Source organism: Pseudomonas sp. DWRC2-2, from assembly GCF_049897885.1.
In the GTDB taxonomy this organism is placed as follows: domain Bacteria; phylum Pseudomonadota; class Gammaproteobacteria; order Pseudomonadales; family Pseudomonadaceae; genus Aquipseudomonas; species Aquipseudomonas azotoformans_A.
In genome coordinates, this window is sequence record NZ_JAFCXD010000008.1 from 57,672 (window position 1) to 115,342 (window position 57,671).

Sequence of the window (57,671 nt, forward strand, 5' to 3'; positions counted from 1 at the left end):
CCGTATCGACGCGAACATGACGGGGTTCCTGATCCACAGCGAACAGCAAGCCCGCGCCGACTTCGAAAAGCTGTTCATCACCGACGCCGACCAGGCCGCCAAAGTGATCCTGCACGGGGTACGCAAAAACAAGCGCCGTGTGCTGATCGGCCGCGACGCGTATTGCCTCGACCTGCTCGCCCGCTGCCTGCCGGCGGCCTATCAAGCCCTGGTGGTGTTTGCCAGCAAACGCATGGCGCCAAAGCCCCGCACGCCGGTACTTGAACCCAACGACGAGCCCCGCCTCTGAACAGGAGCACGCACCATGTTGCCGATCCGCCGTGACATCCGTTTCACCCTGCCCGCCGAGCGCATCAAGGACTGGCATGAACAGGGTCCGTTCATCACGCATTTCTTCAATGCCCTGTCGCTGCTGTTCCCTCAGGGCGAGCTGTTTTTCATGGACAGCGTGCGCCACTACCGCCAACGCATCGACGACCCCGTGCTGAAGAAAGAGATCCAGGGTTTTATTGGCCAGGAGGCGATGCACAGCCGCGAACACGTGGCCTACAACGACTTGCTGCAAGCCGCCGGCTTGCCCGCGCATACCCTGGACCGCCGGCTGAAATTTATCCTGGACCTGCAGAAAAAACACCTGCCAGCGTCCTTCAACCTGGCCGTGACCATTGCCCTTGAACACTACACCGCGATGCTGGCCGAAATCCTGTTGAGCGACCCGTCCCGCTTCGGCGAGTCACTCAAGGGCTACCAACAGATGTGGTACTGGCACGCGCTGGAGGAAACCGAACATAAGGCGGTGGCCTTTGATGTCTGGAACACGGTGATCAAGCCCGGACCCAAGCGCTATTTGCTGCGCACCGGGACCATGCTCACCACCACGGTGTTTTTCTGGCTGGTGGTCTTCGACTTCCACCTGCGCCTGCTGATCGCCGACCGCAAGTGCGGCGGACACCTGAAAGGCCTCTGGCGCATGCTGAAATTTCTGTATGGGCCCAAGGGCGTTTTCCCACGGATGCTGGTGCCGTGGCTGCATTACTTCAAACCCGGCTTCCACCCCTGGGATCATGACAACCGTGCGCGCCTGGCCGGGATTGACGACCTGGTCGAGGACATCGAGCAGACCCAACGCGGCTATTAGGCTTGCGCCAAGGCGGCGCGTTCACGCACAAAGCCTTCCAACTGATCGCCCGGCAGTGCCTTGCTGAAATACCAGCCTTGGATGATCAATTCGGCGCCGGTGTTGAGGAAGGCCAACTGCTCGGCCGTCTCCACGCCTTCCACCACCACGCCCAGGTTCAGCGCCTCACAGAAGCGCAGCATGCCGGTCATGACCTGGGCCCCCTTGGGATCGTGCTGGGCCACCACGAAACTGCGGTCGATCTTGATGAAATCCACCGGAAACTGATGCAGGTAACTCAAGGCCGAAAACCCGGTGCCGAAGTCATCGATATAGACCTTGGCGCCAATGGCTTGCAGCTTCTGGATGGTCTGGCGCGTGACTTGGATATCGCTGACCAGTGCGTCTTCGGTGATTTCCACCGAGACCTGCCCGTGGGCCTGGGCCAGGATTTCCACAAGGCGCTCGCCGTAGGCGGCGTCGGTCAGGGTCGCGCTGGATATATTGATGGTCATCGGCAAGGCAAAGCCGAGTTTCTGCCACTTCTGGTATTGGCGGACCGCCTGGGACGCTACCCACACATCCACATCCGGCATCAACCGCGCCTGGGCCAGCCATTGCAGGAACTCCCACGGCGAATGCACCTTGCCCTGGGCATCGCGGGCGCGCATCAGTGCTTCACAACCGGTGCACAGGCCTGTGCGGGTCGAGACCTGCGGCTGGAATTCGAGGTAGAACTCGTAGTCACTGATTTGTTGGATGCGGCTCAATTCATTGGCCTGGCGCGCCAGGGTCTTGTGGGACGCGAGCACCGGGTCCAGTTCACGCAGCCGGCCCTTTTCTTCAAGACCCCGGAAGGTCATGTCCAGGGACTTGAGGTAGACCGTGCCCCCCTCGGTAGCCTGGCGATGAATCGCGCGCACATAGGGCGCATACACCAAAGTGCCCAGGCCCAGCAGCGTCAGTTGCAGCGCCACTGCCGCGAGGTCGCCGTGCGTGCTCAAGTAGGCATTGAGTAGAACAGGCGCTGTGAATGGAACGCTGACCACCGCAGGCGACACCCAGCCCATCTGCACCACCGTCAACGCCACCATGGCATTCAATGCGGGTACGATCAGAAACGGGATGAACAAGCGCGGGTTGAGGATGATGGGCAAACCGAACAACAGCACTTCGCTGACGTTGAACAGTGACAGCGGCAGGCTCGCCACCGCCAACAAGCGCATGGACTGGCTTTTGGAAAACAGCAGGATCGCCAGCAACAGGCACAACGCACCGCCGGAGCCGCCGATAAACGCAAAGCTGCCGAGCAGCCCGCTGTTCAACATATATTTGATCGGCTCGCCCGCTGCCAGCGCCGTACTGTTCAGCACCACCGCCTGGTCCAGCACATCGAACAGCGGTTGCATGGCGTACACGCCATGAATGCCGAAAAACCACAGCAACGAATTCATCAGGGTCACGAACAGCCCGCTGCCGTAGGGCGACTCCAGGGCATCGAGTACTTGGGGTCCCTGCAGTTGCGCCACATACGGCACCTGCAACAGCAAGGACAGCACCACCACCAATCCCAGAGCGGTGATGACGCCCGGCACCACCATATTGATCGTGCCCCGCAGGTTGTGGCCTACCAAATCTTCGTTGACCAAGCGAGTCCAGCGGTAACGGTGCAGCCAGCCAATCGCCGGCACATTCAACAGCGGCGAAGCAATCGCAATAAACAGGACGAAGGTGGCCGAAGCACGGGGATATTCGCGCAGGATAAACGTCGCCACCACCACATGAGCCAGACACAGGAACGCCACCGGCAGTTGTGGCAGGCGATACTGAATTGCCAGCATGTAACCGATGGACGCAGCGACCAACAGCGGGATCACTGAGCTGATTTGATTGTGCAAGCCTGCAAGGAACGTCACCACTTGCGGATCGAAGCCCAGCACCCGTGCGCATTCCGACAGGATCAGGAAGCCGGCAGACACCAACAGGCATGGCAGGATCCACAACAAACCTTCGCGGATCGCTCGAAGAGACTCAGTGCTGGCCAAGGCGGCCAGACGTTGGGTGAAGAAAAGCTTGAACAGCGTTTGCGCCATGACCCATTCCTCTGCCCATCGCCCACTGTCCCTGGAAGGCAGGGCCGGAAACACGGGGCTAACGCTACACGTCCTGGCACAGTGAGCGAAAGCCTTTTGCCATTCAACCAGGTGTTTTTTCCGTAATGGATGACAGGCAAACCCCGGGATTTTAAAAATAATTGAGTTTTCTAACCTGGGCCAACCGCCGAATCTGCTTCAATGAGTATTATCGGCGCCTGTATTACGCAATGGATTCGCCGTATTCATGGACGGCTGCCTGCGAAGGAAGCAGGCACCAGGGAGAGAAGCTGGATATGCAAGACAAGCTGTCAATAAACGTACGCCCGCTGTTTTTCAACATCCTGCTGTGGGTATTCGGGGTTACGCTGCTGTTGATCAGCAAGGGCGTGATCGAACGAATGACGGGATCCGCCGACGAGGGTTCCCTGGACCTGCCCCTGGTGTTGATCGCCTATCTGTTATTGTTTTTACTCACCCCCATACGCGCCTGGACCCACCGCCGACTACGCAAGCGCGCCCGCCGCCTTAGCGCCGGCCACCGTCCAAAGCCCGGCCATTGATTGGAGCAAGCCTTTGTCACCACCCGGCGATAACCACCAACTGGCATTGGACCGGTTTCTCAACGAACACCCCGATGTAGCCGTGGAACTCAACACCCTGAACCCGCTGGCGGCTCAAGCCAAGGGCGAAACCCTGGCGCACTATCGCGCCGAACGGCTGCATGAGGCCTTCGAAGCAGAGGCCGAACGCCAGGGCCTGTTTGCCTGGGAGTTGACCCTTAAACTCACCGCCGAATCCCCCGAAGACTTTGAAGCCCAACGTCTTGAAGTGCATAAGGAAGTGGCACAGATGGCCGGCCTGAGCTGGGACGAATACCGCCAGTTGCATGATTTGGCCGGTTGACCCATCACCCCACGAACCACAAGCGCCGTCGATTGGCCAACCCTTCGCGCAGCTCCGCGACCCCTAAGGTGCGCTGCTCGGGGTCCATGGCCAATGCTGAACGTAACGAAGGCCAGTACTGCCTGGGCAATTGCCGGGGCCGAGGCAGTCGCTGATGACATTGGCGCTCCCCAGGCCGCCGGCCCTCTGCCAGCTCATAGAGCACACAGGCAGCTCCGTACAGATCGGCGCTGGCGGACGGCAATCCTCCGGCCATCAACTCCGGCGCCGCATACGCAGGGGTCCAGGCATTCAGGCGGCTTCGGCTCAAACCCGGTAATCCTGACCTGACCTGGGCCTCGGCGTGACCCAAGCCAAAATCAAACAGGCGCACGCCCTGCTCGCTCACCATGATATTCGCCGGTTTCACATCGCCATGCAGGACACCTTGCCGATGGGTGTAGGCCAGTGCATCCAGCAGTTGCAGGGCCATGGGCTGCAGCTCTTGCCAGGGCAATCCCTGCGGACACTCCAGGAGCATGCGATCCAGCGTCAGGCCGGGCATGACTTCCATGGTAAAAAATGCCACTTGGTGCGCCGTGTCCACCTCAAAAGAAAATGCCCGCACCACATGATCATGTCGCAGGCTTCTGGTCAGGGCGAATTCGCTGTAGAGAAGCACATGAGCGTCAGCCGACGCGGACAGGCTCTCGCCCAGCAACTTCAGCGCCACGCGGCAGTCTGGCTCGCCAAATGCTTCATGCAGCAGATCCCGGGCGCGATAGACCACGCCCATCCCCCCAGTACCCAGGATGCGTTCAAGCTGATAACGCCCCGCAAGCAGGCTCGGTGGGCCTACCGTCGCGTTCATGGCTGAATCACCACGCCGGTAAGGTCATCGCGTGCCGCGCCGCGCAATACGTCGTGGAACAGCCGGTCCACGACCTGCCGTGGCGTACCGGCGCTCATGGCACGCCCCAACTCCCTATGAGTGAGCCCCTGGTACAAGCCATCGCTGCATAACAAAAACACGTCCCCGGGTTGGGTGCGTAACTCCAGTATCTCCAGGCTCAGCGGCTGCCGGCCTCCGACCGCTCGGGTCAAGGCCCTGCTGCCTGGGTGAGCCTGGGCCAGTTCTGGACTCAACTGCTGGCGGTCGATCAGTTGCTGCTGCAAGGAGTGATCGCGTGACAGTTGATAGAGCCGCTGACCCCGCCAGAGATAGCATCGACTGTCCCCAGCCCAGATACAGGCCGCACGGTTGGGTTCGAGCAACAGCACAACCACCGTACTGCCCATGATGCCCGCCCCGCCATCGACGGGTTGCAACTGACTGTCGAGGCCACGCAGGCAAAGGCGGACGGCCTCGATCCGTTGGTCAAAGCCGCCCTTGCCTGGCAGTGCGGCAAGGCTGTCGACCACCCACTGGCTGGCGACATTCCCGGCCTGATGACCGCCCATGCCGTCAGCGACCGCCCAACAACCCCGTTGTGGACAATCGAGGAGAGCATCTTCGTTGCGCGCACGGCTTTTGCCTTGTGCCGTGCGCCCGGCACTGCGCCATGCGTGCGGCCCACTCACAATTGTTCCGGCAGGCGGAACGTGCGCCATGTTGCCATCTGGAACGGGCTCGGGTTGCGTTGGCTGGTGAGCAGGTAATTGGCCCGCAGGCCTGCCAGGTCAGCCTTGAGAATCTGCGCATCCCGGCCGCTGGCAGGCTCGCTTTGCAGCAGGTCGAAAAACCGGAACAACGACCAGGCGCCACTGTCCTTCTCGATCCCCAACGGCCGCTGTGCACCGCGCTCCAGCACCAGGCTGCTGCGACCATTGTCGGCTTCGATCGGCCAGCGGAATGCCATTGGCACGATCGGGCCGTGGCGGTACTCCAACTGCTGATCGCCGACGCGCAACGTCGCCCGGCTGACGGCCTGGTCCAAACTATAGGGCGCCAACGTGAACCGTACAGCCCAATCACCCTGGTCCTCGGTGAAAAAACCCTGGCGAATGGTCTGCGCCCGGGTCAATTGGTCCAAAACCGAACGCGACATTGGCAGGCTGCGCCCCTCCAGGGCCCGCATGCGATAACGGTCGCCCTCGACACTGACAAATGGCCGCAGGTACCCCTCATAAAAGCGCGCCAGCGCGCCCCGTGGCTTGAAGAACGCCTGAAAATCGCCTAGGGCGACGTCGCTGCCGGTGTGGGCATCGAACGGGTATCGGCGTTGGATGGCTTTCGCATAGAGGCCGTAGACCTCGCTTTGATAACGCTGATTCACGTACCCATACGCATCATCAAGCAGGTGGCGCCAAGTTTGGTCGGCAATACCCTCGAACCAACCTTTGAGCGGCTGCGGGAAGCGGGCCGCCGTATCACGCAGTTTGCCCAACAGCGGCTGCTGCCCATCCATCCGCTGCCTGGCCATTTTGAACGCGGCCTGCTCCGGCGAGCTATCCCGGTTGAGCGCCAGCAATTGCAACTGCAGCTCATCAAGCAAGCGCAATGCCTGTGTCAACTCGCCGCCTGGGTTCTGCTCTTCGTCGAGCAATTGGTGCAAGGGTTCGAAGCGGCGTTGCAATGCACGCCGGGCCGTATCTGGCAGGGGTGTTCTGGCCAGAACCTTGGAAGTCGCAGCGCCCAGTTCGCCAACGTGCGAGCTCACCGCCTCAAACCGATCGGGGATCGGCACTAACCGCGTGTTTTCGCGCACTTGCTGCAGCAACTGCACCAAGGCCGACTGGGCTGATGTGAGGCCCGCAAGTTGCTCCGCGCCTTGGCGCAGGCTGCCACTGTCCTGCAGCCTGACCCGACCCAGGGCGTCACTCCAGGCATCGGCGTATTCACTGAAATAGCGTTGCTCCAGCGCCAGCATCAACCGGCGTAATTCCGTGGCGCTGAGGTCGGAGCTTTCCCCGAGTACCCAATTGTCCTGGGCGATGGCATTGACCCATTGAGCGCCCTGTGTTTCGAAAACCTGCAGGTATTTTTGGGTGTAGAACCCCGGTATAGGGGGCCCTGAGCTGGAAAACGCCGGGCCTTCGGCCAGACGGTAAGGCTCCAGGCTCCGCGCTTGTTCCCGCAGCGCCCGGTAGACCACCTCTGCCAGCGACTCACCACGCAACACCAAGCGAGCCTGGGCGACCAACTCTTCATTCAATGGCACCAGGAATGGTCGCTCAAGGAGCCGCATAAAGTGCTCGTTCAGACGCTTATGTGTCGAAGTGTCCCCCCGCCAATGACCTGCCACGTGCTCTGCCAGCCACCCCACATCACGCCGCTCACGCAAATTAAGCATCAGGTAGGCACGCAGGCTGTCCAGCAATTGCCCGCGGTCACCCAGGCTGCCTCGTACTCGTCCTTCGAGCAGCCTGGTCACGTACGGCAGTAAATACTGCTGCAAGGCTTGGTCATAGGCGCTGGCCAGCAGCGGATAACTCACCTCTCCCTGATACAAGCCAGCCCGATCAACCCAACGTGCTTCGGCCAGCGGTGGAAACACTTGCGTTGCAGCCAGGCGACTGTCCAGCAGCGTCAACAGTGCGAGGCTCTCGTCGTCCCCTTGTTGTGTAGAGGGATGGGTGTTGATCAATCCCAGTAGTTGCACCAACCGCTGATGGTTGAAGGTGTAACTGTGCGTCCACAACGCCCCCGCCGTGCCGATGACCACCGACGCAGCCAGCGCCATCAGCCCATGACGCCGATGTATGCGCTGCCGCTCAGGGCTACGCAGTCCGGCAAGATCGGCTTCGGCAAAAATCACGCGATTGAACAGGCCTTGGACAAAATGAGGCCGTACATCGGCAGTCTTCGCACAGGTCAGGTAGAACCCTCGCAAACCATTGATGTGTGGGTAGCGATAGGCGGAAAATCCAGTCTCGATAAACAGGCACAGGCGGTCACCGATGTGTGCGACCTGCCGTGGAAAGTCCAGTATCCGGCGTCGACGCGCGATATTTCGCTCCTGATGCAAGCGCGGGATCAGCTCCGCGCCCAGACGCTGCAAAAGGTTCTCGAACGCCTCTCTCACCTGAGCGATGTCTGTGTCGGCGGTACCTGTCACCAGGTGCCCACCCAAGACGACTTCTGCGCCGTCGCCCTGCTGCGCGTCAAAGAACTCGACAAACCCGGCCAACCGATCAGCCTGGGTCAACACCAGATAGACCGGAACATCCGCATGCAATGTCTGCTGGATGTCCTGCAAGCGGCTACGTACATGACGCGCATGACGCTCCAGGTCGTGCTCATTGCTGCTAGAAAGTGTATCGACAGACAACGTGACCACCACGCCATTGAGTGGCCGCGCCCGGCGTCGCGACTTGAGCAGCCCAAGGAGTGTCATCCATCCCGCAGCATCAACCAAGGGGTCTGGCTGGCCCAGGTAGCGGCCGGCCGTCTCGACCATCACGGCCTCTTCGGCAAAATACCAGTCACAGTAAGGCGTAGTGCCTGGGAGCACGGTTTCTGGTCGCCCTAACAGAGACTGCACGCCGTTGGCAGCCAACAGGCTGGTCTTGCCACTGCCTTGCTCGCCAATCAACAGGTACCAGGGCAACTCGTTTCGCCAGCGCTCGCTGCGGTCACCATAGTGTCGGGAGCTTTTCAGCGTGTGCAGGGCCTCCTTGAAGCGCCCCTGCACCTGCCTTGTTTCGTCGTTGATCAATGCCTGACGCTGATGTTGCTCGTGGTGCTCATGCTGATTCAAACGAGCGGTACGGCGAGTACCCACCACGACCATCGACAGCCCCCACAACAGCAGCAACCCGCTGATGGTCAGTAACCGGGATGTCGGGCTCTGCCAGAAACGGTAGTCATCCACCGCCAGTAAAGGCCCGAAAAACCAAATCAGCAGTGCACTGGACAACACCAGCAACAAGCTCCACAGCCAACTTTTGCGCAGCACCGTCCCCACGCCCATGAAAAATGCGTTCATCCATTGCTCCCAGCGTTATGAATGCGTTCGAAACAGGCCTGACACCCAGGACTGAAGAGGTTGCAGCGTCGTCTTGCGTTCCTGGCCCAGTACCCAGGCAAATCCTGAATACATCACCAGCAAACAGACCAGCACGCAGATGGCGACCCCTGTGCCGGAGGCAATACGTATCCGTGACCGGGATGCTCTCCCCGCCTCTGGCGAAATGGAGACCGGCAAACGGTCCCCGCGCACATGCCTGATCTGGCGGTACAGAGCGTCATGAAGCGCTTCAAGTTGCGCCCTTCCCCGCTCCATGACGCGGTATTTGCCTTCGAAGCCCAACGACAAGCACAAGTACATGAGTTCCAGCATGGCCAGATGCTTGAAGGGATCGCGGGACAAACGCTCCAGCAACTGGAAAAACTTTTCCCCCCCGAAGGTTTCGTTGTGAAAGCGGCTCAACAGGCTTCTCTTCGACCAATTGCTGCTACTGCCCCACGGCGTGGTCACGACGGCCTCATCAATGACACTGCACAACACATAACGCGCCGAGATCACCTGACTGTTCTCTACCCCCAAATGCAAGGCATGCGCCTCAAACGCGGTGACACCCGATGAAAGCTGGTCATTGAGCGTCTCCAGGCTTTCCCGACCGGGGCTGGCCTTGAGCAGGGCAACCTGTGACAGGAGTTCCCAGGCTGCGGCCAACAGGCTGTTGGAGTCCATCTTGAAGCTCTGAGCCCCCTGCAGCTGGGCGGTGTAGATCATGCGGTCTTCCAACTGCTCGAAGCGTGGCGGCGCTGGAAAGTCCGTGACGAGCCCCTGTGCCGGACCGAACCCTTCACGATCAAGCAATATGGTTTTTTCATCCTGCAGGTATTCACTGTCCATCGTCATGGTGTTCAGTTCCTGATAGCCCAGAAGTGGAGTTCCAGCTCGGCGAACTCGCCACTGGCGTGGAAGGCGAAACCACCCGATTGCTCCAACTGCGCGATGTCACGTGGGCTGAGTTCGAGCATGAAATAGGTCTTGCCGGCGTGATAAGGAATCTGTCGAGGTGCTACCGGCAGCGGCTTGACCTTGATACCTGCGAGATGCAGGTTCACCAGCTCGCGGATACGTTCCACAGGGCCGATCTTGAGATGCGCCGGCAGGCGATGACGCAGCTCCTCCGTCTCACACTGGGCGGTAGCCGCTAAAATGAATGTCGCAGTGCCGAGCAATTTGAGATCGCTGACCGGGCAGACCAGTACCCCGTACTGGCGCTGTTGCAACATCAGCTCGATGGCGTGTTGCTCCAGCACCGACGACAAGACGGTGCGAAGCCCCTCCATCAGCCCGCGAAAGCTCGCCCCCTGGTCGCCGTGTTGGTACTGCACCGCCAATTGCGCACGTTTGTTGTCGCAGGCGAACGTCGACAGTTCCCCGAGAATCGCCAACAACTCCCGATACAACAACTCCGGCCGCACCTGGGTTTGTCCCTGGTAATGACGCAATATCAACTCAGCACGGTTGATCAGTTGCAGCATCAAAAAGTCGCCAACCTGTGCCCCAGCCGAGGCGCCACTGCCCTGGATGCGTGAGGCGATCGCATCGCCACGCGCTGCCAGCAGACTGATCACCTCCTTGAGGCATGAAGACACATACCCCGAACCTTGGAGATAGATGAACGTCGGTACAAAATCCGCCTCCAGCTTTACGCCCCCCTCCTGGGTCGAATCCTGCACCTGAGCGACTTGGAGTCTCACGTAGAACGGATCGCTGGGCCCTTCCCCCAGCATCAGGCGCAAGTCCGGCCGTGCACAGTGGATCTGGCAACGAGCGTCGACGCCGGCATTGGAGTCCCCTATCTCCGTTTCACAGGCGACGTAGCGAGCCAGGACATCGCCTTGCTCCTGTCTGCGCACTTCAACCTGATTCTCTGTTGCCAGCGGCAGTGCCAGGTACACAGCTTGTCTGCCTGCATTGGCAGGCACCTGCAACACCAAAGGCTCCATCGCGCCACTCAGCTCGAACAAGCTGCCATCCGGCAAGACACCGCTGGCCCGGTTGACCACGACCTTGCCCAGATTGAGGTACTGCACATCGACTTCCAAGGTCAGGAAACCCCAGGCGTCACTGCTCAGCAGGCGGGTACGGTTGAGCTGTCGATGGTAGTAGCGGTCGTTATGCTGCAAGTGCTGGGGCCGCAGCAGCATGCCCTCCTGCCAGATCACGTTATGGACGTTCATTTCAATCCTCCGTCCTGTCAGTTTGAGGCGCGACCAGGCGGAGGCCCGTCTGGTCCAGGGCAACTTCGGCCCGCGTCAGTTGCCCTGGCACCACTGGCAAAACCAGCCGCCATTGCACGTGAGGCAAGTCGCGGTAGGCCGCCAGCACACCGACATAACGGCTATGCGGCTCGACACTGAGCTTGAGCGGCACCTGCTCGCCGGGACGCAACTCCCATTCCTCGCTGCTGACCCAATCCTTGGCGAGGGTCTGCTCGGCCCGGCTGTAGAGGCTGAAGAAGTCGGCGTTTTCAAAGGCCACGGGATGCCGCAGCTCAAGCAGTTGCACCACCACGGGTGAGGGACGACCGTGCAGGTCGGGGTTGACTTCATCGCCAGCGGTCAACGTCAAGTCCAGTTTGGTCAGCGTCGAAAAAGGTGAAAGCGTGCTACAGCCGGCCAATAGGCCAAGTGCTGACAGCGTTGATATGACAGCGATCCGATACATGAACATCATCCTGGGCACCCGACGTGCAAGGTGGAGACCAGGCGCACCTGCTCCTGGTAGGCTTTGGAAAAATCATTCAGCACCCCCTGCTCGCCCAAGGGCTCTTCGGACGTCAACCGTTGATAGTGGCGTTGATACGCCCGCCAATGGGCGCCATCGCTGAAGAACCTGGGTGGCTTGCCCTCGCGTTCGAAACACAGCAGCAAGTGGCCTGGCGCAAAGGCTGCCAATGCACTGCGCACAGCGGCCCGACTGGCCACGACCAAGGCCAGTTGATGCACTTGCAGTTCACGACAGACCTGGGCGACGGCGTATTCGGCAGAGTGTTCGCCCAGCTCGCCAGCACCCAGCAATGACTTCATGGCAGTTGGGCCGTCGGCACAGGCTTTTAATGGGTTGCGGGTATCGAGCCCTGGGGCGGTCAATGCAGAGTTGATTTCACTGTTCAGCTCGTCGCGGGTTCGCAGGCTCTGCTGCAACCCATCGATGGTTAGCCTGAGCAGACCTGCCACTTTGATCGCCAGGGCCTCACGGCCCAGCGTATCAAGCGTGTCCAGTTGCACGCCCAGCGCTTGCGCGAACTGTGGCCAGAATGTTTCCGAGCCACCCGGTGCGGGCGCAGCGGGCACGGTAGGTAGGAGCTCCCTGAAGGGGTCAGCCCACTTCGGCACGACCAGATGATCACGATCCACGGCCCCCTGACATAGCGCTTGGGACGGCACCTGCATTGCTGTATCCAAGGCATCAAGCTCTGCCGATGAATCAGCACGCAGTTGCTCGCGATCCAGTGCATCGACAGGGTCAAGTCCCAGGAACGCATCGTCTGGGATCGCGTCATCCCGGGCATATGACCGCCGCTCATTTGCCAGCAAGCGAGCGCGGATCTCCAGCCCGCCCAATTGGTACACGTCACCCTCGCTGATCAGCCGTGCCTGCCCCTTTTCCAGGCGTTCCATGCTGCCTGATACACCGATGCCGTTGCTGCTGATATCGGTCAGGAAGTAGCGGCCTTCTCGGTAACTGACCAAGCCGTGATGACTGGAGATCAGGCGATTGGCATCAGGAATGATCCAGTCACAGCCCACCCCACGGCCGATCACGCCACCGACGCCCTCAAACGTCTTGCGAGCAGGCGTCGCAGCGCCTTCGGTACCACAGACTTCAAACACTAGTTGCATGGCGGAGCTCCCCTGCTCACTGCCCACGTCGGGTCGCCTGGGGGTCACCCAACGGACGGTAGTCGGCATCGTCAAAGACATAATTGGCGTTACAGCCACTCAACAAACACAGCATCAGCAAAAGGCCTTGCCACGCACGAAAAAACATCAGGTATCTCCCATGAAAATCAGGTGCCAACACGCCCCCATTCAGCCCCCCTCGCAGACATCACCCAGAGGGATCTTCAGGCGCGCCAGACGATAGAGCAGCGTGCGGCGAGCGACACCCAACTCACGTGCGGTACGGGTGCGATTGCCACGGTTTTTGTGCAGGCAATCGATCAGGAATACTCGCTCGACCCGCTCCAGGCGTTGACGCAACGTTGCATCGACGGACTCATCGGTGGGGGGGGGCAGACAAGGACAAATGCGCGGGCAGGATCACACCGTCATCGCAGAGCAGTACCGCACGTTCCACCAGGCACTTGAGTTCACGGACATTGCCGGGGAAGGCGTGACTCGACAGTTGGTCAAGGGCTGCGCTGGACCACGACACCGGTTCGCGCTCAAGGGCAAGAGAGGCCTTTTGCGCAAATTCACGTGCCAACAACAACACATCGTCGTCGCGCTCGCGCAAGGGCGGCAGTTCGATGGGAAATTGCGCCAGCCGGTAGTAAAGGTCTTCGCGAAAACTGCCTTGGGCAACCATCGCGGCGAGATCACGGTGAGTCGCGGCGATGATGCGCACATCCACCTTGTGTGCCGCGCTGGCGCCCAAGGGGCGGACTTCGCCCTCCTGTAGAACCCGCAGCAACTTGGCCTGCAGCGACAGCGGCATGTCGCCGATTTCGTCCAGGAGCAGCGTGCCGCCGTGTGCCGCATCAAACAGCCCGGTATGGTTGCGTTCAGCCCCCGTGAAAGCACCTTTGCGATAGCCAAACAGTTCACTTTCCAGCAGGCCTTCGGGAAATGCCGCACAGTTCTGCACCACGAACGCTTTGCTGCGACGCGCCCCCGCAGAATGGATAGCCCGCGCCACCACCTCCTTACCCGTCCCCGTCTCCCCTCGCAGCAATACCGTGTAGGAGGTATGCATGACCTTGCCAATCAGGCGGTATGTCTCATCCATGGCCGTACTGCTACCGACCAAGCCAAATTCTGCACGGGGAGCCGGAGTGCATTGATTCTGTCGGGCGACACTTCCCAAGGATGGCTGACAGCGCAGCAAAGCCAATTGCATCAAGGTAAAACTACCCAGTTGGCTCAGGGAGACGGAGTAGTCCTGCAAGTGTTTCCGGCATTGGCTGGCGCACAGCAATACGCCGCTGATGGCCTTGTCCCGGTTGAACAACGGCACACATGAAAGCGCTTCCCAGGCTGTCGTCTTGGCTGGCAGGAAGCCGTATTCGTACACGCTGCTCGATAAGTCTTCCAGGCTAAGGGCCGTTTGATGGCTGAGTACGTAGTGCAATACCTGCTCGTGCTGGAAGTCCTGGGTGCCGACCGGATCACCGGGGCAAAGCACCCCGGATAAATGCTGGGCAATCAGCGCGAGTCGGCCTGTGGATTCATCTCGCCAGTACAACTGGCTGAGTTCGCACTGGCTGAGTTGCGCCACCGCCGTCACACACAGGCCGGGCAACGAGGCTTCGTCGCCATCGATGCCCAAGCGGATGAACCAGCCAAGCAACGCGTCGGCGTAGGCCAGGGGATGGGATAGTTGAGTGGATCGGATATCCCTCATTGGCTGAGCTCACAAATGGGATAGCTGCTACCCTCCAGGCGCGCATGCACATTCGCCAAGCATTCACCTTGGGCCATGGCCGCCAGCAGCCGATCCGCCACCTGCGGCAACAAATTGAGCTCGATCCACTGGTCAATGTAACGAGCGCCGCTATCTCCGTGGGCACAGTGTTCGGCCATGTGTGCAACCAGCTCTGGCGTATAGCTGAAAGCCAGCTTGCGAAGACGCAACCGTTGTCCCAAGCGTTCCAGCTTGAGCCTTGCAAGGTCATGCAGAACCTCACCCTTGATCGGGTAGTACGGCACCACACGCATGCGGGCCAGCAATGCCGGTTTGAAGTGGTCGCGCAACAGCGGACGGATCGCCTCTTGCAGCACATGCATGTCAGGCCGTTGATCGCCAGCACACAGTTCACCGATACACTCACTGCCGAGGTTGGAAGTCATCAGGATCAGTGTGTTGCGAAAGTCGATTTCCCGGCCTTCCCCGTCATTGACCAGACCCTTGTCGAAAATCTGATAGAACAGGTTCAACACTTCCGGGTCGGCTTTCTCGACCTCATCGAGCAGCACCACCGAATACGGTCGTTGGCGCACGGCTTCGGTCAGCACACCGCCCTCGCCGAAACCGACATAACCGGGCGGTGCGCCAATCAACCGCGACAGGGAGTGTTTTTCCTGGAACTCCGACATGTTGAGCGTCGTGACAAAACGTTCACCGCCATACAGTAGATCGCCAAGGGCAAGTGCTGTCTCGGTCTTGCCTACACCGCTTGGGCCGACCAGCAGGAACACACCGACCGGTGCGTCGGCTTTGTTGAGCCCCGTGGCAACGGCGCGCAAGTTGCGGTCCAGGGCCTGCACCGCCTGTTCCTGGCCAAGAATGCGCCCGCGCAGCGCATCGGCAAAGCCCAGCGCCCGTGCGCTGTGCTCGAGTGCCAGTTGTTCAACCGGGATACCGGTCCAGGCACTGATGACCTGGGCCACCAGGCGCGGGCAAACCTGCTGCGGCACGGCCTGTTGCTCAAACCAGTGCTGTTCCAGCTCCAGGCGCTCACTTTCCATTGCATCCCTGCGCAGGTTCAACGCGTGCAAGATCTGCTCATCCACGGCGAACCCTGCGTCCCTGTCACGACTTAATGCCTGATGCTGCCGCATACCTTCCGCCTGCTCCGCGTACAGGCGTTGTAATGCCTCCGGTGCCGTCTCCCGACGGACCCGCAAGCGAGCACAGGCCGTGTCCAATACATCCACCGCCTTGTCGGGCAACTGGCGCCCGGACAGGTAACGCGCACTCATCTGCGCCGCCGCCACGACGGCATCGTCACGCACATAAACGCCGTGGCTGCGCTCATACACCGAAACCAGTCCGCGCAAGATCGAAACCGCCTGCTCGACACTGGGCTCGCCCACCCGTACAGGCTGGAAACGCCGCGCCAATGCCGGATCCTTTTCGAAGTATTTTTTGTATTCCGACCAGGTAGTGGCAGCGATGGTGCGCAGTTCGCCACGAGCCAGGGCTGGCTTGAGCAGATTGGCGGCGTCGGACGCGCCTGCCTGGGCGCCCGCCCCGACCAAGGTATGCGCCTCATCGATAAACAGGATCACCGGCGGCACTGAAACGTTGACCTCATCCATCAGGCCCTTGAGGCGCCGCTCGAATTCGCCTTTGATACTGGCACCGGCCTGGAGCAAGCCCATGTCCAAGGTCAGCACCCGGACATCCTGCAGTGGCCCCGGCACCTGCGCACTGGCAATGCGTAGCGCGAGGCCTTCGACAACGGCCGTCTTGCCGACCCCGGCTTCGCCGACGAGTATTGGGTTGTTCTTGCGGCGGCGCATGAGGATGTCAATCAACTGGCCAATCTCGACATCCCGGCACAACACCGGATCAATACGCCCTTCATGGGCCTGGCGCGTCAGGTCGTGGGTGAAGCGTTCCAGCAGTGACTCACCCTTCGGGGCTGGATCAGTACCAGGTGCCTGGCTCCGCACAAAGTCGAGCACACGCTGCGCATCCAACCGATTCAATAAAACCTGATAGACACTCCCCGCGTGGTGCAGTGGATGACGCAGCAATGCCAGCAACAGGGCGCCGTGATCGACCTCGGTCTGTCGCAGTTCCAGATGGGCAACCATCAGGGCCTGTTGCAGCCACTCTACAAGCGCCTGGGCAAACACCGGATTGCGCGAAGCACTCGCCTCTCCTTTGGGTTGCAGTGCAGTTTGCAGCTCGCCGGTTTCGATGCCCGCATCTGCCAATGCCCGTACCAGAAGGCCGTCGTGATGCTCCAGTAGGGCCAACAGCAGGTCTTCCACCAACACCTCCCGGCCGCCGCGCGTTACACAGCGTTCAGCCGCGCGCACCAAATCGCGACGAGCCTGGGGGGTCAAGGTCTGGATAAGTTGTTGCAGGTCCACATTCATCATAATGATTCATCCCTCATGAGCGTTGCTCGGCACCATGACCACACCATCGGCGTACTCATGTGCCAGCCAACTGGTCCAGCCGAGGCGACAGACGTTGTGTTCGCCAATGTGCAACGGTCGGATCTCTTCTTTGGCAAGCACCAGGCGCAGGTCATATTCCAATGGGTCCCGCGCCGTCAGCCGCACCAATGAGCACAGCAGCGGGTAGTCCGCACCCGTGGGCAGAAACCCATGGAGTTGCTGCCACCGCAGGCCCTGCAGATGCACCCTGAACTTGCCACTGCGGTCGGCCACCTGGCTGCCCAATACCTGGTCATGACCCAGCACGCTGTTCGCGACGCCGAGCCGGTTTCGCTGTGAGTCGGCGATGACAACCGTGCGCAGCACCCATTGCTCGATAAACAGCCGGTTGTGCTTGAAGTAGTAGCGCAGGACCGTCTCGATCAAGGCTGCCGAATGTGCCCGCAGGCCTAGCAGCCCCAAGTAGGGCAACAGCCGCTTGCAGTTCAATTGCGCGACACTGCGAATCTGCCGTCCCCTCAACCCGATCAACGCAAACATCTGCTCGGAAAAGGCGTCACGCGCATCCGCCTGGAAACACGCCTGATAACGATATTTGCGCCAGATGGGCAGCATCAGTCGTTGCAGGCGGTGATGAAACACGTCCAGGAAATCTCGCGTAGCGTTACCGCCCGCCCCGTCGCCATAGGCCTGCTCGCCATAAAACGCAGGTAACGGCGAACCCGCGCCACATAAGCCCAAGACGTTGAGGCGAAGGCGTGCGCGCAGCTGTTCGTGCCCGACAAAAAACTCCACGCGATCAATATCGTGACCGGGAAAACCGAGGCCAGGGTTGGCTTGAAACTCCAGCAAGTCATACAGCGCGTCGTCATCCAACAGAGGATGGGCATCGCGCAGACGCTTGATCACCTGCAAAACCGCCTGGAACAGCGAATATTCGCGGATGATCCGCGACAGTCGCGTCAAAGCAGGGGCTGCTGCCCCATCCGTGGTGGCCATAGATACACGTCTCCTTGTGTGCTGATGACTCTTAGTTCGTGATAAGCATTGAGGCTGGCGTAGAGCGCAAAGAACTCGTTGAGTACTGACGCAAAAATGAACACTTCGCCCGGCCCCAAGAAACCCTGGGGATCAATCTTCAGATCAATTCGTACTCCGCGACACGGCAAGCCGCGGTGCAATCGGTCGACCGATGAATGACTGACGGATCGCATTGCACCCAACTTCCTCTCACTGACCTTCTGCGCCAGTCGGTCGTGATAGCGCGGCAAGTCGTACGTTTTGAGGATCACCTTCAAGGCGTCGATATCGCTCAATGACAGGTAGTTGAGCGACATGTTGCTGATAAGCCGCCAGAGAAAATCCTGGTCCAGAGGCGGAGACAGACTGGCTGTCGGCGCGCAGATATTGCGAAACGACAGCCCCTCTGGCGTCTGCTCGCAAGGCCGGTTGATGTCGCCTGACTGCAACAGTCGAGGTAGGTTGTGATTGGTGCACGTCAACTCGATCGACAGTGTTTGCTGGTCCGACTCGAGGCCGTTGCCAATCCCAAGCCAGGTTTCCAGCCCGGCATGCTGTGTCGATGGCCGTTGGCGAATGCTGTAGCTGGGCGGGTTTTCCGGTACGTCGGTATCGCCACCATGTTCAAAGGATTCAAACGGCACATAGGCCTGGTATCCACGCCCACCCGGCTGCCAACCCGTTACAAGGTCTACGGAAAATACACTCGCGTTCTCCCGCGAATACTCGCCGGGAATGAGCAGGTACTCATCTTGCTTCCCGTCCAGGCGAATGGGCACCGCGTCATGCTTGAACAGATTCACGATGGGCGTGCAGTAGAGCTTTACGTTATCCAGGGTGGGCTGTTGGGACTCACGCCATGGCGTGCGTAACTCAAAGCGCACTATCACCCCACACACCTGCTTGAGCAGCTCACCGGGCAATTTGTGCAGTACGCCCAGGCCGTTCACATCGACAAACAGGAACTTGTCAGGAAAGGCAAAATATTCCTGCAAATGGCGGTACCCCGGGAAGGTGTTCTGCGGATAGGGGATCAGCGCGTGTTCCTCACTGAACCCCACCGGCTGTACCTGTTCAGCACCCAGTCGCAGTGATATTGCCTGCCCATCGGGCCCGCTGACGGGCAATCCATCGTGGCCCAAAGGCAACAGCTCAATACCTTCGAGGTGGCGCAGCAGGCTCAGGTATAACGCCTGGCTGATGTAGCTATCCCCGGCCAGATGCAGGCGCAACTGATCAAAGGCCCAGTCACTGAAATTACCGGCGGCGCTCATGTGCAGGCGCAGGCTCAACACGCCCTGCCCTGCCTGTGCGCTGTACTCCAGGGCGCTCAGTTGCAGCGGTAGAACCTGTGTGGCGTAGCAGGTACGAAAACGGCATCGCTCACCGTTGACTGCGGCGCTTTCCACCGGTGTATCACGCGCCACCCACACACCGGGACCTGAGTGCTTCAACGGGTCAAATTGCAGCATGCTGAACGCTGGCATTGGGCGCATGTAGTTGGGCCACAGCAAATGCATCAGCGAGTGCGTGAGTTCTGGAAATTCGTCGTCGAGTTTTTGCCGTAAGCGCCCCGTGAGAAATGCAAACCCCTCCAGCAGCCGCTCGACATCGGGATCCTGGCCAGACTCTGCGAGGAAAGGGGCCAGTGCAGGATTGCGCTCGGAGAACTGCCGTCCGAGCAGTCGCAACGCACTGAGCTCACTTTGGTAGTAACGGTTAAAAGACATCCGGCAAAACCTCTACCCGACCGGCGTCACAGAGTCGCGCGATAAACACCACCGGTTGCTTGATACCCTTGACCGTCAGTGTGCCTTCGATAGCGAACGCCAGCGCCAATGGGTCCTGGTCTCGCGGCAACGTCGTGACCCGCACATGCTTCAAGCGTGGCTCGTACGCCCGAATAAATCGCTCGATCAACAAACGCGATTGAGTCAATGACTCATGCAAGCTCTGGTTCATGTCGTTGAGGTCGGGCAAGCCGTAATCCGGCAGTGTCTGCACGCTGCCGGCACGGATACTGAGCATTTTTCCCAGATGCATCGCGACAGATGTCACGCCACACGCGGAAGTAGCCGCCGGACGTTCAAGACGCTCGAAAAGGCGTTGGTGGTGGGACACTCCCTGGCCGCTGCTCATTCTTTATCGAGCTTGCCGACCAGGGACAGCGTGAAGTCGGCCCCCATGTACTTGAAGTGCGGCCGTACACTCAGGTTGACGCGGTACCAGCCGGGCTCACCGTCGACATCACTGACAACGATGCGCGCCGCGCGCAATGGCCGTCGTCCACGCACTTCGGCACTGGGGTTTTCCTGATCGGCGACGTACTGGCGAATCCATTTATTGAGTTCCAGCTCCAGGTCTGTGCGCTCCTTCCACGAACCCAATTGCTCGCGCTGAAGAACCTTGAGGTAGTGGGCCAGACGATTGACCACCATCATGTAGGGCAATTGGGTACCCAAGCGGTAATTCAGCTCGGCTTCCCTGCCCTCGGGACTGAGGCCAAAGTGTTTCGGCTTCTGCACCGAACTGGCGGAGAAAAACGCGGCATTATCGCTGCCCTTGCGCATCGTCAGGGCAATGAAGCCCTCTTGCGCCAGCTCGTACTCACGGCGGTCGGAAACCAGCACTTCCGTCGGGATTTTGGTTTCGATCTCACCCATGCTCTGGAAGTGATGCAACGGCAAGTCTTCCACCGCACCACCGCTTTGCGGGCCGATAATATTCGGGCACCAGCGAAAGCGCGCGAAGCTGTCAGTCAGGCGCGTGGCAAAGGCGTATGCCGTGTTGCCCCACAGGTAATGTTCATGGCTGTTGACCACGTTTTCCTGATAGGCGAAGGTCTTGACCGGACACTCAACTGGATCGTAGGGCGTACGGAGCAGAAAGCGCGGCACGGTCAAGCCGATATAGCGTGCGTCTTCGCTTTGGCGAAAACTTTGCCATTTCGCAAATTGAGGACCTTCGAAGTGGTCCTTCAGGTCTTTCAGGTCCGGCAGGCCGGTAAAACTCTCCAACCCGAAGAACGCCGGCCCGGCAGCGGCGATGAATGGCGCATGGGCCATGCAGGCCACGCTGGATGCGTACTGCATCAGTTTCACGTCGGGTGCACTGGGAGACAGAAAGTAGTTGGCGATAATCGCGCCCACCGGCTGACCACCAAACTGACCATACTCGGCACTGTAGATATGTTTGTACAACCCGGACTGGGTCACTTCCGGTGAGTCTTCGAAATCCTCCAGCAGGTCTTGCCGGGAGACGTTCAGCAGCTCGATCTTGATGTTCTCGCGGAAGTTGGTCCGGTCAACCAACAACTGCAATCCCTTCCAGGCGGCTTCCAGGGCCTGGAACTGCGGGTGGTGCAAAATCTCATCCATCTGCAGGCTGAGCTTCGTGTCGATCTCGGCAATCATCCGGTCGACCAAGCGTTTCTTGACGGGCTCACCACGATTCTGCGGTTTGATCAGCTCTTCGATGAACGCCGAGACGCCCCGCTTGGCAATGCCATACGCCTCGTCGTCTGCACTCAGCAGAGTCTGGGCAACGATGTTGTCGAGAATGCTGAATTGATCATCGGTGGGTGCTGGCAGTGTGTGTTGTTGTGTCGTCATGCGGTCAGTGTCCTTTTACTGAAAAATGTCAGGCGTCGGGGCTGTCCAGACCCAGCTCAGCCAGTACCCTGGCGCGGGACTCGTCATCCGCCAGGGCCTGCTCGATAGCCTTGCGAAAGCTCGGGGTGTTTCCCAAGGGTCCCTTGAGCGCCATCAGTGCCTCGCGCAACGCCATCAACTTGTGCAATTCGGGCACCTGCTCAACCAGGTTCGCGGGATTGAAGTCCTTCATTGCATTGATGCGCACCTGAATGGCCAACTCCTCAACACCTGAATCCTCCTGCAGGCGGTTGGGCACGTTCAGCGTCAGGCTCAACGCCTGCTTGGCCAGCACGTCATCAAGGGTGTTCTTGTCGATCGCGATGGGCTTGCGATCTTCGAGCTTGCGCACGTCCTCACGTTGGATGAAATCGCCCAGCACCAACAGTTTCAGTGGCAGTTCGACTTCTTCCTGCGCTCCGCCGATAGCGGGTTTGAACGTGATATTGATGCGTTCCTTGGGGGCGACCGAAGCTTCTTTGGCCATGGTGTCTCTCCTTTTTCAAGTGGCTCGAAAGCCTATTCAAGTACCGCTTCCAGATCGAAGAGGCACAGCCTGCGATGGGTGTCTTCCTTGCGCTCGCGCACAGCGTGGTTTTGTGGCAGCAGGTCGCAGCAGCGATACAGAAGCTGGGCAACTTGAAGTGCCAGCTCCGGCTCCCAGCGCTCAAGGCCTGTGCGTTGCAGTTCGTGGTCCAGGTGTTCGAGCTGGATCTTCGCCAGCTCATGCTTGCCCGCCTGCACACACAGGCGCGCCTGTGCCAGCCGCCAGTGAAAACGCGCGCGATCACTGCGAGCGGCGAGGCTGCCTTGCTTGAGTTCATGGATCGCGGCCTTGAGCCCATCCTTGCGCAACCTGGGCGCTACCGCCTGCAAGGCGAGCTCCCAGGGCTCGGCTTCGGAATCCACTACGGCGGCTGATTCGGGTACTTGCAAATGCCGGCTGACCTGCAGCGTGATCCAGTCACGGCTGGCGGCGTCGGCAAAAGGAACGCGGTCGTGAAAGCAGAACGACGGCAGGTCCGGCAAGCGTTGCAACAACAAGGCGAAGGCAATTTCCAGTTCGAACATGCCCTGTTCGGCCTGCAAGGCTTCCAGGCATTGCCAGAGCATGCGCAACCCATCGAACCAGAACATGGCACCGGCCAGACTGGCCTCGAGTTCAAGTACCAGGTCGGCGTAATGCCCTTGGGCAAAACGCTCCTGATAACGCTTGAGCTTGTCAGGGGCAGGCCCGCGCAACGCGGTCACCCGTTCGTTGTCGGCATCCGGGTAGCTGGCCAGTACCAACCAATTCAATGTTCGGTTGAGGCGCAAGGCGCGCAGGTCGGTAGCGTTCTGGCGCAACCACCAGGTACACAACGGGCGGGCCTGCTCCTGCAAGGTACGTAGCAACTTGCTGGCGTCTTTTTCGTTGTTCACAACGGCTTCGGGTTTGAGCAATTGGCTGGCCGCTTGCTGGACCTGCGCAATGACACCGCTTAACCCCGCCGCCGGGGTATCGTCCTGAGCCGCACGCTCCAGTCGTTGAGCCAATTGCCTGCGAATCGGCAGCAGCAACGGCGCGTCATCCGCGAAGTGCTTGGCCCATAGCTCATCGAGACCTTTGAGTTGCTCCAGTACAGCGCGAAATAAGGGCTGCTGGTTTTGCAACGGCAAGCCTTGCGCGAACAAAGGCTCGAGGCGCAACACCAACCAACCGAACGCTGCGCTACGGGTGCGCAGTTTTTCGGGGTAGGCCACCGACCAATGGTGCTCGCAGAGATAGCGCAACATCCCGAGCCCCGCCAGCAGCCCCGGATAGGATTCGCGCTGGTGCAAGGCCCAGGTCAACCAGACCGCCACGCGTAGATCCTTGGATTGTTGCCGTAACAGGCCTTCGCTGGTTTCCAAAACCTTGTGCCAATCCGGCTGACTGCTGCCATGGATCGATTGCGCCTTTGCCAGCTCGGACTCCAAGGTTTCATACTCACTCGAAAAGCGCATATCGCTGCCCGCAAAACTTGTTTGCGTACAGGGCAGCCTCGCAACCTCTAGATAGTAATCACACAGCTTGTCCGAATACGACATTCAACACCTGGCGCAACTAACCAAGACAGGAAAAAGCCAACTAGCGACACTTAAAAAGCACACCAACAGGCCATCTTAACCTTGCTGTAATTTCTGCAAAGCTCCCAAACCTTAGCCACGCCAAAAGTATTCAGCAAGCGATAGAAGAATACTTAATCCTTTTCCTACAATCCCGCAAACAAAGCCACTGCGCAGCATTTTGCGCACTGACGCACGGGTGAGATTTAAACTCTATTACGACCTTCTTATTTAACCCGCGTGTGCACCGAGCAATTAAATGCGCACCTCTGCGCAACTAAATACGCCATATAACAACCAAAACCATCTCATTTTATTAGTACCCCAGACTTATCTAGCGCCAACCCCCCGTACTTATTAACCCACCCACTTTCAGGCACGCTTTTTGTAGTAACAGGGACTTACCCAGCCGGTGTCATGATCGGTTGGGACTACCTCTTCAATCAGACAAGGAAACCCGTCATGCCAACACCCGCCTATCTTTCCATCACCGGTGTCAAACAAGGTTTGATCACGGCAGGCACGTTTACCCAGGACTCGGTAGGTAATATTTACCAGGAAGGCCATGAGGACCAGATCCTGGTCCAGGCGTTTGCTCATCAGGTGATCATTCCGCGCGACCCGCAATCCGGCCAGCCCACCGGCCAGCGGGTCCACAAACCCATGATGATCAGCAAAGTCTTCGATAAATCCTCCCCATTGCTGTTCAGCGCACTGACCAGCGGCGAAGAGGTCAAGTGCCGGCTGGAATGGCTGCGCACCTCGTCCGCCGGCACCCAGGAGCACTACTTCACCATCGAACTGGAGGGCGCGACCATCGTGGATATCCAGTCACGCATGCCTAACTGCCAGGACCCGGACAACGCCCACTTCACCCACTTGGAGGATGTGTATTTCACCTACCGCAAGATCGTGTGGACCCACGAAGTGTCCGGCACTTCCGGGTCCGATGACTGGCGCAGCCCGGTTACGGGTTAAACCGGATTAACCAGGGAACGGTGCCAAGGGAGGCGCCGTTCCTGACCGCGGGCTAAACCATCGCCAGAGGGTGCTTGCGCTTGGGTGCGCCAAACACGCGGTCAATCGCGTCGAGGTCGTGCTCATCCAGCACCAGCTTGGCGGCGGCTGCGTTGAGCCGCACGTGCTCTGGGGTGACCGCCTTGGGGATCGCGATCACACCGTCTTGGCGCAACACCCAGGCCAGGGAGACCTGGGCGGGCGTGACCTCATGTCGACGGGCGATCTGCTTGAGGGTCGGGCTGGACAACAACTCGCCACCCTGGGCAATCGGACAGTACGCCATCAAGGGCAAGTGATGCTGTTGCCACCACGGCAGCAGGTCAAATTCGATACCGCGCTCTTCGATGTTGTAGAGCACCTGATTGGTGGCGCACGCCGGGGATGCGAGCTCCTGCAGATCGGCCACATCGAAATTGGAGACGCCCCAGCGGCCGATCTTGCCGGCTTCACGCAGGCGCTCGAAGGCTTCGACGGTTTCCTCAAGGGGGTGTTGGCCGCGCCAGTGCAACAGATAGAGATCAATGTAGTCCGTGCCCAGGCGCTGGAGGCTGGCTTCACAGGCACGGGGTACGCCCTTGTGGCTGGCGTTGTGCGGGTAGACCTTGCTCACCAGGAACACCTGGTCGCGCCTGCCGCGAATGGCTTCGCCGACGACCGTTTCGGCGCCGCCCTCACCGTACATTTCGGCGGTATCGATCAAGGTCATGCCCTCGTCGATGCCCAGTTGCAAGGCCGCGACTTCGGCGCGGTGCTGGTCGGGATTTTCGCCCATGCGCCAGGTTCCCTGGCCGATGACAGGGACGGGAACGCCCGCCAGATCAATGGTACGCATGACAACCTCCTGATGAGTTCGCGGATTAACAGTGTGGCATTGACCGGACAAAAGGGTTCAATCGAAGTAAGGTTAGCCTCTGCCAAGTCACCAGGAAGAACCTGTAATGCTGTTTGTCGTCATGCTCGGGGGCAAGCACCCACGGGCAAAGATTGAAGTGCACGATGTGGTGTTTGCGGTCGCGGACACGCTGGAAGCGACCTACCCGCAACTGCGCGCCGACTGGTTCGGCAGCCCCAAGGGTGTGCATATCGATGCCTGGATGGCCGTGGAGGGCGTCGACGGCTGGAAAGTCGAACTCAGCCATCTGGCCCCTGCTGCTGGGGCGCACCACCTGTACTTCATCAACCTTGGCGGTTACGAGTCCAATAGCTTTGGTGAAGCTCACCACTACCTGCTGGTGGTCGCCCGCAACAAACAGGAAGCCATGAGCAAAGGCAAGCAACAGATGCTGCGCCACTGGTCCCAAGCCCACACCGATGGGGTGCTGGACATCGACGACTGCCTGCCCATTGATCTGGTGAGCGGTCGCTATATTCATCTGGTGCAGGGCCCGCACCGGCCGATCATCCAGCAGAACGACTACATCGTCCTGAGCTGAACCCTACCCGAACGGGGTATGGCGCCCACCGGCCACCTGCCTGACAGTGCAATCAGTCCCTCAGCCTGATAACAAGCACAACTCAAGGTGGGTCCCCATGCGTAAAGCCTTTATCGCCCTGTTCAGCGCCGCATTGCTTGCATCCTGCACCTTGAGCCAGGCCGCCGACGACCCAGGCAATACCTTGCGCATCTACAACTGGGCGGACTAAATCGGCGACACCACCCTGGCCGATTTCGAGAAAGCCACGGGGATCAAGGTGGTCTACGACACCTACGACTCCTACGAAACCGTGCAGGGCAAGTTACTTTCCGGACGCTCCGGGTATGACCTGGCCCTGCTCAACGCTTCCCTGGTACCGCTGCTGATCAAGGGCGGCGTCTTCCGGCCACTGGACAAGTCCCAGTTACCCGACTGGAAGAACCTTGATCCATTGGTGCTGAAAAGCCTGGAAGCCCACGACCCCGGCGTCACTTATTCCGCGCCCTACACCTGGGGCAGCAATGGCGTGACCTACAACGTCGACCTGATCAAGGCGCGCATGCCGGACGCGCCTATCGGCTCCCTGGCGATGATTTTTGACCCGAAAGTGGTGTCGCGCTTCGCCGATTGCGGCATCACGTTCATGGACTCACCCACCGACATGATTCCCCTGGCCCTGACCTACCTCGGCCTGGACCCCAACAGCGTCGCCCCAAAAGACCTCAAGGCCGCCCAGGAGGTGTTGATGGCGGTGCGCCCGTACATCCGCAAATTCGACTCCAGCGGTTTCATCAACGGATTGGCCAACGGTGATCTGTGCCTGGCCACCACCTGGTCCGGCGACTACGCCACGTCTCAGGCACGGGCAACGGAGGCCGGGGCCAAGATCACGCTGGACTATTTCATCCCCAAGGAAGGCTCGCTGATTTGGTTCGATAACTTCTACATCCCCGCCGATGCGCCCCATGTGGCCAACGCCCACCGGTTCATCGAATTCCTCTTGCAACCCAGCACCATGGCCGGCGTCAGCAACACCATCCACTACGCCAACAGCAACCTGGCCGCCAAGCCCTTGGTGAATGCCGATATCCGCGACAACCCGGCCATCTACCCCGATCCGACGACGATGCAGCGCCTGTTCACCCAGAAAAGCCAGCCGCCGGCCGCTGTACGCCTGATCACGCGCACCTGGAACGCCGTCAAGACCGGCAAGTGACCCCCAGCCATTGAAGGTAAATGCCATGACTCTGCCAAATCCCGCTTTCTTCGCCCAGTTCGACCACGACAAACTGGACGCCGCCGACAAAGCCCACTACATGCACGGTTTCCACATGTTCGACGAACACCGTGAACAGGGTTCGTTGAACATCGCGATGGGCGACGGCGCCTACATCTATGACACTCACGGTAACCGTTACCTGGATGCGGTCGGTGGCATGTGGTGTACGAATATCGGCCTGGGCCGCGAGGAAATGGCCGACGCCATCGCCAACCAGGTGCGCCAACTGGCGTACTCCAACCCGTTCTGTGACATGGCCAACGTCACCGCCATCGAACTCTGCGCCAAGCTCGCCAGCCTGGCGCCCGGCGACCTTGATCATGTGTTCCTCACCACTGGCGGCTCCACGGCGGTGGATACGGCGTACCGACTGGTGCAGTTCTATCAGAACAGCCGCGGCAAACCGACCAAGAAGCACATCATCTCGCGCTTCAGTGCCTACCACGGCAGTACGTTCCTGACGATGTCGATTGGTAACAAGGCCGCCGACCGCGCGCCGGAATTCGACTTCATGAGCGACCTGTTCCACCACATCTCCTGCCCCAACTACTACCGGGCGCCGGAGGGGATGAGCGAGGCGGACTTTCTCGATTTCCTGGTGAATGAGTTCGAAGACAAGATCCTCACCCTCGGTGCGGACAATGTGGCAGCGTTCTTCGCTGAGCCGATCATGGGTTCCGGCGGCGTGATCATTCCGCCCCAGGGCTACCATCGGCGCATGTGGGAAATCTGCCAGCGTCATGACCTGCTGTACGTCGCCGATGAAGTGGTGACCTCATTCGGGCGCCTCGGTGCGTTTTTCGCCTCCGAAGAGGTGTTCGGCATGCAGCCCGACATCATCACCACCGCCAAGGGCCTGACTTCCGGCTACCTGCCGCTGGGCGCGTGCATTTTCTCGCAGCGTATCTGGCAAGTCATCGGTGAGCCGGGCAAGGGTCGCTGCTTCACCCACGGTTTCACCTACAGCGGGCATCCGGTGAGTTGCGTCGCCGCACTGAAAAATATCGAAATCATCGAACGGGAAAACCTGCTGGCCCATGTCGAAGAGGTCGGCGTGTATCTGGAGCAACGCCTGAAAACCCTGGCCGACCTGCCCCTGGTAGGCGACATCCGCTGCCAGCGCCTGATGGCCTGCATCGAGTTCGTGGCGGATAAACGCACCAAGGCGCTGTTGCCGGACGCGGTCAACATCGGCGAAAAAATCCACCTGCGCGCCCAGGCCAAAGGCTTGTTGGTGCGCCCCATCGGCCATCTGAACGTGATGTCACCGCCACTGATCATCACCCACGCCCAGGTCGATGAGGTGGTGGAGACCCTTCGCCAGTGCATCCTCGACACGGCAGCCGAACTGCGCGCCAGCGGCGAGTACCAGGGCCGATGACCTATAGCGCCGAGTCCGTCTCGGCGTTGTGGCCGGGGCATCGACGGCCGGGTAGACTGGCCGTCATGACAACCACCAGCCCTGCTCCCTCCCTGCAGCAACTGGAAGCCTGGCACCATGCCCTGGGCCAGGCGCTTATTCATGTGGACGAGGCTTCGTTCCTCGAACACCTGGCCAGCGCGCTCTGCACGCTCACGCCCATCGAATCGATGATGATCAGCCTGGAGCGCCAGGGCCTGCCGCCGCACTTGCTGTATCAGCAAGGCATTCCCCGGACCTACCAGGACGAGATCATTCACCGCTACTTTTCCCGCGGCTACTTGCTCGATCCCTTCTGCCTGGCAGTGGACAAAGGCCTGGCCGAAGGTTTCTACCACTTGGCCGAGATTGCCCCGGACGACTTTTTCAACAGCGAGTACTACAAGACCTATTACCTGCGCAGCGGCGGCGCCCAGGAGAGCTATTACATTGTCGACCTGTGCCCGCAGAGCAAGATCTCGCTGTGCATGTTCCAGGGGCTGAGCGCCGGCCAATTCACTGAGCCACAACTGGCCCTGCAGAAAGCCACCCAGGCCATGGTCCGCGAATTACTGCGCCGTTTCGGCACGAGCGGTGGCCTGACCAAAGTGATCAGCGACGACGCCTTCACCCAGACCCAGGCCCATCAGCAGATTGAAGCCGCGTTCATGGAATTTGGCAGCGGCGTATTGACCGTTCGTGAACGTGAGATCGCCCACTTGATCCTGCGCGGGCATTCGGTGAAATCCACCGCGCAAGTGCTGGGCATTTCGCCGGAAACCGTGCGCATGCACCGTAAGAATCTGTACACCAAGCTGGCGATCAATTCCCAGGCCGAGCTGTTTGCGCTGTTTATCGAATGGCTGACCCGCAGTGGTGCTATGGCCCGCAGTTGAACCACTCAGGCAATCGGCGGGAACTTTGCCAGGAAATAACCGCCTGAATCCGGTAGGCTCACCCTTTTCATTCAAGGAGTTACTTCCCATGGCCAAAGCCACCGCCCGTCACATCCTCGTTTCCACTGAAGACAAGTGCAACGAACTCAAGGCCCAAATCGAAGGCGGCGCCGATTTCGCAGAGATCGCCAAAGCCAACTCCAGCTGCCCGTCCAGCCGCGACGGCGGCAACCTGGGTTCGTTTGGTCCAGGCCAGATGGTCAAGGAATTCGACACTGTCGTCTTCAGCGCCCCGGTTAATACCGTGCAAGGCCCTGTGAAAACCCAGTTCGGCTACCACCTGCTGGAAGTCACCAGCCGCCAGGACTGATCCAGTCCGCGCTGATGCTTTAAACAACGGCCCGCCTTTTGGTGGGCCGTTGTGCATGTGATGACTGGCGACGCTGATGCCGTTAGCGTACAAATCCCTTTTCTACTTCACACGGCGTTCAAGGCTGACAATGCGATTGGCTTTTTCCTACATTTTGAGTTCAACCCTGGCCCTGCTGCTGGCCAGCACCGCCGTGATCGCGGCACCTCAACCGTACCTGACCGTGTACGGCGAACCGGCCAAGTACCCCGCCGGTTTTACCCATTTTGACTATGCCAACCCGAACGCCCCCAAGGGCGGCAGCCTGCGCCGCTCGGCCATCGAGATCGGGCGCTTTGACCACGTATTGCCCTATATCGACAAAGGCATCGGCGTTTCTCAGGTCGACGGCTGGTTGTATGCGCCCCTGGCCCAGCGTTCCCTGGACGAGCCCTACACCGTTTACGGCCTGGTGGCCGAAAAGATGGAGCGCGCCGACGACGGCCTGTCGCTGCGTTTTTTCCTCAACCCCAAGGCTCGCTTTGCCGACGGCAAAGCCATCACCGCCGAAGACGTGCGCTACAGCTTCGACCTGCTGATGACCCAAGGCAGCCTGCGCTTTCGCACCCTGTTTGCCGACGTCAAGCACGTCGAAGTCGAGGGCGAACGCCAGGTGCGCTTCGATTTCTCCAGCAATGAAAACCGCACCCTGCCCCTGGACATCGCCACCCTGCCGGTCTTCCCGGAACACTGGTGGAAGACCCGCGACTTCGCCAACGGCGGCGGCTATGAAGCGCCTCTCGGCAGCGGCCCCTATAAAGTCAGCAAGATCGACTCCGGCAGCACCATCACCTTTACCCGCGATCCGAACTGGTGGGGCAAGGACCTGCCCGTCAGCCGTGGCCTGTATAACTTCGATCACCTGAGCCTGGAGTACTTCGGCGACACCGAAGTGGCCCGCCAGGTATTGCGCGGCGGTGCCTACGATTTCAACCGCGAGTTTTCCGCCACCGGTTACTCCATCGGCTACAACGGCCCGGCCCTGGATGACGGTCGCCTGCAACGCGCGCACCTGGCCAAGGAAATGCCGCAACCGGCCCAGGGTTATGTGTTCAATGTGCAAAAGCCGATGTTCAAGGACCGCCGCGTGCGCCAGGCCCTGGCGATGCTGTGGGACTTCGAATGGGCCAACCGACAGATGATGCGCAACATGTACATCCGCCAGCAGAGCTTCTTCTCCAACAGCCCGCTGGCGGCCAGCCAGCCGCCGACCCCAGAAGAACTGGCGATTCTTGAACCCTTGCGCGGCCAGGTGCCGGACGAAGTGTTCACCCAGGTGTTCAAGGCGCCGGTCACCGACGGCAGCGGCATGATCCGCGACAAACAACTGCAAGCCCTGGCATTGTTGGAGGAAGCCGGCTGGAAACCGGACGGCGACAAACTGGTGAATGCCGAGGGCGAACCGCTGGAATTCACCTTCCTCAATGCCCAAAGCGGCATGGAACGCCTGTTGCTGCCGTACAAGCGCAACCTGGCGCAGATCGGTATCACCCTGAATATCCGTCGTATCGACTCCTCCCAGTATGTGAACCGCGTGATGGCACGGGACTACGACATGATCGTCACCGGTTTTCCGGTCACCACCTCGCCCGGCATGGAGCTGTACAACTACTTCGGCTCGGCCGCCGCGTTCGATCCCGGCGCCAACAACTACATGGTGCTCAAGGACCCGGCCGTCGATAGCCTGATCAAGGGACTGGTCAAGGCCGACACCCAGGCGCAGATGCTCACCTACGCCCATGCGCTGGACCGGGTGCTGCAATGGAATTACCTGTGGATCCCCAATTACTACCCGCCCGGCACATCCGCCGCGTGGTGGAACCGCTTCGGCCGCCCGGCCATCGAGGCGAAAAACGACGAAGCCCTGGAAACCTGGTGGGAAATCAGCCCCACGCCCCTGACCAACGAACAAATGAACGCTGAGTTGAAAAAACGCGGAGGTGCGCGCTGATGTTTGCCTATATCGTGCGGCGCCTGCTGCTGATCATCCCGACGCTGGTGATCATCCTGCTGGTGAATTTCGTGATCGTACAAGCCGCGCCCGGCGGCCCGGTGGAGCAAGCCATTGCCCACTTGCAAGGCATTGGCGGCGGTGGCGTCGGTGGTTCCTCCGGCGAAGGCATCAGCGGCGGCTCCCGTGCCAGCCGTGGCCTGGACCCAAAATTGATCGCGGACATCGAAAAACAATACGGCTTCGACAAGCCGGCACCGGAACGCTTGTGGCTGATGCTCAAGAGCTACGCGCAGCTGGACTTTGGTAACAGCTTCTTTCGCGGCAAGACGGTGATTGACCTGATCCTGGAAAAGATGCCGGTGACTATCTCCCTCGGCCTGTGGGCCACACTCATCACCTACCTGGTGTCGATCCCCTTGGGGATTCGCAAGGCGGTGCGCCATGGCAGCAGTTTTGATGTGTGGAGCAGCACCGCGATTGTCATCGGTTATGCAATGCCGGCGTTCCTGTTTGCGATGTTCCTGATCGTGGTGTTCGCCGGTGGTACGTCGCTGAACTGGTTCCCGGTGCGCGGGCTGGTGTCGGAGAACTTCGAAGACCTCAGCACCGTGGGCAAGATTGCCGACTATTTCTGGCACCTCGTATTGCCGGTCACCTCGCTGGTCATCGGTGGGTTTGCCACGCTGACCATCCTCACCAAGAACTCGTTCTTGAATGAAATCACGCGCCAGTATGTGGTGACCGCCCGTGCCAAGGGCCTGAGCGAACGGCGCGTGTTGTACGGCCATGTGTTCCGTAACGCGATGTTGCTGGTGATCTCGGGGATTCCCCAGGCATTCATCGCCGTGTTCTTCGCCGGTTCCCTGTTGATCGAGGTGATCTTCTCCCTCGATGGCCTGGGCCGCATGAGCTACGAAGCCGCCGTCTCCCGTGATTACCCGGTGGTCTTCGGTTCGTTGTTTATCTTCACGTTGTTCGGCCTCTTGATAAAACTCATCGGTGACCTCTGCTACACCCTGGTGGACCCGCGTATCGACTTCGCCGCGAGGAACGCCTGATGCTAAACCTGTCTCCGGTGGCGCGCCGCCGTTTCGAGCGCTTCAAGAAAAACCGACGCGGCTGGTGGTCGCTGTGGCTGTTTATCGGTCTGTTTATCCTGACCCTCGGCGGTGAGTTGATCGCCAACGACAAACCCCTGGTGTTGAGTTTCAAGAACGAACTGTATTTTCCGGTGTTCAAGCGTTACACCGAGCAACAGTTCGGCGGCCAGTTGCCCTTCCAGGCTGACTACCGCAGTGACTACGTGAAAAAGCTGATCGAGCAGGACGGCGGCTGGATGCTGTTCCCACCAATCCCGTTCAGCGACGACACGCCCAACTACGAACTGACCCGCCCTGCCCCCAGCCCGCCCTCGGCGGTGAACTGGCTGGGCACCGATGATCAGTCGCGGGATGTGTTGGCGCGGGTGATCTTTGGTGCGCGGGTGTCGATCCTGTTTGCCCTGGCGCTCACCGCGATCAGCGCCGCCATCGGTATTGCAGCCGGTGCGTTGCAGGGTTATTACGGCGGCTGGGTGGATTTGATTGGCCAGCGCGTGCTGGAGGTGTGGTCCGGGCTGCCGGTGCTGTACCTGCTGATCATCCTGTCCGGTTTTGTCGAGCCCAATTTCTGGTGGCTGCTGGGGATCATGGCGCTGTTTTCCTGGCTGGCCCTGGTGGACGTGGTGCGCGCCGAGTTCCTGCGCGGGCGCAACCTGGAATACGTCAAGGCCGCACGGGCCTTGGGTTTGGGTGATGGCAAGATCATTCGCCGGCATATCCTGCCCAATGCCATGACCGCGACCTTGAGCTACCTGCCGTTCATCCTGACCGGCGCGATTTCTACCCTGAGCGCCCTGGATTTCCTCGGTTTCGGCATGCCGGCAGGCAGCGCCTCCCTGGGCGAGCTGATTGCCCAGGGCAAGCAGAACCTGCAAGCGCCCTGGCTGGGCCTGACGGCGTTCTTCACACTGGCGCTGATCCTGTCGCTGCTGGTGTTTATCGGCGAGGCATTGCGTGATGCCTTCGACCCACGCTCATGAGTGACCGCCTATGAACCTGATCGAAATCCGCGACCTCAGCGTCGCCTTCAGCGGCCAGACCGTGGTGCGCAACCTGAGCCTGGACGTACGCCCCGGCGAGTGCCTGGCGCTGGTCGGCGAGTCGGGCTCGGGCAAGTCGGTGACCGCCCACTCGATCCTGCAATTGCTGCCCGAAGCCGGCACCGAAACCACCGGCTCTATCCGCTACCGCGGCCAGGAGCTGATTGGCGCATCGGCGGCGACCCTGCAGAAGCTGCGCGGCAACCGTATTGCGATGATCTTCCAGGAGCCGATGACCTCCCTGAACCCGTTGCACAGCATCGAAAAGCAGATCGGTGAAACCCTGTTGCTGCACAAAGGCTTGGGTGGCAAAGCGGCGCAGGCACGGATCCTAGAATTGCTCGACCTGGTGGGCATCCAGAAACCCCAGGAACGGCTCAAGGCCTATCCCCATCAACTGTCCGGCGGGCAACGCCAGCGCGTGATGATCGCCATGGCCCTGGCCTGCGAACCGGAACTGCTGATCGCCGACGAACCCACCACCGCGTTGGACGTGACCGTGCAGCGCAAGATCCTGCTGCTGCTCAAGTCCCTGCAACAACGCCTGGGCATGTCGCTGCTGCTGATCAGCCACGACCTCAACCTGGTGCGCAGCATTGCCCAGCGCGTGTGCGTGATGCGCGCGGGTGAGATTGTCGAGCAGGCCGACTGCCAGAGCCTGTTCAATGCGCCGCAACATCCTTACAGCCGTTTGCTGCTGGATGCCGAGCCGGACGGTGATGCGCTGTGCAGCGATGAGCGCGAAACCGTATTGCAGGTAGACGACCTGAGCGTGCAATTCCCCCTCGGCGGCGGCTTGTTCCGGCGCAAGACCTACCTGCGTGCAGTGGACGGCATCAGCCTCAGCGTGCAACGCGGCAAGACCCTGGGGATTGTCGGCGAGTCCGGCTCGGGCAAATCCACCCTGGGCCAGGCGATCCTGCGGCTGCTGGACTCTACCGGCAGCATCCGCTTCCAGGGTGAAGCCCTCGACCCGCTGAATAACCAACAGATGCGTCCATGGCGCAAGCAGATGCAGGTGGTGTTCCAGGACCCTTACGGCAGCCTCAGCCCACGCATGACCGTGGAGCAGATCATCAGCGAAGGCCTGGAGGTGCACGCGCCGTGCAGCCTGGCCGACCGTGATGCGCAGGTGATCCAGGTGCTCAAGGATGTGGGCCTCGACCCTGCCAGCCGCCACCGTTACCCCCATGAGTTTTCCGGCGGCCAGCGCCAACGCATTGCCATCGCCCGCGCCTTGGTGCTCAAGCCAGCGCTGATGCTGCTCGACGAACCCACCTCGGCCCTCGACCGCACCGTGCAGAAACAAGTGGTGGCGCTGCTGCGTGAACTGCAGGAGAAATACGGCCTGACTTACCTGTTCATCAGCCATGACCTGGCGGTGGTGCGCGCGATGGCCCACGACATGATCGTGATCAAGGACGGCAAGGTCGTTGAGGCTGGCGCGAGCCATCGGGTGTTTGACGCGCCGCAGCATCCCTACACCCAGGAATTGCTGGCGGCCGCCTGCGGATTATCCTCATGAGCACCAGCCTCACGGATTACCAACAGGTTCGCGGCCTGGCCATCCAGTCGCTGTTCGAGATCATCGAGCAGTCCAGCGAAGGCACGGTGATTGTCGACCGCGACGCGAACATCGTGTGGATGAACGAGCGCTACGCCAAGCGCTTTGGCCTGAAAAGCGCTGACGAAGCCATCGGCCAGCCCTGCGAGCAGGTGATTTCCAACAGTCTGTTGCGCCAAGTGGTGCGCAATGATCAGCCGATCCTGCTGGACATCCAAGACACGCCCAAAGGCCCGCTGGTGGTGATGCGTTTGCCGATCCACAACGATGCCGGCGCGGTGATCGGCGCGATTGGCTTTGCATTGTTCGATGAACTGCGCAACCTGTCACCGCTGATCGAGCGCTACCTGAGCATGCAGCAGGAGTTGGCCTCGACACGCTCGCTGCTGCGTTCACGTCAGAGCAAATACAACTTCGCGCACTTTATCGGCACCAGCGCCGCCAGCCTCGAAGTCAAACGCCGGGCGCGGCGCAGTGCCAGCGCCGAGTCGCCGGTGTTGTTGCTGGGCGAGACCGGCACCGGCAAGGAATTGCTGGCCCAGGCGATTCACGGCGCTTCAAGCCGTGCGCACAAGGCCTTTGTCAGCATCAACAGTGCAGCGATTCCCGCTGACCTGCTCGAAGCCGAATTCTTCGGCACCGCACCAGGCGCGTTTACCGGCGCCGACCGCAAGGGTCGTGCGGGCAAATTCCAGATTGCCCAGGGCGGCACGCTGTTCCTCGATGAGATCGGTGACATGCCGCTGCCGCTGCAAAGCAAATTGCTGCGGGTGTTGCAGGAGAAGGAATTCGAGCCGGTGGGCTCCAACGAGATGCTGCACAGCGATGTGCGGGTGATCGCGGCGACGTCCATGGACCTTGAAGCGGCGATCAAACGCGGTGAATTTCGCGCCGACCTGTATTACCGGCTGAATGTGCTGCCGATCCAGGTGCCGCCGCTGCGTGAGCGGCTGGAGGATATTCCAGCGTTGAGCGAGGCGATTCTTGAGGAGTTGCGCAGCCAGCATGAACTGGACCGTGAGGCACTGGCCCTGCTGGCACAGCACGCGTGGCCGGGAAATATCCGAGAGCTGCGCAATGTGTTGGAACGCGCGGCGCTGCTGAGTGATGACCTGGTGCTGAATGCCAGGGAAATTCGGGCGGCCATTGGTACTTTTACGCCGGTGGCGCGTAGCAGCGCCGTCGCGACGGTTGAGGGGGAAAGTTTCAACACAGCGCGGGAACGGTTTGATCGGCAGATCATCACGGCAGCGTTGAGGGCATGTGAGGGCAATGTGGTGGAGGCGGCCAAGCAACTGGGGCTTGGGCGGTCGACGTTGTACAAGAAGATGGTGGCGTTGGATCTTGCCAAGTCTCAATAGAGAGACACAATTCCATATACGAAGACATTCCAATGTGGGAGCGGGCTTGCTCGCGAATACGGTGTGCCAGCCGCCTGATTCTTGGTTGATACAGCGCATTCGCGAGCAAGCCCGCTCCCACATTTGATCTTCATAAGTCTCAAATAAGGGACAAATCTGATAGCGCCAATCCAATATCTGAAATTTATTCATATATTTCAAAAGCTTAGCTAATTGGCACACATCTCGCTATAGCCCCTCCCTACAGCAACACCCCACAAAAATAACAATCCGATGGAGACACACCATGAGTGTGATCATTGCCCTGGCAGCGCTCGCGTTGCTGATGCTGGCTGCCTACCGTGGCTATAGCGTTATCCTGTTTGCCCCCATCGCCGCCCTCGGCGCTGTGCTGCTTACCGACCCGTCCGCCGTCGCGCCTGCCTTTACCGGGGTGTTCATGGAGAAGATGGTCGGCTTTATCAAACTGTATTTCCCGGTGTTCCTGCTCGGCGCGGTGTTCGGCAAGCTGATCGAGCTGTCGGGCTTCTCGCGCTCCATCGTTGCCGCAGCGATCCGCTTGCTCGGCACGCGCCAGGCGATGCTGGTTATCGTCCTGGTCTGCGCCCTGCTCACCTACGGCGGCGTGTCGCTGTTTGTGGTGGTGTTTGCGGTGTACCCGTTCGCGGCGGAGATGTTCCGCCAGAGCAATATCCCGAAACGCCTGATCCCGGCGACCATCGCCCTCGGCGCATTCTCGTTCACCATGGACGCCCTGCCCGGCACGCCGCAGATCCAGAACATCATCCCCAGCACTTTCTTCAACACCACGGCCTGGGCCGCGCCATGGCTGGGCCTGATCGGTACGATCTTCGTGTTCTGCGCCGGCATGCTGTACCTGGCACGCCAGCGCAACAAGGCGCAACGGGCCGGTGAAGGCTACGGCACCGAACTGCGCAACGAGCCGGAAACGGCCGACAACCTGGCGCTGCCCAATCCCTGGATCGCGCTGTCGCCGCTGATTCTGGTGGGCGTGATGAACCTGCTGTTCACCCACTGGATCCCGCAGTGGTACGGCAAGACCCACAGCCTTTCCCTGCCAGGGATGACCACGCCGGTGACCACCGAAATCGCCAAGCTCACCGCGATCTGGGCGGTGCAAGCGGCGTTGCTGGTGGGCATCGTCATGGTGTTGGTGTTTGGCTGGTCGGCCATCAAGAGCAAACTCGCCGAAGGCAGCAAAAGTGCGGTCAGCGGTGCGTTGCTGGCGGCGATGAACACCGCGTCCGAATACGGCTTTGGTGCCGTGATCGCCTCGCTGCCAGGCTTTCTGGTGCTGGCGGACTGGCTCAAGGGCATCCCGAATCCACTGGTCAACGAAGCGATTACCGTGACCCTGTTGGCCGGTATCACCGGCTCGGCGTCGGGTGGGATGAGCATCGCCCTGGCGGCCATGTCCGAGAGCTTTATTTCGGCGGCCCATGCGGCCAATATCCCCCTTGAAGTGCTGCACCGCGTCGCGGCCATGGCCAGCGGCGGCATGGACACCCTGCCCCACAACGGCGCGGTGATCACGCTGCTGGCGGTCACCGGCCTGACGCACCGCGAGGCCTACAAGGACATTTTCGGTATCACGATCATCAAGACCCTCGCGGTGTTCGTGGTGATCGGTACTTTCTACGCCACCGGCATTGTGTGAGGTTTTCATGACGACATTGAACGGCAAGACCGCCCTGGTCACCGGCTCCACCAGCGGCATCGGCCTGGGGATTGCACTGAGCCTGGCCAAGGCCGGCGCCAACCTGATCCTCAACGGCTTCGGCGACGCCAGCGCGGTGATCGCCCAAGTACAGGCGTTCGGTGGCAAGGTCGGCCATCACCCGGCGGACGTCAGCGACCCGGCGCAAATCGCCGACATGATCGCCTACGCCGAGCGTGAATTCGGCGGCGTGGATATCCTGGTGAACAATGCCGGCATCCAGCATGTGGCGGCGGTGGAAGACTTTCCGGCCGAGCGCTGGGACTCGATCATTGCGATCAACCTGTCGTCGGTGTTCCACAGCACGCGCTTGAGTTTGCCGGGCATGAAGGCCAAGGGCTGGGGACGTATTGTCAATATCGCCTCGGTGCATGGACAGGTCGGTTCGGTGGGCAAGGCGGCGTATGTAGCCGCCAAACACGGTGTGATTGGCTTGACCAAGGTCGTCGGCCTGGAAACCGCCACCAGCAACGTGACGTGCAACGCCATTTGCCCCGGCTGGGTGCTGACGCCGCTGGTGCAAAAGCAGATTGATGACCGTGCCGCCGCCGGCGTCGACTCGCAGCAGGCGCAGCATGATCTGTTGGCGGAGAAGCAGCCGTCCCTGGAGTTTGTGACACCGCCGCAATTGGGCGAGTTGGTGCTGTTTTTGTGCAGCGAAGCCGGCAGCCAGGTGCGCGGCGCCGCATGGAATATCGACGGCGGCTGGCTGGCACAATAACAAGAGGCCCACTATGTCCGACATCCTCTGGCAACCCTCCCCGGAACGCATCGCCCACACGCGGATGGACCAGTTCCGGCGCTACATCAACCAGCGCTACAGCGTGCAGCTGCGCGACTACCCGGCGCTGCATCAGTGGAGCATCGACCAGCGCGCGGATTTCTGGCGGGCGATCGTGGAATACTTCGACGTGCAATTTCGCAGTCCGCCCACGGCGGTGCTGATCGAAGACGCCGAGATGCCCAGCGCCCAATGGTTTCCCGGCGCGACCCTGAACTTTGCCGAACACCTGTTGCGCCGCCGCGACGATCACCCCGCCGTGGTCGCCCTCAGCGAAGACGGCCAGCGCAAGCAATTGACCTACGCCGAACTGGCGGCCCAGGTCGCCGGCCTGCAAAACAGCCTGCGGGCGGCCGGTGTGGTCCAGGGTGACCGCGTCGCGGCCTGCATGCCCAACACCTGGCAAACCCTGGTGGGCATGCTTGCCACCACCAGCCTGGGCGCGATCTGGTCGTGTTCGTCGCCGGACTTCGGCACCCAGGGCGTGATCGACCGGTTCGGCCAGATCGAACCCAAGGTGCTGATCACCTGCGCCGGTTATCGTTATGCCGGCAAAACCATCGACCAGACCGCCAAGCTCAATGAAATCCTCGAACGCCTGCCGTCGCTGGAGCAGTTGATCGTCGTGCCGTACGCGCGGCACCAGGCAAGGATCGAGGACTATCAAACCCACGCCCGCGTCGCGCTGTGGCAGGACTTCTACCAGCCCGGCGGCGCGCCTGAATTCGTCGCGGTGCCGTTCGACCATCCGCTGTACATCCTCTATTCCAGCGGCACCACCGGCGTGCCCAAGTGCATCATCCACGGCACCGGCGGCGTGCTGCTCACCCACCTCAAGGAACACGGCCTGCATGCCGACCTGTCCCGCGAGGACTGCCTGTTCTACTACACCACCTGCGGCTGGATGATGTGGAACTGGCTGGTGTCGGTACTGGCCATCGGCGCCACGGCGGTGCTGTATGACGGTTCGCCGTTTCATCCGGGGCCCGAGCGCTTGATCGACCTGATCGACGCCGAGAAGATCAGCGTGTTCGGCACCAGCCCCAAGTTTCTCGCCACCTTGGAAAAAGCCGGCTTGCAACCGCGCCTGAGCCACGACCTGGGCAGTCTCAAAGGCTTGATTTCGACCGGTTCGCCGCTTTCGCCCCAGAGCTACGACTACGTGTACCGCGAGATCAAGGGCGAGTTGTGCCTTTCCTCCATGTCTGGCGGCACGGATATCGTCTCCTGTTTTGTGATCGGCAACCCAGTGCTGCCGGTACGTCGCGGCGAAATGCAGTGCAAGAGCCTGGCGATGGCCATTGAGGTGTGGGACGACCAGGGCCAGCCGTTGGTCGGCGAAAAAGGCGAACTGGTGTGCACCCGGCATTTCCCGGCCATGCCGATTGGCTTGTGGAATGACCCGGAGCGTAAAAAACTGCACGCTTCGTATTTCAGCCAGTTTCCCGGCGTCTGGGCCCAAGGGGACTACGCCGAACAGCGCCCCAACGGCAGCCTGCTGATCCACGGGCGCTCCGACGCGGTGCTCAACCCCGGCGGCGTGCGGATCGGCACGGCTGAGATCTATCGCCAGGTGGAAAAAGTTCCACAGGTGCAGGAAAGCCTGGCCATCGGCCAACGCTGGCAGGACGACGTGCGCGTGGTGCTGTTCGTACGCCTCAACGAGGGTGTCGAGCTGGACGACGCGCTGGAGCAGCAGATTCGCCAGGTGATCCGCGCCAACACCACACCGCGCCATGTGCCGGCGAAGATCCTCGCTGTCACCGATATCCCCCGCACCATCAGCGGCAAGATCGTCGAATTGGCGGTGCGCAATGTGGTGCACGGTGAGCCGGTGAAGAACACCGACGCCCTGGCCAACCCGCAGGCACTGGAGCAGTTTCGCAACCGCCCTGAACTGGCTAACGGATGAAAGGTTTCAGCGCTGACGCACTCATTTGAAGACAAACCCAGAATGCGTGCTATTTTTCGGGGGTAGTCACCCATTCCCAAGTCACGGGATAATGGGTGTTGTCATCTTTCAAAGCGTTACGCTCAGGGCTTTTTCATGATTGGAACATCCACCGGTAGCGAAGCCGCTGCATTGATTGCGCGGCTGGACTGGGCGCAAAGCCCGCTCGGTGAGGCCAGTGATTGGCCGCAAAGCCTGCGCACCGCCGTGGATATTGTCGTCCACTCGCCGATGCCGATGCTCCTGCTGTGGGGCGACCACCTCACGCAGCTCTACAACGATGGCTTCGCCCAACTCGCCGGCAACAAGCACCCTGAGGCGATGGGCCAGCCGGCGCATCAGACCTGGCCGGAGCTGGAAAGCTTTACCGCGCCGATCTATGACGCCGTACTCACAGGCGAGGTGCGCACCTTCAGCGAGCAGCGCTTCGTGCTGCAACGCAACAATCGCGACACGGAAATCTGGCTGGACCTGACCTACAGCCCAATCCGCGATGAAAGCACGCGCGTGGCCGGGATTCTGGTCACCGCCATCGAAACCAACGAACGTCGCAAAGCCCAGCACACTACCGAACAACGCTTGCAGTTGGCCTTGGCCGCCACGGACGCGGTCGGCACCTGGGATTGGGATATCGGCGAAGACCGCTTTATCGCGGACGCGCACTTCGCCTACTTGCACGGCGTCGACCCCAGCGATGCGCGTTCGTTGCCGATCAGCGATTACCTGAACGGCGTGCACCCGGAAGACCGTGGCATGGTGGCGCGCAGCATCAAGCACTGCATCACCTTCGGCACCGAATACGCCGAGGAATATCGCCTGTTGCAAGCCGATGGCCAGGTACGCTGGGTGTTCGCCCGTGGCCGTTGCTACAAGGATCATCAAGGCCGCCCGGCACGTTTCCTCGGGGCCGCGCTGGACCTCACCGAGCGCAAGAACACCGAGCAGGCCTTGCGTCAGAGCCAGACCGAGTTGCAACTGATCATCAACGCCATGCCGGTGTTGATCGGTTATGTCGACCATGAACAGCGCTTTCGCCTGAACAACAGCGCGTACCTGGAATGGTACGGCATGACACCCCAGGAGCTGTACGGCAAGACCATCCGCGAAGTGCTCGGCGACGAGGTGTACGCCGGGCGTGAAGACAAGATCGCCGCCGCGCTCAAGGGCAAGGCCTGCAGCTTCATGACCATCACTCCGCACCACGATGGCCGTCCGCGCCATGCGTTGATGAAGTACCTGCCGCGGTTCAGCAATGACGGTTCAGTCAATGGTTTCTACATCTTCGTGATCGACGAGACCGAACGCAAACTCACCGAAGAAGCCCTGCGCCACCTCAACGAAAACCTTGAAGAGCGCGTGGCTCAGCGCACCCAGGCCCTGGCCGAAGCCAATCAGCGCCTGCAAAACGAGATGTACGAGCGTGAGCGTGCCGAAGACGCGTTGCGCCATGCGCAGAAGATGGAAGCCGTGGGCCAGCTCACCGGTGGCATTGCCCATGACTTCAACAATATGCTCACCGGTATCATCGGCAGCCTGGACCTGATGCAGCGCTACATCGCCGCCGGGCGCAGTGACGAAATCGGCCGTTTTACCGATGCCGCCGTGTCCTCCGCCCATCGTGCGGCCGCCCTCACCCACCGTCTGCTGGCATTCTCACGCCGTCAGTCGCTGGACCGACGCCCGCTGGACCCCAACCAATTGGTCGCCTCCCTGGAAGACTTGTTCCGTCGCACCAAAGGCGCGCACATCGGGCTCAAGGTGCAACTGGGCCACGACATCTGGCCGGTGAACACCGACGCCAGCCAACTGGAAAACGCCCTGCTCAACCTGGTGATCAACGCCCGCGACGCCATGCCCGACGGCGGCGAACTGCTGATCGAAACCGCCAACAGCTATCTGGACGGCACCGACATCACCACCCTTGAACCGGTCAAGGCCGGCGACTACGTGATGCTCGGAGTGTGCGACAACGGCACGGGCATGGCCCCGAAAATCCTGGCCAAGGCGTTCGACCCGTTCTTCACCACCAAACCCATCGGCCAGGGCACAGGCCTGGGGCTGTCGATGATCTACGGGTTTGCCCAGCAGTCCGGTGGTCATGTGACCATTCATAGCGAGCCGGGCCAGGGTACGTGCGTACGTCTGTACCTGCCGCGCCTGTATGGCACGGCGCTGGAAAGCAGTTTACCTGCCAGCCTCGGTGAAGCGCCGGTAGCTCTGGCCGGCGAAGCGGTGGTGGTGGTCGAGGACGACCCGGCAGTGCGCATGCTGGTGGTCAATGTGCTCGACGAACTGGGTTACACCGCGCACCAGGCGGCGGATGCGCGGGCGGCACTGCCGCTGCTGGAGTCGGACCTGCGCGTGGACTTGCTGGTCACCGATGTTGGCCTGCCGGGCATGAATGGCCGGCAATTGGCGGAGATTGCCCGCCAACACCGGCCTGGCTTGCGCGTCTTGTTCATGACCGGTTATGCCGAAAAAGCCGCCGAACGCCAGGGATTCCTGGAGGACGGCATGGACATGGTCGCCAAGCCGTTCTCCATCGACCTGCTGGCCACTAAAATCCGTAGCATGATCAGCGTCGACGAATGAGTTCAGGCATAATCGCGCGCCGTCGCACACCTGGTAGAGATCAATGAAAGCCCAAGCCCGTCATATCCTGGTGAAAACCAGCGAAGAAGCCGAACAACTCAAGCAGCGCATTGCCAAGGGCGAAGCCTTTGATGTGTTGGCCAAGAAGTACTCCACCTGCCCGTCCGGCAAGCGTGGCGGCGACTTGGGTGAAGTGCGGCCGGGGCAGATGGTGGGGGCGATTGATGCGGTGATCTTCAAGAAGCCGGTGAAGGTGGTTCACGGGCCGATCAAGAGCAAGTTCGGGTATCACTTGGTGCAGGTGTTTTACCGCGACTGACAGGCATGTAGCCGGCCCATTGTGGAGAGCGGGCTTGCTGTGGCGAGCGGGCTTGCCCCGCGTTGGAGTGCGCAGCGCTCCCGCTTTTTTTGGGGGCCGCTGCGCAGCCCAACGCGGGGCAAGCCCGCTCGCCACAACAGATCCGCTTAACCTTTGGGGATGAGTGCGCCAGGCACTTGGATGACCCGGCTTGCCAACCGATGTCCCGCTAACGCGGCTTGCTCAGGCGAACAACCTTTAAGCCGACTGGCCAAATACGCCGCACTGAACGAATCCCCCGCCGCTGTCGTATCCACCACCTTTTCCACCTTCAGCGCCGGCACCGCAAAGCGCTCACCCTTGCAGCGCATCAGACATTCCTCCGCCCCACGCTTGAGCACCACCTCTTCAGTCTCCGGATACGCCGCGAACACCTGTTCACTGTCGGCATAACCAAACAGCGCGCGCTCATCGTCTTCGGTCAATAGGGCGATATCCACCTCGGCCAACACACGGTGATATGCCGTGCGTGCCGCTTCAACACTGGCCCATAGACGCGGACGATAGTTGTTGTCGAACACCACCTTGCCTCCTCGCCGACGGGTCTCGACCAGGGTTTGCAGCAAACGCTCACGGCCGATATCACCCAACACCGCCAGGGTGATGCCGCTGAAATACACCACGTCGTAGTCCGGCAAAGCGGCCAGGATCGGCTCGGCGGCGGGCGTGGTGAAACAGTCACGCACGGCGGCTTCGTTGCGCCAGTAGAGGAATTTGCGTTCGCCATTGGCGTCGGTCTGGATGCAGTACAAACCCGGCAGGCGTCCGGGCAGGCGCTGGACCCTTTCCAGGCCCAGGCCTTCCTGCGCCCATTGCTGGCACATGGCATCGCTGAAGCTGTCATCGCCCAGGGCGGTGACATAGTCGACGCTGCCCGTTTCGCCCAGTTCGCGGCGCAGGTATACCGCCGCATTTAAGGTGTCGCCGCCGAAGCTCTGGTGCAGGCTGCCGTCGGCGCGGTGTTGCAGTTCGATCATGCATTCGCCTATCAGGGCGATGCGTGGGGACAAGCGGGTCATGGCTTTACACTCAGAATCGGGTTTCCAGAGATTCGATCACCTGCAACTGTTCATCCACCAGGCAGCCGACCTGCCACTTGTCGAACGTCAAACAAGGGTGGGATGTACCGAACGAAATGATGTCGCCAATACGCAACTCAACCCCCGGCGCCACGGTCATGAACGCATGCTGGTCCATCACCGCCGTGACCTTGCACGTGCCCACGTCATCACCTTCTGCCGGCAAAATACCGGCCTTGTAGCGTTTGAGCGGCACCGGCAAACCGGCGTCGTAGGCCACGTCACGTTTGCCCAGGGCGATCACCGCAAAGCCCGGTTCGGGCAACGATTGCACATGGGCCCAGACTTCCAACGCCGGGCGCAGGCCTTCGCTGAGGTCGCTGCGACGGTCGAGCACGCAGCATTGCGCCTCTTTGTAGATGCCATGGTCATGAGCTACGTAGCTGCCAGGGCGCAACACGCTGAGGAAGCGGCCGGCGGCGTTCTGCTCTTCAAACGACTCGGCAATCAGGTCGTACCAAGCCGATCCCGACGCAGTGACGATAGGCTTGGGCAGGTCGAAAGAGCCGTTGTTCTGCAGGTCTACCGCCAGGCGCACCAGGCTGGCGGCGAAGTCGCGGATGCCGCTGATCGCATGCTCGCCATGGATCACGCCTTCGTAGCCTTCGATACCGGTGAGGGCCAGGGCCGGTTGGGCCTTGATCGCCTTCGCCAGGTCACGCACTTCCTGCTCGCTGCGGCAGCCGCAACGACCGCCGACCACACCGTATTCGATCATCACGTTCAGGCGCAGGCCACGGGCGGCGAAGAACAGGCCCAGGTCGGCGACGTTGTCCGGGTGATCGACCATGCAGTGAAAGTCGAAGTCCTTATCGACCAACAGGTCAGCAATCAGCGCCATGTTCGGCGCGCCTACCAGTTGGTTGGCCATCAGCACGCGACGCACGCCACCGGCATAGGCTGCACGGGTCTGCACGGCATTCGCCAGGGTGATGCCCCAGGCGCCCGCTTCAATCTGGCGCTGAAACAGCGCCGGCATCATGCTGGTCTTGCCATGGGGCGCCAACTGCGCGCCGCTGTTGCTGACGAAGTCCTGCATCCAGCGGATGTTGTGTGCCAGGGCGTCACGGTGCAGCACCAGGGCAGGCAGGCTGACGTCACGGACCAGGTGGGCCCCAACGGCGGCGGCGCCTTTTTCAACGGCATTGATGGCAGACATGGAAAACTCCTATTCGTTGATACGCCGGGCCAGGTTGTTGGCGCTGTCGATCAACACCCGGCGATAGTCGTTGTAGTTTTTTGTGGCATCGGCGCGTGGGGCGACGATGCACAGCGTCGCGATGCTGATGCCTTGCGCGTCCCGCACCGGGGCGGCAAAGCAATGGGTAAAGGTGTCGGCCACGCTGTCGAAGGAAAAGAAGCCCTCGACGGTGGCCTGACGGATTTGCGCCAGGAAGGTCTCCAGCGGCAGGCGCTGGCCGTCCGGCAGGATGAAGTCATCGTGATCGATCAGGTCGATGATCTGCTGGTCGCTCAAGTGCCCCAGCAACAGGCGTCCGGAAGCGGTCCACGGAATGGGAGCGTTTTCGCCGATGTCCGAAGAAATACGGAAATGCCGCTCGCCCTCACGCATCAGCGCCACCGTGTATTTGCGCCCGTTGAGTAGGCACATCTGCGCGGTCTCGTGGGTCTGGCTGACGATCTCCTGCAGGGCGTGATCGGCCTCGCGGGTCAGATCGAAATGGCGCAGGTGCGCTTGGCCGAGAAAGTACAGCTGGCGGCCGAGATAGACGTGACCGTCCTTGCCCACCGTTTCCAGGATGCGCCGCTCAAGCAGCGACGCCACCAGTTCGTAGACGGTGGACTTGGGGCTGCCGATGCCGCTGGCAATATCATTCGGGCGCAGGGGCTGGCCGATTTCCTTGAGAAAATCGAGGATATCGAATGCACGGTCCAGGCCTTTGGCGCGGCGTTTGATGGTGTCTTCGGTCATGGCAGTTGTCGGTCCGGTCAGAAGGTTGCTATCAACACATATCCCCTGTGGGAGCGGGCTTTAGATCCAGGCATTTAGCCTTTTTTCTTGTACGCCACGCAATCGATCTCCACCTTGCAATCGACCATCATGTTGGCCTGCACGCAGGCCCGCGCCGGGGCGTGTTCCGGGGTGAAGTACTCACCGAAGACCTTGTTGAAACTCCAGAAGTCCCGCGGGTCTTCCAGCCACACGCCGACGCGCACGACATCTTTCAATTCGTAACCGGCTTCTTCAAGGATCGCCACCACGTTGCGCATGGTCTGGCGGGTCTGTTCGATGATGCCGCCGGTGATGATTTCGCCGTCCACCGCAGGCACTTGGCCTGAGACGTACAACCAACCATCGGCTTCCACCGCACGGGCGAAAGGACGGGGCTGACCACCGCCGGCTGTGCTACCGGCACCGTAACGAGTAATGCTCATAAAAAAGGCTCCTGATTAAAAACGAATGTTCTTGAGAAATTCCGCCAGGCGCGGCGATTGCGGGCGTTCGAAGATGTCCTTCGAGGTGCCCTGCTCTTCAATGCGGCCCTGGTTCATGAAAACGATCTTGTCCGAGACTTCGTAGGCAAAGCGCATTTCGTGGGTGACCAGCAACATGGTCATGCCCTCTTCCGCCAGGCCTTTGATCACGCTGAGCACTTCGCCCACCAACTCCGGGTCGAGGGCCGAGGTGACTTCGTCGAACAGCATCAGGCTGGGGTTCATGGCAATGGCGCGGGCAATCGCTACACGCTGTTGCTGACCGCCGGACAGCTGACCGGGAAAGTGATTGCGACGTTCCAGAAGGCCGACGCGGTCCAGCCATTTTTCTGCGAGTGCGACGGCTTCGTCCTTGCCCATCTTCTTGACCTTGAGCAGGCCAAGGGTGACGTTCTGCAAGGCCGTCAGGTGCGGGAACAGGTTGAATTGCTGGAACGCCATGCCGGTCATCGCACGGTGCTGGGCAATCACCCGCTCGGGGTGGCGCACGCGCTTGCCGGCAATTTCGCTGTAGCCGATGGACTCGCCATCCAGGGTGATCTGCCCGCCCTGGAACTCTTCCAGCAGGTTGACGCAACGCAACAGTGTTGTCTTGCCCGAGCCGCTGGAGCCGATCAAGGTCACCACGTTGCCACGCTGCATGGACAGGTCAACGCCCTTGAGTACTTCCACCTGGCCGTATTGCTTACGCAGGCCACGAATGTTCAGCAGCGGTTGGTTGGTTTGAGATTGATTCATGGCAAGGCCACCCGCTTTTCAATGTAGCGCCCGAATAACTCGATGGCGTAGTTGATGACAAAGAACATAAAGCCTGCGAACAGGTAGAACTCCAGGGTCATGAAGGTGCGTGCGATCACTTGCTGGGTACTGAGCAGCAACTCAGCCACGCCGATCACTGACAGCAAGGTCGAGGCCTTGACGATTTCCGTGGAGGAGTTGACCCAGGTCGGCAAAATCTGGCGCAGCGCCTGGGGCAGCAGCACGTAGCCCAGGGACTGGTAGAACGTCAGGCCGATCGCCTTGCCCGCTTCCAGTTGCCCACGGGGAATGGCTTGCAGCGCGCCGCGCACGATCTCGGAGACGTGGGAGCCACAGAACAGCGTCAACCCGACCGCACCGGCCTGGAACGCGGTGATCTGCCAACCGAGCGCCGGCAGCATGTAGAAACACGCGAGCACCAGCACAAACACCGGCGTACCACGGATCAGGTCGACATACAGCCGGAATGGCGCACGCATCCAGAACTTGCCGTAGGTCAGAATCAACCCGGCGACAATGCCGATCAGGGTGCCAAAGATAATTGCCAACGCAGACACATAAACGCTGGCCTGAAAGCCCGCCCAGAGGGTATCCCGGGCGATCCACAACTCATGCAGCCAGCTTGGGGACTCGTACATGAAAGCCCTCCTTAACGACGGATCGCCAGACGCTGTTCCAGGTAACGGAGCAGCATGGCAATGAGGTAACAGGCAGCCACGTAGAGCGCGGTCGTGACCAGCCAGGTTTCAATCACCCGGTAGCTTTCGACGTTGATCTTGCGGGCATAGTAGGTCAGCTCCGGCACCGCGATGGCGGCCGCGAGCGAGGTGTCCTTGAACAGCGAAATGAAGTTGTTCGACAGCGCAGGCAGCACGTTGCGCAGCATCACCGGTACGGTGATATAGGCGCGGATACGCCACTCACCCAGGCCGATGGCCAGCCCGGCTTCGCGCAAGCCCTTGGGAATATTCAACAGCCCGGCGCGGAACACTTCGGTCAGGTAAGCACCGGCGTACAGCGACAAGGTGATGATGAACGACGGGATCTTGTCCAGACGGATCCCGAGGCTGGGCAATGCAAAGTAGATCAACAGGATCAACACGAGGATCGGCGTATTGCGCACCACCGTCACGTACACCGAGGCGAAGACCCGCAACGCACGGTGCTTGGACAGCATGGCAAAGGCCATCATCAGGCCGATCACACAGCCGATGGCGATCGACAGCAGCGCCAGCTCAAGGCCCAGGCCGAGCCCCGCCAGCAAGCTGGGGAAGTCGCGCCACACGGCGGCAAAGTTCAACTGATAGTTCATGGTCAGCAGTACCTGATTGGGGCGCCGTCAGCGACGCCCCAGGGTTTCGATTTACTTGAACTCAACCGGGAAGCCGATCGCAGGTTCCGGCAGGTCGACACCGAACCATTGCTTGAACGAGGCCTTGTAGGTCGGGAACTCGACACCGGTCATGGCTTCATGCAGCGCAGTGTTGACGAAGTTCAGCCAGTCCTGGTCGCCACGCTTGACGGCGCACGCGTAGGTCTGCGGGCTCCAGGCGTACGTCGGGCTGCGGTAGCGGCCTGGGTTCTGCACCATCAGGTATTTGACCGAGGACTGGTCGGTGGCGGCGGCATCGGCGCGACCGGAGTTCACGGCCTGGTACATCAGGTCGACACTGTCGTACTGGTCGACCTTGGCCTTGGGCAGCGCCTGGTGCACCAGTTCTTCGGCGTATACGTTTTGCAGCACCGCTACGGTGACGCTGTCGCCGGCGGCTTGCAGGTCTTCAATCTCTTTGTACTTGCTGTTGTTCGGCAGCAGCAGGCCCACGCCTTCGCGGTAGTACGGCAGGGTGAAAGCCACCTGCTGGGCACGGCTGGCAGTGACGGTAATGAACTGGCAACTCATGTCGACCTTATTGGTCAGCAGGTTGGGAATCCGGGCGTCAGACGACTGCACCACGAACTCGACTTTGCTCGGGTCATTGAACAAACCCTTGGCCACGATGCGGCCGATGTCGATATCAAAACCCTGCAACTTGCCATCCGCTCCCTGGAAGTGCCACGGCGCATTGGTACTGCCTGTACCCACGATGAGGTGCCCACGTTTGAGCACATCATCGAGCTTGCTGTCCGCCGCCTGCACGATGCTGGCGAGGGAAGCCGATGCGGCGAAGAGAAAAACACACGCTTTAAACACGGAAGGTCGGTGATGCATGACAAGCACTCCAGGAGTTGTGTATTCCGCTATACCGGAACTTAGTATGTAACAACGGAATAGACAGCAGAAAGTGTGCCACACGCGGTAACAGAAAAAAACGACATGGATAAATCTCTGTTAAATCAGATAGATAAAAGATGATGTGGATTAAGGCGTTGAGTCAGCACCTGAAATCACTTTGCTACCCAAGGCCCCACACAGCGGTGACAGGCCCCACTTGCGTGCGCCACAAAGGCGTTACTGCGCACCGTTGCAGTGCGTCTGGCGCGTGGAAAAATCCCCACGCTGGGCTAGCCTTGGCACATTCATTCAGACAAGGACTCCGCCCTGATGAAGTTGCGCCTCACCCTGGTTTTGCTCTCCTTTCTGGTGGCTGGCAGCGCATTGGCCAGTAACGACCGCCGCGAGTGCAAGGAAGAACTGCGCAAGCTCAACGCAGCCCTGAGCACCAATTACACCAGCCAGAATCATCATGGCTATCGCCAGGCAAAGGCTTCGAGGGACAACCTTGAATACAAGAAATGCGCAAGCCAGGCGCGCAAGGCACGGGAACGCCTGGAGCGCGATAGCGACCTGTGAAGGTTGACAGTAGACGGTGATGATCCCTCGACTTAGCGTTGGCAGACACCAGCGCTATCCAAAGAGGGATCACCATGGGGACTGCTACCCGGAAAATTGCCGATGCGAAGGACTTTCTACGAATCCTCAATACACCACGCCCCGTGTTCATCCTGTTTGTTTCAGAACACTGCCCGGCCTGTGGAGAGTCCGCCCCCTTGTTCGAACTGGGCGCCTGGAAGCACCCATGGATAGTGAGCCTGGTAGTGGATTGCGCGAGCACACCCCGGCACCCCGACGTCACGGGCACTCCAACGCTACTAATCTATTGGAACGGCGTATTGGAGGAAACACTCCAGGGCTTCGGCCCACGGGAGAACCAGGCGCAAGTGGTTGAGGCTACGTTCAAGCGCTACAACCGCATCAGCCGCCCCGCCAAATCCGCGCTTGCACACACTTCTCACCCGCCCTGCAACGTGAGTTCGCCCAGCATGATTCCGAGCGACTCAAGCCTTTCTGCCTGCTGATCTACATCGCGAGTATCTGAATCTGGCTGGTGTTCGACCTGATCGTCAGCTTTTCGGGCGGCCAGGGTGGACGACGGCGAAACCCTGAACCAGGCACTGATCAAGGCGGACCAGGCGCTGTACGTATCAAAGCACTCGGGCAAGGACCGCTTTACGTTTCACGCACCATAGACACCTGGGTCACGCGCCGCTCCTCGACGGCCGCCACACTCAGGCGCCAGCCTTCATACACCAGACTGTCGCCCACCACGGGCAGGCGGTCCAGCAGGCTCATCACCAGGCCGGCCAAGGTCTGGTAATCGTCGGTCGCAACCGCGTTGAAACCCGTGCGCTGACGCACCTGATTGAGGTTCAGCGCACCGTTGGCGCGAAAACCTGCGCCCTCTTCGACGATATCCGGCCCCTCGATTTCGCTGGCGTCCGGCAGTTCACCGGCGATGGATTCGAGAATGTCGGTCATGCTCAACACACCCATGAAGTCACCGAATTCGTTGATCACGAACGCGATGTGGGTAGATTCCTGACGCATCTGCTCCAGGGCGTTGAGCACCGAAAAGCTGTCCAGCAGGTTGACGGCACGTCGCGCCAAGTGCTCCAGGTTCGGCTCGTTACCGGCCAGGTATTCCTTGAGCAGCTCTTTCTTGTGCACGAAGCCCAGTGGCTCATCGACCGCACCATTGCGGATCAACGGCAGGCGCGAGTAGGACGAATGCATCAGTTTCAGGCGAATACTCTCCGTTTCCTCCGCCAGGTCGATGCAGTCGACCTTGGCCCTCGGTGTCATCAGCGTGCGGATTGGCCGTTCGGCCAGTTGCAGCACGCCGCTGATCATCACGCGCTCGCGTCGATCAAACAGCGGGCCCTGCGCCGCATCCGGCTCGCCCAACAGGTCGGCAACCTCATCGCTCACCTCTTCCACCGCCAGACTCCGACCACCCAGCAAGCGCATCACCGCATGAGCCGTGCGCTCACGCACTGGCAACACACCTTGCGCCGACTTCTTGCGGCGGGCCCGTGCGATCTGGTTGAACAATTCGATCAGGATCGAGAAGCCAATCGCCGCGTACAGGTAGCCTTTCGGAATATGGAAGCCCAGGCCTTCGGCGGTCAGGGCGAAACCGATCATCATCAAGAAGCCCAGGCACAACATGATCACCGTAGGGTGCGCATTGACGAAGCGGGTCAATGGCTTGCTCGCCACGATCATCACGCCGATGGACACGATCACCGCGATCATCATCACCGCCAGTTCGTCCACCATGCCCACGGCGGTAATCACCGCGTCCAGGGAGAACACCGCATCGAGCACCACGATCTGCGCCACGATCGGCCAGAACATCGCGTAGGCGGCATTGCCTGTGCGCTGGGCCACGTGGCCTTCGAGGCGTTCGTGCAACTCCATGGTGGCCTTGAACAACAGGAACACACCACCGAACAGCATGATCAGGTCACGGCCCGAGAAGCTCTTGTCGAACACCTCGAACAGCGGCTGGGTCAGGGTTACCAGCCAGGAAATACTCGCCAACAGGCCCAAACGCATCAGCAATGCCAGGGACAGGCCAATCAACCGCGCACGGTCACGCTGCTCCGGCGGCAGCTTGTCCGCCAGGATCGCGATAAACACCAGGTTGTCGATGCCCAGTACCAGTTCCAGCACAATCAAGGTCAACAGGCCGAGCCAGGCCGTTGGATCCGCTAACCATTCCATTTATTAAGTCTCTTCAGTCATCGATTTTCAGAATGCCGGACACGGCAAGGCGCGGTCAGTGGACCGGTACAAGGTTAGCAGTCGGAATACGGGGTGCTTCAGAGGGAACAGCGGCAGCGGTTGTCTTGGGGAAAGACGACTGGGAGGCTCCGAGAGGGTGTTCATGCAAATCCTGCGATGACAAAAGGATTTGAATCGTACAGCCGAAACGGAAAATTCCCACAACGCAAAACTATTACAAGATCTGTAACTGTTGCCAAACCAGCACGATCATATGATCACTTATTGAAATTTATATCACACAAAAAACAACAAAATACATGCCAGAAATCGCCACCTCATTCATGAAAACCCATAAAATACGCTTTTTAAGCATTTTTAGCGAAAGCGATTGACTGATCAGATTTTCATTTGATAAACATATGATCAGCACAAGGCAATGAATGAACGACTGACTACAACAATAAATGGGGTGCTCATCATGAAACTTGGTACGACCTTCGCCGCCGCTGCGGCCCTCTCCCTCCTCGCCAGCAGCATCGCCCTGGCCGCCGACGGCAAGACCTACAAGGTCGGCGCGGCGGTCTACGGCCTCAAGGGCCAATTCATGCAGAACTGGGTGCGCGAGCTCAAGGAGCACCCTGCCGTCAAAGATGGCACCGTGCAGCTCACGGTGTTTGATGGCAACTACGACGCGCTGACCCAGAACAACCAGATTGAAAACATGGTGACCCAGCACTACGACGCCATCCTGTTCGTGCCCATCGACACCAAGGCCGGCGTGGGCACCGTCAAGCAAGCCATGAGCAACGACGTGGTGGTCATCGCCTCCAATACGAAAGTAGCCGATGCCTCCGTGCCTTACGTGGGCAATGACGACGTGGAAGGTGGCCGCCTGCAGGCCCAGGCCATGGTCGACAAGCTCAACGGCAAGGGCAATGTGGTGATCATCCAGGGGCCGATCGGCCAGTCGGCGCAGATCGACCGCGAAAAAGGCGAGCTGGAAGTGCTGGGCAAGCACCCGGACATCAAGATCATCGAGAAAAAGACCGCCAACTGGGACCGCGCCCAGGCCCTGACACTCACCGAGGACTGGCTGAACGCCCACCCCAAAGGCATCAACGGCGTGATCGCACAGAACGACGACATGGCCCTCGGCGCCGTACAAGCGCTGAAATCCCACGGACTGACCTCCAAGGACGTGCCAGTCACTTCCATCGACGGCATGCCGGACGCGATCCAGGCGGCAAAAAAAGACGAAGTCACCACCTTCCTGCAAGACGCCCAGGCCCAGTCCCAAGGCGCCCTGGATGTGGCCCTGCGCGCTTTGGCCGGCAGCGACTACAAGCCGCAATCGGTGATCTGGGAGCGCTACGCCAAAGACGTGAAATGGGGTGACGGCACCGCGAAAAACTACATCCTGCCCTGGGTGCCGGTCACCAACGCCAACGCCGACGCGCTGTACAAACAAGTCAGCGGCGCCAAGTAAGCCCTGCCGGATTATCGCTCCCCGCGCGGGAGCGATACGTTCATCTTTGTTGTGAGGCCAGCCATGTCCACCGTCACCGAACGCCCGCAAGAACAACTGTCCCCGATCATTCCGAAAACCATGCAGGCCGTGGTCTGCCATGGCCCGGAAGACTACCGGCTGGAAACCGTCGACGTGCCCACGCCCGGCCCTGAGGAAATCCTTACCAAGGTCGAGCTGTGCGGCATCTGCATGGGCGACATCAAGACCTATCGCGGTGCGCCCTCGTTCTGGGGCGATGCCGAGCAACCGCGCTACGTAAAACCGCCGATGATCCCCGGCCATGAGTTCGTCTGCCGCGTGGTCGCTCTCGGCCCTAGCGCGGAAAAACGCGGCGTGAAGATTGGCGACCGAGTCATTTCCGAGCAGATCGTGCCGTGCTGGGGCTGCCGCTTCTGCAACCACGGCCAGTACTGGATGTGCCAGAAACACGACCTGTATGGCTTCCAGAACAATGTCCAGGGCGCCATGGCCCAGTACATGATCTTCACCAAGGAAGGCATCATCCATAAAGTGCCGGATTCCATCGCCCCCGACGAAGCCATCCTGATCGAACCACTGGCCTGCTCGCTGCACGCCGCCGAACGCGCCAACGTGGAATTCGATGACGTGGTGGTGGTCGCCGGCGCCGGCACACTGGGCTTGGGCATCATCGGCGCGGTGCGCATGCGCAACCCGAAAAAGCTCATCGTGCTGGACATGAAGCCCGAACGTACCGCCCTCGCCCTGCGCATGGGCGCCGACGAGGTGTGGAACCCCACCGAAGTCGACGTGCTGGCCAAGATCCGTGAAATCACCGACGGCTACGGTTGCGACATCTACATCGAAGCCACCGGTCATCACAAGGCGGTCAACCAGGGCCTGGCGATGCTGCGCAAGCTGGGGCGTTTCGTCGAGTTCAGCGTGTTCAATGACGAGGCCACGGTGGATTGGTCGATCATTGGCGACCGCAAGGAGCTGGATGTACTCGGCTCGCACCTGGGGCCCTACATGTACCCGCGCGCCATCGACTTTATCGGCAACCGCAAGATCGACATGCGCGACGTGGTCACCCACAAGTTCGCCCTGGCGGATTTCAAGGAAGCCTTTGCCGTGATGGAACGCGGCGACAAATCCCTCAAGGTGGTGCTTGAGCCCTGACCTGCTGGATGTATCGCACCACCGCCGGCGCTTTTTCGAAGCGCCGGTGAATCAACGACAGCCAGGACGACGCGTCACTGCCCTGGATCGTGCGATACACCACGCCCGGCAAGCTGGCATGCCCCACCACCGACGCCGGCACCACGGCCACGCCCTGCCCCAATGACACCAATGCGACCACCGCCACCAAACCTCCGGGTTGCGGCCCCAGGCGCGGCGCAAAACCGCCTTGGGCGGCTACATGCAGCGTGCCGCTGATCTGTTCCGGCAGGATGAAGGTTTCGTTTTGCAAATGCTCACAGTGGATGGCTTTCAACCCCAGCAGCCACGAATCCTGCGGCAGCGCCAGCACAAAGCCTTCACTGTCGAGGCGTAGCGCTTGCACACTCTCCGGCAAGGTCATCGGTGAGCGGATATAACCGATATCGCAGCGCCCGTCCGCAACCGCACCCGGCAACGTGGCCATGGCGCATTCGCGTACGTTCACGCTGACATCGGGAAACGCCTGGCAAAACCCACGCATCTGCCGCTGCAGCACCCCGGAATACACCGCCGATGCCACATAGCCCAGCTCAATGTGACCGATCTCACCACGCCCGGCGCGCTGGGCATTGCGCTGGGCGAACTCGAACTGACGCACCGTCGCCTCCGCCTCGATCAACAACGCAGCACCCGCCTCGGTGAGGCTGACTTCGCGCTGCTGACGGATAAACAGCCGTGTGCCCAGGCTGGTTTCCATGTCCTGGATCTGTCGACTCAACGTCGGCGGAGCAATCCCCAATTGTTCGGCAGCGCGGGTGAAATTGCGCTGCCGGGCGACGGCCAGGAAATAGCGAAAGTGGCGGATGTCCATTGCTGGATTAGCTCAAAGGTAATGAAGTGGTTCCGCCTGGCTAACAAGGACTTTGGGCAGCGCGGATATGCTGGAGCGACTAGAACAGTAGAGAGCCCTTGCGATGTCCGTCAACTGCATTTTCCGTGTTGCCTTTGAGGTAATTCAATCATGAGCCG

Annotated in this window: 51 protein-coding genes and 3 pseudogenes (2 of these 54 cut by a window edge); 26 read left to right on the top strand and 28 right to left on the bottom strand. The window is 60.4% G+C overall.

Annotated elements, in window-relative coordinates; all coding sequences use genetic code 11:
• A protein-coding gene (locus ACP7EW_RS27740; protein WP_426221252.1) for an SDR family NAD(P)-dependent oxidoreductase crosses the window boundary here: on the top strand, positions 1–289 show its final stretch. It extends 602 nt beyond the left edge of the window; 289 of the gene's 891 nt are visible here — the last part of the coding sequence; the start codon falls outside the window, past its left edge; its stop codon occupies positions 287–289.
• Between the two features lie 15 nt (positions 290–304).
• Positions 305–1,138, top strand: coding sequence for a metal-dependent hydrolase (locus tag ACP7EW_RS27745; protein ID WP_426221254.1), 834 nt, complete (start codon positions 305–307; stop codon positions 1,136–1,138).
• Here ACP7EW_RS27745 and ACP7EW_RS27750 read toward each other — a convergent pair.
• Entirely contained in the window at positions 1,135–3,210 is a 2,076-nt protein-coding gene (locus tag ACP7EW_RS27750) for an EAL domain-containing protein (RefSeq protein WP_426221256.1), read from the bottom strand. The two genes, ACP7EW_RS27745 and ACP7EW_RS27750, sit on opposite strands and share 4 nt — an antisense overlap.
• A gap of 296 nt (positions 3,211–3,506) precedes the next feature.
• Here ACP7EW_RS27750 and ACP7EW_RS27755 point away from each other — a divergent pair, with 296 nt between their 5' ends.
• Together ACP7EW_RS27755 and ACP7EW_RS27760 are read left to right on the top strand one after the other, a co-directional pair.
• Positions 3,507–3,773: a hypothetical protein gene (locus ACP7EW_RS27755; protein ID WP_426221258.1), complete on the top strand. Its 267-nt coding sequence runs from the start codon at positions 3,507–3,509 to the stop codon at positions 3,771–3,773.
• Between the two features lie 13 nt (positions 3,774–3,786).
• On the top strand, positions 3,787–4,116 hold the full coding sequence (locus tag ACP7EW_RS27760; RefSeq protein WP_033902371.1) for a DUF6388 family protein: 330 nt from the start codon (positions 3,787–3,789) through the stop codon (positions 4,114–4,116).
• A 4-nt stretch (positions 4,117–4,120) separates the two neighbouring features.
• Here the strand turns inward: ACP7EW_RS27760 and ACP7EW_RS27765 are convergent, their stop codons facing one another.
• The 16 genes and pseudogenes from ACP7EW_RS27765 to tssA all read right to left on the bottom strand — a co-directional run bounded on the left by ACP7EW_RS27765 (position 4,121) and on the right by tssA (position 23,814).
• Entirely contained in the window at positions 4,121–4,966 is an 846-nt protein-coding gene (locus ACP7EW_RS27765; protein WP_426221260.1) for a serine/threonine-protein kinase, read from the bottom strand.
• The gene (locus tag ACP7EW_RS27770) at positions 4,963–5,676 is read right to left on the bottom strand and encodes a PP2C family protein-serine/threonine phosphatase (RefSeq protein WP_426221262.1); all 714 of its coding nucleotides are present in this window, start codon (positions 5,674–5,676) and stop codon (positions 4,963–4,965) included. The genes ACP7EW_RS27765 and ACP7EW_RS27770 overlap by 4 nt, the downstream gene beginning before the upstream one ends.
• Positions 5,673–9,023, bottom strand: coding sequence for a type VI secretion system membrane subunit TssM (tssM, locus tag ACP7EW_RS27775; protein ID WP_426221264.1), 3,351 nt, complete (start codon positions 9,021–9,023; stop codon positions 5,673–5,675). Before tssM ends, ACP7EW_RS27770 begins: the two co-directional genes overlap by 4 nt.
• Before the next feature lie 15 nt (positions 9,024–9,038).
• The gene (icmH, locus tag ACP7EW_RS27780; protein ID WP_426221267.1) at positions 9,039–9,902 is read right to left on the bottom strand and encodes a type IVB secretion system protein IcmH/DotU; all 864 of its coding nucleotides are present in this window, start codon (positions 9,900–9,902) and stop codon (positions 9,039–9,041) included.
• Between the two features lie 5 nt (positions 9,903–9,907).
• Complete coding sequence (gene tssK / locus ACP7EW_RS27785) at positions 9,908–11,236, bottom strand: type VI secretion system baseplate subunit TssK (protein ID WP_426221269.1); 1,329 nt, start codon at positions 11,234–11,236, stop codon at positions 9,908–9,910.
• Between the two features lies 1 nt (position 11,237).
• Complete coding sequence (gene tssJ, locus ACP7EW_RS27790; protein ID WP_033902423.1) at positions 11,238–11,723, bottom strand: type VI secretion system lipoprotein TssJ; 486 nt, start codon at positions 11,721–11,723, stop codon at positions 11,238–11,240.
• Between the two features lie 5 nt (positions 11,724–11,728).
• Positions 11,729–12,901, bottom strand: a complete 1,173-nt coding sequence (gene tagH, locus ACP7EW_RS27795; protein WP_426221272.1) for a type VI secretion system-associated FHA domain protein TagH — start codon at positions 12,899–12,901, stop codon at positions 11,729–11,731.
• 16 nt (positions 12,902–12,917) lie between these two features.
• Positions 12,918–13,049, bottom strand: a complete 132-nt coding sequence (locus ACP7EW_RS27800; protein WP_426221274.1) for a type VI secretion protein — start codon at positions 13,047–13,049, stop codon at positions 12,918–12,920.
• 41 nt (positions 13,050–13,090) lie between these two features.
• Positions 13,091–14,624, bottom strand: a pseudogene (locus ACP7EW_RS27805) (sigma-54 interaction domain-containing protein).
• Positions 14,621–17,053, bottom strand: coding sequence for an AAA family ATPase (locus ACP7EW_RS27810; protein WP_426221276.1), 2,433 nt, complete (start codon positions 17,051–17,053; stop codon positions 14,621–14,623). The pseudogene ACP7EW_RS27805 and the gene ACP7EW_RS27810 overlap by 4 nt, the downstream one beginning before the upstream one ends.
• A 6-nt stretch (positions 17,054–17,059) precedes the next feature.
• The gene (gene tssG / locus ACP7EW_RS27815) at positions 17,060–18,073 is read right to left on the bottom strand and encodes a type VI secretion system baseplate subunit TssG (RefSeq protein WP_426221278.1); all 1,014 of its coding nucleotides are present in this window, start codon (positions 18,071–18,073) and stop codon (positions 17,060–17,062) included.
• Positions 18,037–19,824 carry a type VI secretion system baseplate subunit TssF gene (gene tssF / locus ACP7EW_RS27820; RefSeq protein ID WP_426221280.1) on the bottom strand — a complete coding sequence of 596 codons (1,788 nt, stop codon included), beginning with the start codon at positions 19,822–19,824 and terminating at the stop codon, positions 18,037–18,039. Before tssF ends, tssG begins: the two co-directional genes overlap by 37 nt.
• On the bottom strand, positions 19,814–20,233 hold the full coding sequence (gene tssE, locus ACP7EW_RS27825) for a type VI secretion system baseplate subunit TssE (protein WP_426221282.1): 420 nt from the start codon (positions 20,231–20,233) through the stop codon (positions 19,814–19,816). Before tssE ends, tssF begins: the two co-directional genes overlap by 11 nt.
• Positions 20,230–21,705 carry a type VI secretion system contractile sheath large subunit gene (tssC, locus tag ACP7EW_RS27830; protein ID WP_038843846.1) on the bottom strand — a complete coding sequence of 492 codons (1,476 nt, stop codon included), beginning with the start codon at positions 21,703–21,705 and terminating at the stop codon, positions 20,230–20,232. The genes tssE and tssC overlap by 4 nt, the downstream gene beginning before the upstream one ends.
• A 28-nt stretch (positions 21,706–21,733) precedes the next feature.
• Positions 21,734–22,231: a type VI secretion system contractile sheath small subunit gene (gene tssB / locus ACP7EW_RS27835; RefSeq protein ID WP_033902358.1), complete on the bottom strand. Its 498-nt coding sequence runs from the start codon at positions 22,229–22,231 to the stop codon at positions 21,734–21,736.
• 32 nt (positions 22,232–22,263) lie between these two features.
• On the bottom strand, positions 22,264–23,814 hold the full coding sequence (tssA, locus tag ACP7EW_RS27840; RefSeq protein ID WP_426221285.1) for a type VI secretion system protein TssA: 1,551 nt from the start codon (positions 23,812–23,814) through the stop codon (positions 22,264–22,266).
• A 480-nt stretch (positions 23,815–24,294) separates the two neighbouring features.
• Here tssA and ACP7EW_RS27845 point away from each other — a divergent pair, with 480 nt between their 5' ends.
• Positions 24,295–24,810, top strand: coding sequence for an Hcp family type VI secretion system effector (locus ACP7EW_RS27845; protein WP_033902356.1), 516 nt, complete (start codon positions 24,295–24,297; stop codon positions 24,808–24,810).
• 52 nt (positions 24,811–24,862) lie between these two features.
• Here the strand turns inward: ACP7EW_RS27845 and ACP7EW_RS27850 are convergent, their stop codons facing one another.
• The gene (locus ACP7EW_RS27850) at positions 24,863–25,684 is read right to left on the bottom strand and encodes an aldo/keto reductase (protein ID WP_061448793.1); all 822 of its coding nucleotides are present in this window, start codon (positions 25,682–25,684) and stop codon (positions 24,863–24,865) included.
• A 106-nt stretch (positions 25,685–25,790) separates the two neighbouring features.
• Here ACP7EW_RS27850 and ACP7EW_RS27855 point away from each other — a divergent pair, with 106 nt between their 5' ends.
• The 15 genes and pseudogenes from ACP7EW_RS27855 to ACP7EW_RS27925 all read left to right on the top strand — a co-directional run bounded on the left by ACP7EW_RS27855 (position 25,791) and on the right by ACP7EW_RS27925 (position 44,650).
• Entirely contained in the window at positions 25,791–26,285 is a 495-nt protein-coding gene (locus ACP7EW_RS27855; RefSeq protein ID WP_033902354.1) for a DUF1543 domain-containing protein, read from the top strand.
• Between the two features lie 97 nt (positions 26,286–26,382).
• A pseudogene (locus tag ACP7EW_RS27860) lies at positions 26,383–27,483 on the top strand (polyamine ABC transporter substrate-binding protein).
• 25 nt (positions 27,484–27,508) lie between these two features.
• Positions 27,509–28,927: an aminotransferase gene (locus ACP7EW_RS27865; protein ID WP_033902352.1), complete on the top strand. Its 1,419-nt coding sequence runs from the start codon at positions 27,509–27,511 to the stop codon at positions 28,925–28,927.
• 65 nt (positions 28,928–28,992) lie between these two features.
• On the top strand, positions 28,993–29,841 hold the full coding sequence (locus ACP7EW_RS27870; RefSeq protein WP_269130887.1) for a response regulator transcription factor: 849 nt from the start codon (positions 28,993–28,995) through the stop codon (positions 29,839–29,841).
• Between the two features lie 88 nt (positions 29,842–29,929).
• Complete coding sequence (locus tag ACP7EW_RS27875; protein WP_010210937.1) at positions 29,930–30,211, top strand: peptidylprolyl isomerase; 282 nt, start codon at positions 29,930–29,932, stop codon at positions 30,209–30,211.
• A 130-nt stretch (positions 30,212–30,341) separates the two neighbouring features.
• Complete coding sequence (locus ACP7EW_RS27880) at positions 30,342–32,201, top strand: extracellular solute-binding protein (RefSeq protein ID WP_033902350.1); 1,860 nt, start codon at positions 30,342–30,344, stop codon at positions 32,199–32,201.
• Positions 32,201–33,262, top strand: a complete 1,062-nt coding sequence (locus ACP7EW_RS27885) for a microcin C ABC transporter permease YejB (protein ID WP_178951644.1) — start codon at positions 32,201–32,203, stop codon at positions 33,260–33,262. Before ACP7EW_RS27880 ends, ACP7EW_RS27885 begins: the two co-directional genes overlap by 1 nt.
• The gene (locus ACP7EW_RS27890; RefSeq protein ID WP_028616409.1) at positions 33,262–34,284 is read left to right on the top strand and encodes an ABC transporter permease; all 1,023 of its coding nucleotides are present in this window, start codon (positions 33,262–33,264) and stop codon (positions 34,282–34,284) included. The genes ACP7EW_RS27885 and ACP7EW_RS27890 overlap by 1 nt, the downstream gene beginning before the upstream one ends.
• 10 nt (positions 34,285–34,294) lie before the next feature.
• A complete protein-coding gene (locus ACP7EW_RS27895; RefSeq protein ID WP_426221290.1) occupies positions 34,295–35,869 on the top strand; it encodes an ABC transporter ATP-binding protein in 1,575 nt (524 codons plus the stop codon).
• A complete protein-coding gene (locus ACP7EW_RS27900) occupies positions 35,866–37,269 on the top strand; it encodes a sigma-54 interaction domain-containing protein (protein WP_426221292.1) in 1,404 nt (467 codons plus the stop codon). The genes ACP7EW_RS27895 and ACP7EW_RS27900 overlap by 4 nt, the downstream gene beginning before the upstream one ends.
• Positions 37,270–37,555: 286 nt before the next feature.
• Positions 37,556–38,947, top strand: coding sequence for a GntP family permease (locus ACP7EW_RS27905; protein ID WP_426221295.1), 1,392 nt, complete (start codon positions 37,556–37,558; stop codon positions 38,945–38,947).
• Between the two features lie 7 nt (positions 38,948–38,954).
• On the top strand, positions 38,955–39,728 hold the full coding sequence (locus ACP7EW_RS27910) for a 3-hydroxybutyrate dehydrogenase (RefSeq protein WP_426221297.1): 774 nt from the start codon (positions 38,955–38,957) through the stop codon (positions 39,726–39,728).
• 13 nt (positions 39,729–39,741) lie between these two features.
• Positions 39,742–41,700 (top strand): acetoacetate--CoA ligase, encoded by a 1,959-nt coding sequence (locus tag ACP7EW_RS27915; protein ID WP_426221299.1) that lies wholly within the window; start codon positions 39,742–39,744, stop codon positions 41,698–41,700.
• 135 nt (positions 41,701–41,835) lie between these two features.
• Entirely contained in the window at positions 41,836–44,331 is a 2,496-nt protein-coding gene (locus tag ACP7EW_RS27920) for a PAS domain-containing protein (RefSeq protein ID WP_426221301.1), read from the top strand.
• Positions 44,332–44,374: 43 nt separating this feature from the next.
• Complete coding sequence (locus ACP7EW_RS27925) at positions 44,375–44,650, top strand: peptidylprolyl isomerase (protein ID WP_003174397.1); 276 nt, start codon at positions 44,375–44,377, stop codon at positions 44,648–44,650.
• 146 nt (positions 44,651–44,796) lie between these two features.
• Here the strand turns inward: ACP7EW_RS27925 and ACP7EW_RS27930 are convergent, their stop codons facing one another.
• From ACP7EW_RS27930 to ACP7EW_RS27965, 8 genes are all read right to left on the bottom strand, one after another.
• A complete protein-coding gene (locus ACP7EW_RS27930) occupies positions 44,797–45,708 on the bottom strand; it encodes a sugar kinase (protein ID WP_426221303.1) in 912 nt (303 codons plus the stop codon).
• 10 nt (positions 45,709–45,718) lie between these two features.
• A complete protein-coding gene (locus tag ACP7EW_RS27935; RefSeq protein ID WP_426221305.1) occupies positions 45,719–46,927 on the bottom strand; it encodes an amino acid deaminase in 1,209 nt (402 codons plus the stop codon).
• 9 nt (positions 46,928–46,936) lie between these two features.
• Complete coding sequence (locus ACP7EW_RS27940; RefSeq protein ID WP_426221307.1) at positions 46,937–47,701, bottom strand: IclR family transcriptional regulator; 765 nt, start codon at positions 47,699–47,701, stop codon at positions 46,937–46,939.
• A 74-nt stretch (positions 47,702–47,775) separates the two neighbouring features.
• Positions 47,776–48,165 carry a RidA family protein gene (locus ACP7EW_RS27945; RefSeq protein WP_010210958.1) on the bottom strand — a complete coding sequence of 130 codons (390 nt, stop codon included), beginning with the start codon at positions 48,163–48,165 and terminating at the stop codon, positions 47,776–47,778.
• Between the two features lie 15 nt (positions 48,166–48,180).
• On the bottom strand, positions 48,181–48,963 hold the full coding sequence (locus ACP7EW_RS27950; protein WP_033902339.1) for an amino acid ABC transporter ATP-binding protein: 783 nt from the start codon (positions 48,961–48,963) through the stop codon (positions 48,181–48,183).
• Positions 48,960–49,622, bottom strand: a complete 663-nt coding sequence (locus ACP7EW_RS27955; RefSeq protein ID WP_016976586.1) for an amino acid ABC transporter permease — start codon at positions 49,620–49,622, stop codon at positions 48,960–48,962. Before ACP7EW_RS27955 ends, ACP7EW_RS27950 begins: the two co-directional genes overlap by 4 nt.
• An 11-nt stretch (positions 49,623–49,633) precedes the next feature.
• The gene (locus tag ACP7EW_RS27960; protein WP_010210962.1) at positions 49,634–50,296 is read right to left on the bottom strand and encodes an amino acid ABC transporter permease; all 663 of its coding nucleotides are present in this window, start codon (positions 50,294–50,296) and stop codon (positions 49,634–49,636) included.
• A 51-nt stretch (positions 50,297–50,347) separates the two neighbouring features.
• Positions 50,348–51,196, bottom strand: coding sequence for a transporter substrate-binding domain-containing protein (locus ACP7EW_RS27965; RefSeq protein ID WP_033902337.1), 849 nt, complete (start codon positions 51,194–51,196; stop codon positions 50,348–50,350).
• Positions 51,197–51,529: 333 nt separating this feature from the next.
• Between ACP7EW_RS27965 and ACP7EW_RS27970 the strand changes: the two genes are divergently transcribed.
• The 3 genes and pseudogenes from ACP7EW_RS27970 to ACP7EW_RS27980 form a co-directional block, all read left to right on the top strand.
• Entirely contained in the window at positions 51,530–51,778 is a 249-nt protein-coding gene (locus ACP7EW_RS27970) for a hypothetical protein (protein ID WP_033902336.1), read from the top strand.
• 74 nt (positions 51,779–51,852) lie between these two features.
• Positions 51,853–52,284, top strand: a complete 432-nt coding sequence (locus ACP7EW_RS27975; protein ID WP_426221311.1) for a thioredoxin family protein — start codon at positions 51,853–51,855, stop codon at positions 52,282–52,284.
• 60 nt (positions 52,285–52,344) lie between these two features.
• Positions 52,345–52,455 (top strand): annotated as a pseudogene (locus ACP7EW_RS27980) (GGDEF domain-containing protein); the annotation flags it as partial.
• Here the strand turns inward: ACP7EW_RS27980 and ACP7EW_RS27985 are convergent.
• Positions 52,436–53,992, bottom strand: a complete 1,557-nt coding sequence (locus ACP7EW_RS27985; RefSeq protein ID WP_426221313.1) for a TerC family protein — start codon at positions 53,990–53,992, stop codon at positions 52,436–52,438. The pseudogene ACP7EW_RS27980 and the gene ACP7EW_RS27985 overlap by 20 nt on opposite strands.
• Positions 53,993–54,473: 481 nt before the next feature.
• Between ACP7EW_RS27985 and ACP7EW_RS27990 the strand changes: the two genes are divergently transcribed.
• Together ACP7EW_RS27990 and ACP7EW_RS27995 are read left to right on the top strand one after the other, a co-directional pair.
• A complete protein-coding gene (locus tag ACP7EW_RS27990; RefSeq protein WP_033902333.1) occupies positions 54,474–55,481 on the top strand; it encodes a substrate-binding domain-containing protein in 1,008 nt (335 codons plus the stop codon).
• A 63-nt stretch (positions 55,482–55,544) separates the two neighbouring features.
• A complete protein-coding gene (locus tag ACP7EW_RS27995; RefSeq protein WP_426221315.1) occupies positions 55,545–56,660 on the top strand; it encodes an MDR/zinc-dependent alcohol dehydrogenase-like family protein in 1,116 nt (371 codons plus the stop codon).
• On the opposite strand, the gene ACP7EW_RS28000 is transcribed toward ACP7EW_RS27995, so the two are convergent.
• Entirely contained in the window at positions 56,638–57,513 is an 876-nt protein-coding gene (locus tag ACP7EW_RS28000) for a LysR family transcriptional regulator (protein ID WP_426221317.1), read from the bottom strand. The genes ACP7EW_RS27995 and ACP7EW_RS28000 overlap by 23 nt on opposite strands.
• Positions 57,514–57,663: 150 nt before the next feature.
• Here ACP7EW_RS28000 and ACP7EW_RS28005 point away from each other — a divergent pair, with 150 nt between their 5' ends.
• Positions 57,664–57,671 carry the 5' portion of an MFS transporter gene (locus ACP7EW_RS28005; RefSeq protein WP_426221319.1) on the top strand. The gene runs 1,528 nt beyond the window's last position, so only the first 8 of its 1,536 coding nucleotides appear in the window; its start codon is at positions 57,664–57,666; its stop codon lies off the right edge, out of view.

Coding starts and splice junctions, on each gene's coding strand:
- ACP7EW_RS27925 (WP_003174397.1), top strand. CDS start 44,375: ATGAAAGCCCAAGCCCGTCATATCCTGGTGAAAACCAGCGAAGAAGCC.
- ACP7EW_RS27750 (WP_426221256.1), bottom strand. CDS start 3,210: ATGGCGCAAACGCTGTTCAAGCTTTTCTTCACCCAACGTCTGGCCGCC.
- ACP7EW_RS27890 (WP_028616409.1), top strand. CDS start 33,262: ATGCTAAACCTGTCTCCGGTGGCGCGCCGCCGTTTCGAGCGCTTCAAG.
- ACP7EW_RS27955 (WP_016976586.1), bottom strand. CDS start 49,622: ATGTACGAGTCCCCAAGCTGGCTGCATGAGTTGTGGATCGCCCGGGAT.
- ACP7EW_RS27900 (WP_426221292.1), top strand. CDS start 35,866: ATGAGCACCAGCCTCACGGATTACCAACAGGTTCGCGGCCTGGCCATC.
- ACP7EW_RS27875 (WP_010210937.1), top strand. CDS start 29,930: ATGGCCAAAGCCACCGCCCGTCACATCCTCGTTTCCACTGAAGACAAG.
- ACP7EW_RS27765 (WP_426221260.1), bottom strand. CDS start 4,966: ATGAACGCGACGGTAGGCCCACCGAGCCTGCTTGCGGGGCGTTATCAG.
- tssG (WP_426221278.1), bottom strand. CDS start 18,073: ATGGCCACCACGGATGGGGCAGCAGCCCCTGCTTTGACGCGACTGTCG.
- ACP7EW_RS27895 (WP_426221290.1), top strand. CDS start 34,295: ATGAACCTGATCGAAATCCGCGACCTCAGCGTCGCCTTCAGCGGCCAG.
- ACP7EW_RS27985 (WP_426221313.1), bottom strand. CDS start 53,992: ATGGAATGGTTAGCGGATCCAACGGCCTGGCTCGGCCTGTTGACCTTG.
- tssE (WP_426221282.1), bottom strand. CDS start 20,233: ATGAGCAGCGGCCAGGGAGTGTCCCACCACCAACGCCTTTTCGAGCGT.
- tssM (WP_426221264.1), bottom strand. CDS start 9,023: ATGAACGCATTTTTCATGGGCGTGGGGACGGTGCTGCGCAAAAGTTGG.
- ACP7EW_RS27915 (WP_426221299.1), top strand. CDS start 39,742: ATGTCCGACATCCTCTGGCAACCCTCCCCGGAACGCATCGCCCACACG.
- ACP7EW_RS27930 (WP_426221303.1), bottom strand. CDS start 45,708: ATGACCCGCTTGTCCCCACGCATCGCCCTGATAGGCGAATGCATGATC.
- ACP7EW_RS27970 (WP_033902336.1), top strand. CDS start 51,530: ATGAAGTTGCGCCTCACCCTGGTTTTGCTCTCCTTTCTGGTGGCTGGC.
- tssB (WP_033902358.1), bottom strand. CDS start 22,231: ATGGCCAAAGAAGCTTCGGTCGCCCCCAAGGAACGCATCAATATCACG.
- ACP7EW_RS27745 (WP_426221254.1), top strand. CDS start 305: ATGTTGCCGATCCGCCGTGACATCCGTTTCACCCTGCCCGCCGAGCGC.
- ACP7EW_RS27965 (WP_033902337.1), bottom strand. CDS start 51,196: ATGCATCACCGACCTTCCGTGTTTAAAGCGTGTGTTTTTCTCTTCGCC.
- ACP7EW_RS27960 (WP_010210962.1), bottom strand. CDS start 50,296: ATGAACTATCAGTTGAACTTTGCCGCCGTGTGGCGCGACTTCCCCAGC.
- ACP7EW_RS27880 (WP_033902350.1), top strand. CDS start 30,342: ATGCGATTGGCTTTTTCCTACATTTTGAGTTCAACCCTGGCCCTGCTG.
- ACP7EW_RS27850 (WP_061448793.1), bottom strand. CDS start 25,684: ATGCGTACCATTGATCTGGCGGGCGTTCCCGTCCCTGTCATCGGCCAG.
- ACP7EW_RS27945 (WP_010210958.1), bottom strand. CDS start 48,165: ATGAGCATTACTCGTTACGGTGCCGGTAGCACAGCCGGCGGTGGTCAG.
- ACP7EW_RS27865 (WP_033902352.1), top strand. CDS start 27,509: ATGACTCTGCCAAATCCCGCTTTCTTCGCCCAGTTCGACCACGACAAA.
- tssF (WP_426221280.1), bottom strand. CDS start 19,824: ATGTCTTTTAACCGTTACTACCAAAGTGAGCTCAGTGCGTTGCGACTG.
- tssJ (WP_033902423.1), bottom strand. CDS start 11,723: ATGTATCGGATCGCTGTCATATCAACGCTGTCAGCACTTGGCCTATTG.
- tssK (WP_426221269.1), bottom strand. CDS start 11,236: ATGAACGTCCATAACGTGATCTGGCAGGAGGGCATGCTGCTGCGGCCC.
- ACP7EW_RS27870 (WP_269130887.1), top strand. CDS start 28,993: ATGACAACCACCAGCCCTGCTCCCTCCCTGCAGCAACTGGAAGCCTGG.
- icmH (WP_426221267.1), bottom strand. CDS start 9,902: ATGACGATGGACAGTGAATACCTGCAGGATGAAAAAACCATATTGCTT.
- ACP7EW_RS27800 (WP_426221274.1), bottom strand. CDS start 13,049: ATGTTTTTTCGTGCGTGGCAAGGCCTTTTGCTGATGCTGTGTTTGTTG.
- ACP7EW_RS27995 (WP_426221315.1), top strand. CDS start 55,545: ATGTCCACCGTCACCGAACGCCCGCAAGAACAACTGTCCCCGATCATT.
- ACP7EW_RS27810 (WP_426221276.1), bottom strand. CDS start 17,053: ATGATGAATGTGGACCTGCAACAACTTATCCAGACCTTGACCCCCCAG.
- ACP7EW_RS27845 (WP_033902356.1), top strand. CDS start 24,295: ATGCCAACACCCGCCTATCTTTCCATCACCGGTGTCAAACAAGGTTTG.
- ACP7EW_RS27885 (WP_178951644.1), top strand. CDS start 32,201: ATGTTTGCCTATATCGTGCGGCGCCTGCTGCTGATCATCCCGACGCTG.
- ACP7EW_RS27905 (WP_426221295.1), top strand. CDS start 37,556: ATGAGTGTGATCATTGCCCTGGCAGCGCTCGCGTTGCTGATGCTGGCT.
- ACP7EW_RS27920 (WP_426221301.1), top strand. CDS start 41,836: ATGATTGGAACATCCACCGGTAGCGAAGCCGCTGCATTGATTGCGCGG.
- tagH (WP_426221272.1), bottom strand. CDS start 12,901: ATGCAACTAGTGTTTGAAGTCTGTGGTACCGAAGGCGCTGCGACGCCT.
- ACP7EW_RS27950 (WP_033902339.1), bottom strand. CDS start 48,963: ATGAATCAATCTCAAACCAACCAACCGCTGCTGAACATTCGTGGCCTG.
- ACP7EW_RS27940 (WP_426221307.1), bottom strand. CDS start 47,701: ATGACCGAAGACACCATCAAACGCCGCGCCAAAGGCCTGGACCGTGCA.
- ACP7EW_RS27855 (WP_033902354.1), top strand. CDS start 25,791: ATGCTGTTTGTCGTCATGCTCGGGGGCAAGCACCCACGGGCAAAGATT.
- tssA (WP_426221285.1), bottom strand. CDS start 23,814: ATGTCGTATTCGGACAAGCTGTGTGATTACTATCTAGAGGTTGCGAGG.
- ACP7EW_RS27975 (WP_426221311.1), top strand. CDS start 51,853: ATGGGGACTGCTACCCGGAAAATTGCCGATGCGAAGGACTTTCTACGA.
- ACP7EW_RS27910 (WP_426221297.1), top strand. CDS start 38,955: ATGACGACATTGAACGGCAAGACCGCCCTGGTCACCGGCTCCACCAGC.
- tssC (WP_038843846.1), bottom strand. CDS start 21,705: ATGACGACACAACAACACACACTGCCAGCACCCACCGATGATCAATTC.
- ACP7EW_RS27990 (WP_033902333.1), top strand. CDS start 54,474: ATGAAACTTGGTACGACCTTCGCCGCCGCTGCGGCCCTCTCCCTCCTC.
- ACP7EW_RS27935 (WP_426221305.1), bottom strand. CDS start 46,927: ATGTCTGCCATCAATGCCGTTGAAAAAGGCGCCGCCGCCGTTGGGGCC.
- ACP7EW_RS27755 (WP_426221258.1), top strand. CDS start 3,507: ATGCAAGACAAGCTGTCAATAAACGTACGCCCGCTGTTTTTCAACATC.
- ACP7EW_RS28000 (WP_426221317.1), bottom strand. CDS start 57,513: ATGGACATCCGCCACTTTCGCTATTTCCTGGCCGTCGCCCGGCAGCGC.